At 74.0% G+C, this 56,129-nt stretch carries 52 protein-coding genes and 1 pseudogene (2 of these 53 cut by a window edge); 24 read left to right on the forward strand and 29 right to left on the reverse strand.

From position 1 onward, the window contains the following. The 3 genes from ABZW14_RS03170 to ABZW14_RS03180 form a co-directional block, all read left to right on the forward strand. On the forward strand, positions 1 to 99 hold the 3' end of the coding sequence (locus tag ABZW14_RS03170; protein WP_355338856.1) for a cytidine deaminase. The gene continues 621 nt to the left of window position 1, outside the view; only the last 99 of its 720 coding nucleotides appear in the window; its start codon lies beyond the left edge, outside the window; it ends in the stop codon at positions 97 to 99. 50 nt (positions 100 to 149) lie between these two features. Then, positions 150 to 1,430 (forward strand): thymidine phosphorylase, encoded by a 1,281-nt coding sequence (locus ABZW14_RS03175; protein ID WP_355338859.1) that lies wholly within the window; start codon positions 150 to 152, stop codon positions 1,428 to 1,430. A gap of 101 nt (positions 1,431 to 1,531) precedes the next feature. Continuing rightward, complete coding sequence (locus tag ABZW14_RS03180) at positions 1,532 to 2,212, forward strand: DUF4272 domain-containing protein (protein WP_355338862.1); 681 nt, start codon at positions 1,532 to 1,534, stop codon at positions 2,210 to 2,212. A 10-nt stretch (positions 2,213 to 2,222) separates the two neighbouring features. Here ABZW14_RS03180 and ABZW14_RS03185 read toward each other — a convergent pair whose 3' ends face one another. Beyond that, on the reverse strand, positions 2,223 to 3,080 hold the full coding sequence (locus ABZW14_RS03185) for a putative RNA methyltransferase (RefSeq protein ID WP_355338865.1): 858 nt from the start codon (positions 3,078 to 3,080) through the stop codon (positions 2,223 to 2,225). Positions 3,081 to 3,082: 2 nt separating this feature from the next. Further along, complete coding sequence (locus tag ABZW14_RS03190) at positions 3,083 to 3,556, reverse strand: MarR family transcriptional regulator (RefSeq protein WP_355338868.1); 474 nt, start codon at positions 3,554 to 3,556, stop codon at positions 3,083 to 3,085. Between the two features lie 57 nt (positions 3,557 to 3,613). Between ABZW14_RS03190 and ABZW14_RS03195 the strand changes: the two genes are divergently transcribed. From ABZW14_RS03195 to ABZW14_RS03210, 4 genes are read left to right on the forward strand one after another with little or no spacing between them, the layout of a single operon-like run. Further along, positions 3,614 to 4,243: a hypothetical protein gene (locus ABZW14_RS03195; RefSeq protein ID WP_355338871.1), complete on the forward strand. Its 630-nt coding sequence runs from the start codon at positions 3,614 to 3,616 to the stop codon at positions 4,241 to 4,243. Next, positions 4,231 to 4,803, forward strand: a complete 573-nt coding sequence (locus ABZW14_RS03200) for an NAD(P)H-dependent oxidoreductase (protein ID WP_355338874.1) — start codon at positions 4,231 to 4,233, stop codon at positions 4,801 to 4,803. Before ABZW14_RS03195 ends, ABZW14_RS03200 begins: the two co-directional genes overlap by 13 nt. Beyond that, positions 4,800 to 5,213 carry a PPOX class F420-dependent oxidoreductase gene (locus ABZW14_RS03205; protein WP_355338877.1) on the forward strand — a complete coding sequence of 138 codons (414 nt, stop codon included), beginning with the start codon at positions 4,800 to 4,802 and terminating at the stop codon, positions 5,211 to 5,213. The genes ABZW14_RS03200 and ABZW14_RS03205 overlap by 4 nt, the downstream gene beginning before the upstream one ends. Positions 5,214 to 5,264: 51 nt before the next feature. Further along, the gene (locus ABZW14_RS03210) at positions 5,265 to 6,338 is read left to right on the forward strand and encodes an adenosine deaminase (protein ID WP_355338880.1); all 1,074 of its coding nucleotides are present in this window, start codon (positions 5,265 to 5,267) and stop codon (positions 6,336 to 6,338) included. Here ABZW14_RS03210 and ABZW14_RS03215 read toward each other — a convergent pair whose 3' ends face one another. Next, complete coding sequence (locus ABZW14_RS03215; protein WP_355338883.1) at positions 6,339 to 6,752, reverse strand: uridine kinase; 414 nt, start codon at positions 6,750 to 6,752, stop codon at positions 6,339 to 6,341. It abuts the gene before it with no gap. A 384-nt stretch (positions 6,753 to 7,136) separates the two neighbouring features. Between ABZW14_RS03215 and ABZW14_RS03220 the strand changes: the two genes are divergently transcribed. The 4 genes from ABZW14_RS03220 (at position 7,137) to ABZW14_RS03235 (ending at position 12,210) form a co-directional block, all read left to right on the forward strand. Continuing rightward, positions 7,137 to 10,736: a nitrate- and nitrite sensing domain-containing protein gene (locus ABZW14_RS03220; protein WP_355338886.1), complete on the forward strand. Its 3,600-nt coding sequence runs from the start codon at positions 7,137 to 7,139 to the stop codon at positions 10,734 to 10,736. Beyond that, complete coding sequence (locus ABZW14_RS03225) at positions 10,733 to 11,137, forward strand: roadblock/LC7 domain-containing protein (RefSeq protein ID WP_013283992.1); 405 nt, start codon at positions 10,733 to 10,735, stop codon at positions 11,135 to 11,137. Before ABZW14_RS03220 ends, ABZW14_RS03225 begins: the two co-directional genes overlap by 4 nt. Before the next feature lie 100 nt (positions 11,138 to 11,237). Further along, complete coding sequence (locus tag ABZW14_RS03230) at positions 11,238 to 11,615, forward strand: DUF742 domain-containing protein (protein WP_091261430.1); 378 nt, start codon at positions 11,238 to 11,240, stop codon at positions 11,613 to 11,615. 1 nt (position 11,616) lies between these two features. Beyond that, a complete protein-coding gene (locus ABZW14_RS03235; RefSeq protein WP_091260490.1) occupies positions 11,617 to 12,210 on the forward strand; it encodes an ATP/GTP-binding protein in 594 nt (197 codons plus the stop codon). 118 nt (positions 12,211 to 12,328) lie between these two features. Here ABZW14_RS03235 and ABZW14_RS03240 read toward each other — a convergent pair whose 3' ends face one another. The 3 genes from ABZW14_RS03240 to ABZW14_RS03250 all read right to left on the reverse strand — a co-directional run bounded on the left by ABZW14_RS03240 (position 12,329) and on the right by ABZW14_RS03250 (position 17,098). Beyond that, entirely contained in the window at positions 12,329 to 13,552 is a 1,224-nt protein-coding gene (locus ABZW14_RS03240) for an ABC transporter substrate-binding protein (RefSeq protein ID WP_355338891.1), read from the reverse strand. A gap of 135 nt (positions 13,553 to 13,687) precedes the next feature. After that, entirely contained in the window at positions 13,688 to 16,042 is a 2,355-nt protein-coding gene (locus ABZW14_RS03245; protein WP_355338894.1) for a transposase, read from the reverse strand. A gap of 42 nt (positions 16,043 to 16,084) precedes the next feature. Further along, positions 16,085 to 17,098 carry a DNA primase gene (locus ABZW14_RS03250; RefSeq protein ID WP_355338897.1) on the reverse strand — a complete coding sequence of 338 codons (1,014 nt, stop codon included), beginning with the start codon at positions 17,096 to 17,098 and terminating at the stop codon, positions 16,085 to 16,087. Positions 17,099 to 17,214: 116 nt separating this feature from the next. Here ABZW14_RS03250 and ABZW14_RS03255 point away from each other — a divergent pair, with 116 nt between their 5' ends. Then, positions 17,215 to 17,556: a helix-turn-helix transcriptional regulator gene (locus ABZW14_RS03255; RefSeq protein WP_355338900.1), complete on the forward strand. Its 342-nt coding sequence runs from the start codon at positions 17,215 to 17,217 to the stop codon at positions 17,554 to 17,556. A 16-nt stretch (positions 17,557 to 17,572) separates the two neighbouring features. Here the strand turns inward: ABZW14_RS03255 and ABZW14_RS03260 are convergent, their stop codons facing one another. From ABZW14_RS03260 to deoC, 10 genes and pseudogenes are all read right to left on the reverse strand, one after another. Further along, positions 17,573 to 18,262: a permease prefix domain 1-containing protein gene (locus ABZW14_RS03260; protein ID WP_355338903.1), complete on the reverse strand. Its 690-nt coding sequence runs from the start codon at positions 18,260 to 18,262 to the stop codon at positions 17,573 to 17,575. Positions 18,263 to 18,318: 56 nt separating this feature from the next. Next, a pseudogene (gene cydC, locus ABZW14_RS03265) lies at positions 18,319 to 20,034 on the reverse strand (thiol reductant ABC exporter subunit CydC); the annotation flags it as partial. Between the two features lie 20 nt (positions 20,035 to 20,054). After that, positions 20,055 to 21,731 (reverse strand): thiol reductant ABC exporter subunit CydD, encoded by a 1,677-nt coding sequence (gene cydD, locus ABZW14_RS03270; protein WP_355338906.1) that lies wholly within the window; start codon positions 21,729 to 21,731, stop codon positions 20,055 to 20,057. Then, complete coding sequence (locus ABZW14_RS03275; protein ID WP_355338909.1) at positions 21,728 to 22,732, reverse strand: cytochrome d ubiquinol oxidase subunit II; 1,005 nt, start codon at positions 22,730 to 22,732, stop codon at positions 21,728 to 21,730. The genes cydD and ABZW14_RS03275 overlap by 4 nt, the downstream gene beginning before the upstream one ends. An 11-nt stretch (positions 22,733 to 22,743) precedes the next feature. After that, positions 22,744 to 23,991 (reverse strand): cytochrome ubiquinol oxidase subunit I, encoded by a 1,248-nt coding sequence (locus ABZW14_RS03280; protein ID WP_355338912.1) that lies wholly within the window; start codon positions 23,989 to 23,991, stop codon positions 22,744 to 22,746. Between the two features lie 100 nt (positions 23,992 to 24,091). Then, positions 24,092 to 24,997, reverse strand: a complete 906-nt coding sequence (locus ABZW14_RS03285) for a M56 family metallopeptidase (protein ID WP_355338915.1) — start codon at positions 24,995 to 24,997, stop codon at positions 24,092 to 24,094. A 10-nt stretch (positions 24,998 to 25,007) separates the two neighbouring features. After that, positions 25,008 to 25,436 carry a BlaI/MecI/CopY family transcriptional regulator gene (locus ABZW14_RS03290; RefSeq protein ID WP_355338918.1) on the reverse strand — a complete coding sequence of 143 codons (429 nt, stop codon included), beginning with the start codon at positions 25,434 to 25,436 and terminating at the stop codon, positions 25,008 to 25,010. A 190-nt stretch (positions 25,437 to 25,626) separates the two neighbouring features. After that, positions 25,627 to 26,451, reverse strand: coding sequence for an aldehyde dehydrogenase family protein (locus ABZW14_RS03295; RefSeq protein ID WP_355338921.1), 825 nt, complete (start codon positions 26,449 to 26,451; stop codon positions 25,627 to 25,629). Beyond that, complete coding sequence (locus tag ABZW14_RS03300; protein ID WP_355338924.1) at positions 26,444 to 27,874, reverse strand: aldehyde dehydrogenase family protein; 1,431 nt, start codon at positions 27,872 to 27,874, stop codon at positions 26,444 to 26,446. Before ABZW14_RS03300 ends, ABZW14_RS03295 begins: the two co-directional genes overlap by 8 nt. Positions 27,875 to 27,879: 5 nt before the next feature. Then, entirely contained in the window at positions 27,880 to 28,839 is a 960-nt protein-coding gene (deoC, locus tag ABZW14_RS03305) for a deoxyribose-phosphate aldolase (protein ID WP_355338927.1), read from the reverse strand. Positions 28,840 to 28,966: 127 nt separating this feature from the next. Between deoC and upp the strand changes: the two genes are divergently transcribed. Next, on the forward strand, positions 28,967 to 29,599 hold the full coding sequence (gene upp / locus ABZW14_RS03310; RefSeq protein ID WP_148426441.1) for a uracil phosphoribosyltransferase: 633 nt from the start codon (positions 28,967 to 28,969) through the stop codon (positions 29,597 to 29,599). Positions 29,600 to 29,697: 98 nt separating this feature from the next. Next, the gene (locus ABZW14_RS03315) at positions 29,698 to 30,375 is read left to right on the forward strand and encodes a GPP34 family phosphoprotein (protein WP_355338930.1); all 678 of its coding nucleotides are present in this window, start codon (positions 29,698 to 29,700) and stop codon (positions 30,373 to 30,375) included. Between the two features lie 114 nt (positions 30,376 to 30,489). On the opposite strand, the gene ABZW14_RS03320 is transcribed toward ABZW14_RS03315, so the two are convergent. Both ABZW14_RS03320 and ABZW14_RS03325 read right to left on the reverse strand, forming a co-directional pair. Continuing rightward, a complete protein-coding gene (locus ABZW14_RS03320; protein ID WP_355338933.1) occupies positions 30,490 to 32,154 on the reverse strand; it encodes a phospho-sugar mutase in 1,665 nt (554 codons plus the stop codon). Positions 32,155 to 32,203: 49 nt separating this feature from the next. After that, positions 32,204 to 34,240 carry a protein kinase gene (locus ABZW14_RS03325; RefSeq protein WP_355338936.1) on the reverse strand — a complete coding sequence of 679 codons (2,037 nt, stop codon included), beginning with the start codon at positions 34,238 to 34,240 and terminating at the stop codon, positions 32,204 to 32,206. 205 nt (positions 34,241 to 34,445) lie between these two features. On the opposite strand from ABZW14_RS03325, the gene ABZW14_RS03330 reads away from it, so the two are divergent. Both ABZW14_RS03330 and ABZW14_RS03335 read left to right on the forward strand, forming a co-directional pair. Further along, positions 34,446 to 36,029 carry a methylmalonyl-CoA mutase family protein gene (locus tag ABZW14_RS03330; protein WP_355338939.1) on the forward strand — a complete coding sequence of 528 codons (1,584 nt, stop codon included), beginning with the start codon at positions 34,446 to 34,448 and terminating at the stop codon, positions 36,027 to 36,029. 637 nt (positions 36,030 to 36,666) lie between these two features. Continuing rightward, positions 36,667 to 37,926: an amidohydrolase gene (locus ABZW14_RS03335; protein ID WP_355338942.1), complete on the forward strand. Its 1,260-nt coding sequence runs from the start codon at positions 36,667 to 36,669 to the stop codon at positions 37,924 to 37,926. Here the strand turns inward: ABZW14_RS03335 and ABZW14_RS03340 are convergent. After that, the gene (locus tag ABZW14_RS03340; protein WP_355338945.1) at positions 37,883 to 38,860 is read right to left on the reverse strand and encodes a DUF4349 domain-containing protein; all 978 of its coding nucleotides are present in this window, start codon (positions 38,858 to 38,860) and stop codon (positions 37,883 to 37,885) included. The genes ABZW14_RS03335 and ABZW14_RS03340 overlap by 44 nt on opposite strands. Before the next feature lie 122 nt (positions 38,861 to 38,982). Here ABZW14_RS03340 and ABZW14_RS03345 point away from each other — a divergent pair, with 122 nt between their 5' ends. Genes ABZW14_RS03345 through ABZW14_RS03360 form a run of 4 tightly spaced genes read left to right on the forward strand, consistent with a single transcriptional unit; the run spans position 38,983 to position 42,349 of the window. Next, a complete protein-coding gene (locus tag ABZW14_RS03345; RefSeq protein ID WP_355338948.1) occupies positions 38,983 to 39,612 on the forward strand; it encodes an MBL fold metallo-hydrolase in 630 nt (209 codons plus the stop codon). Between the two features lie 6 nt (positions 39,613 to 39,618). Then, entirely contained in the window at positions 39,619 to 40,560 is a 942-nt protein-coding gene (locus ABZW14_RS03350; protein WP_355338951.1) for a hypothetical protein, read from the forward strand. Between the two features lie 43 nt (positions 40,561 to 40,603). Next, entirely contained in the window at positions 40,604 to 41,344 is a 741-nt protein-coding gene (locus tag ABZW14_RS03355) for a hypothetical protein (RefSeq protein WP_355338954.1), read from the forward strand. A gap of 42 nt (positions 41,345 to 41,386) precedes the next feature. Beyond that, positions 41,387 to 42,349 (forward strand): GNAT family N-acetyltransferase, encoded by a 963-nt coding sequence (locus ABZW14_RS03360; RefSeq protein WP_355338957.1) that lies wholly within the window; start codon positions 41,387 to 41,389, stop codon positions 42,347 to 42,349. A 72-nt stretch (positions 42,350 to 42,421) separates the two neighbouring features. On the opposite strand, the gene ABZW14_RS03365 is transcribed toward ABZW14_RS03360, so the two are convergent. Further along, entirely contained in the window at positions 42,422 to 42,877 is a 456-nt protein-coding gene (locus ABZW14_RS03365; RefSeq protein WP_355338960.1) for a gamma-glutamylcyclotransferase, read from the reverse strand. 106 nt (positions 42,878 to 42,983) lie between these two features. Here ABZW14_RS03365 and ABZW14_RS03370 point away from each other — a divergent pair, with 106 nt between their 5' ends. Next, the gene (locus ABZW14_RS03370; RefSeq protein ID WP_355338963.1) at positions 42,984 to 44,387 is read left to right on the forward strand and encodes an NAD(P)H-quinone dehydrogenase; all 1,404 of its coding nucleotides are present in this window, start codon (positions 42,984 to 42,986) and stop codon (positions 44,385 to 44,387) included. On the opposite strand, the gene ABZW14_RS03375 is transcribed toward ABZW14_RS03370, so the two are convergent. The 4 genes from ABZW14_RS03375 to ABZW14_RS03390 form a co-directional block, all read right to left on the reverse strand. Then, on the reverse strand, positions 44,365 to 45,048 hold the full coding sequence (locus ABZW14_RS03375) for a DUF998 domain-containing protein (RefSeq protein WP_355338966.1): 684 nt from the start codon (positions 45,046 to 45,048) through the stop codon (positions 44,365 to 44,367). The genes ABZW14_RS03370 and ABZW14_RS03375 overlap by 23 nt on opposite strands. Positions 45,049 to 45,146: 98 nt before the next feature. Further along, complete coding sequence (locus tag ABZW14_RS03380) at positions 45,147 to 45,479, reverse strand: helix-turn-helix transcriptional regulator (RefSeq protein WP_355338969.1); 333 nt, start codon at positions 45,477 to 45,479, stop codon at positions 45,147 to 45,149. Then, complete coding sequence (locus ABZW14_RS03385) at positions 45,476 to 45,667, reverse strand: hypothetical protein (RefSeq protein WP_355338972.1); 192 nt, start codon at positions 45,665 to 45,667, stop codon at positions 45,476 to 45,478. Before ABZW14_RS03385 ends, ABZW14_RS03380 begins: the two co-directional genes overlap by 4 nt. A gap of 66 nt (positions 45,668 to 45,733) precedes the next feature. Next, on the reverse strand, positions 45,734 to 46,348 hold the full coding sequence (locus ABZW14_RS03390; RefSeq protein WP_355338975.1) for a DedA family protein: 615 nt from the start codon (positions 46,346 to 46,348) through the stop codon (positions 45,734 to 45,736). Positions 46,349 to 46,856: 508 nt separating this feature from the next. Here ABZW14_RS03390 and thrS point away from each other — a divergent pair. Beyond that, the gene (gene thrS, locus ABZW14_RS03395; RefSeq protein WP_355339408.1) at positions 46,857 to 48,089 is read left to right on the forward strand and encodes a threonine--tRNA ligase; all 1,233 of its coding nucleotides are present in this window, start codon (positions 46,857 to 46,859) and stop codon (positions 48,087 to 48,089) included. Between the two features lie 46 nt (positions 48,090 to 48,135). Here the strand turns inward: thrS and ABZW14_RS03400 are convergent, their stop codons facing one another. The 3 genes from ABZW14_RS03400 to ABZW14_RS03410 form a co-directional block, all read right to left on the reverse strand. Next, entirely contained in the window at positions 48,136 to 50,115 is a 1,980-nt protein-coding gene (locus ABZW14_RS03400; RefSeq protein ID WP_355339411.1) for an ABC transporter ATP-binding protein, read from the reverse strand. Positions 50,116 to 50,228: 113 nt separating this feature from the next. Next, on the reverse strand, positions 50,229 to 51,962 hold the full coding sequence (locus ABZW14_RS03405; protein ID WP_355338978.1) for an ABC transporter ATP-binding protein: 1,734 nt from the start codon (positions 51,960 to 51,962) through the stop codon (positions 50,229 to 50,231). Then, on the reverse strand, positions 51,956 to 52,477 hold the full coding sequence (locus ABZW14_RS03410; protein WP_355339414.1) for a MarR family winged helix-turn-helix transcriptional regulator: 522 nt from the start codon (positions 52,475 to 52,477) through the stop codon (positions 51,956 to 51,958). The genes ABZW14_RS03405 and ABZW14_RS03410 overlap by 7 nt, the downstream gene beginning before the upstream one ends. Before the next feature lie 92 nt (positions 52,478 to 52,569). Here ABZW14_RS03410 and ABZW14_RS03415 point away from each other — a divergent pair, with 92 nt between their 5' ends. Further along, the gene (locus ABZW14_RS03415) at positions 52,570 to 53,115 is read left to right on the forward strand and encodes a TetR/AcrR family transcriptional regulator (protein ID WP_355338981.1); all 546 of its coding nucleotides are present in this window, start codon (positions 52,570 to 52,572) and stop codon (positions 53,113 to 53,115) included. A 44-nt stretch (positions 53,116 to 53,159) separates the two neighbouring features. On the opposite strand, the gene ABZW14_RS03420 is transcribed toward ABZW14_RS03415, so the two are convergent. Together ABZW14_RS03420 and ABZW14_RS03425 are read right to left on the reverse strand one after the other, a co-directional pair. After that, positions 53,160 to 54,599: a GuaB1 family IMP dehydrogenase-related protein gene (locus tag ABZW14_RS03420; RefSeq protein ID WP_355338984.1), complete on the reverse strand. Its 1,440-nt coding sequence runs from the start codon at positions 54,597 to 54,599 to the stop codon at positions 53,160 to 53,162. A 61-nt stretch (positions 54,600 to 54,660) separates the two neighbouring features. Next, the gene (locus tag ABZW14_RS03425; protein WP_355339417.1) at positions 54,661 to 55,260 is read right to left on the reverse strand and encodes a LysE/ArgO family amino acid transporter; all 600 of its coding nucleotides are present in this window, start codon (positions 55,258 to 55,260) and stop codon (positions 54,661 to 54,663) included. 78 nt (positions 55,261 to 55,338) lie between these two features. Between ABZW14_RS03425 and ABZW14_RS03430 the strand changes: the two genes are divergently transcribed. Beyond that, positions 55,339 to 56,129: the 5' portion of a LysR family transcriptional regulator ArgP gene (locus ABZW14_RS03430; protein WP_355338987.1), read on the forward strand. 100 nt of this gene lie beyond the right edge of the window; the window shows 791 of its 891 coding nt (coding positions 1-791); its start codon is at positions 55,339 to 55,341; its stop codon lies beyond the right edge, outside the window.

The following is a 56,129-nucleotide window of genomic DNA, read 5'->3' on the forward strand; positions in this document are numbered from 1 at the left end:
ACGCCGCGCGTCGTCGTCGTGGACGCCTCGGGCACCATCTTCTGGGCCGGCGAGGGCGAACCGCCCCTGGAGATCCCGATCCGCTGGTCCGGCGCCTGAGCCCGCGGCGCCCGCGGTCCGGCTTCCCACGAACGAGGAAAGATCATCTGATGAGTGCATTCACGGCGGTTGACGTCATCCGGGCCAAGCGGGACGGTGGCGTGCTGAGCGACGGCCAGATCGACTGGGTGGTCGACGCGTACACCAAGGGGTTGGTGGCCGACGAGCAGATGTCGGCGCTGGCCATGGCGATCCTGCTGCGCGGCATGACCGCGCCGGAGATCGCCCGGTGGACCGCCGCGATGATCGCCAGCGGCGAGCGGCTGGACCTGTCGCCGGTGGCCCGGCCGACCGTGGACAAGCACTCCACCGGCGGCGTCGGCGACAAGATCACCCTGCCGCTGACCCCGCTGGTCGCGGCGTGCGGCGCGGCCGTGCCGCAGCTCAGCGGCCGGGGCCTCGGGCACACCGGCGGCACCCTGGACAAGCTGGAGTCGATTCCCGGCTGGCGGGCCGCACTCAGCAACGCGGAGTTCATCGCCCAGCTCCGCGACGTGGGCGCGGTGATCTGCGCGGCCGGCGACGGGCTGGCCCCGGCCGACCGCAAGCTGTACGCGCTGCGCGACGTCACCGGCACCGTCGAGGCCATCCCGCTGATCGCCAGCTCGATCATGAGCAAGAAGATCGCCGAGGGGACCGGTGCCCTGGTGCTGGACGTGAAGGTCGGCTCCGGCGCCTTCATGAAGAACGTCGACGACGCCCGCGAGCTGGCCCGGACCATGGTGGAGCTGGGCGGTGCGCACGGGGTGCGCACGGTCGCCCTGCTCACCGACATGTCCACGCCGCTCGGCCTGGCCATCGGCAACGCGGTCGAGGTGACCGAGTCGGTCGAGGTGCTGGCCGGCGGCGGCCCGGCCGACGTGGTGGAGCTGACCCTGGCGCTGGCCCGGGAGATGCTGGCCGCGGCCGGCCTGCCGGACGCCGACCCCGAGGCGGCGCTGCGCGACGGGCGGGCCATGGACGCCTGGCGCGCGATGATCCGGGCGCAGGGCGGCGACCCGGACGCCCCGATGCCCACGGCCCGCGAGGTCGAGCTGGTCACCGCGACCGAGGACGGCTACGTGACCGGGATCGACGCGTACGCGATGGGTGTGGCCGCCTGGCGGCTCGGCGCCGGTCGGGCCCGCAAGGAGGACCCCGTGAGCATCCCGGCCGGTGTGGTGCTGCACAAGCGCCCCGGTGACCGGGTCCGGGCCGGCGACGCCCTGTACGAGCTGCGCGCCGAGCACGCCGAGCGGATCCCGGCCGCGCTGGCCGAGGCGGAGCGGGCGGTCCGGATCGCGCCGGAGGCGCCCGGCGCGACGCCGCTGGTCATCGAGCGGATCGGCTGATCTTTTCCGGTCATGGTGCGCTGCCGGCCGAGCCGCTATTCTCCCAGGCCAAGGGGGACCGACCGGCGATGAGCCGTTGCGAGCAGACAGGGACCTGAGCCGTGCGCGTACCCGCCCCCGACCCCCGGGCCGTTCGTGAGGCCAGCCTCGACGAGCTGTCGCGGCTGGGCCTCCCCCTGCCGCCCCCGCAGTTCCCGCTGGTCTGGGAACCGGGGGACGAGATCGAGCTGCGGACCACCCCGGAGATCGAAGCGCGGATCGCGGTGCTGCACGTGATCCTGGCCCGCTGCTTCGGCATGCCGGCGCAGGCGGCGATGGGCTGGCTGCTGGAGTCGCACCTGGTCGAGATGGTGACCCCGCCGGAGTGGCAGTTCGTGATGGGCGGCAAGGGCGACCACCGGTCGTTCGTGCTGCACCACGACGCGCTCTTCTCGCTGGCCTGGGTACTCGGGCTGGCCAAGGAGCTGGACCCGACGGTGCCGGTGGACGAGCGTCTGGTCGAGCGGATGCCGAACCTGGTGGGCGGGGAGACCTTCGGCCAGTGGCGGGCCCGGATCCTGGCCGCACCGCAGCACCCGGCTGACGCGGCGGCCCTGCTCGACCTGCACTACTGCCTGGACTGGGCCTACCTGGAGGCGGAGGAGGCCGGGCTGGCGCTGCCGGGGCTGGTGGACGCGAACGCCATCGGGCAGCGCCGGTGGGCGCTGGAGTGGGCGGTGGTGCTGCGCGGGCCGTACCACGACGAGCCGCCGGGCTGGGAAGAGGTCGACCTGTCCACCTGAGCGACGGTGGTCAGCGCGGCCGGTGCACGGCGAGCCGGACGGCGAGGGTCACCGGCACCGGGTCGGGCAGCGCGGTGATGCGCTCGGCGAGCCGGGCCGGGTCGGCGTGCCAGGCGCTCGGACCCATGCCGACCAGGGTGGCCACCTCGGTGCGGCTGAGTTCCAGCCGGGCCCGGTGTTCGGTGGCCGACTTCTCGGTGAAGTGCGCGCTCAGGCTGCCGGCGACCCGGTCGGCCTTGGCCGGGTCCACCCGGAGCAGGTCGAGCGCGTCGACCAGCTCGGCGAGATGGTCCGCGGCCGGGGTGACCACCAGCAGCGCGCCCGCCGGGTCGAGCACCCGGTGGAACTCGGCGCCGTTGCGCGGGGCGAAGACGTTGAGCAGCACGGTGGCGGAGCGGTCGGCCAGCGGCAGCCGCTGCCAGGTGTCGGCCAGCGCCGCGGCCGCGCGCGGATGGGCCCGGGCCGCGCGGCGCAGCGCCGGCTTGGCCACGTCGAGGGCCAGGCCGACCGCGTCCGGCAGCGCCGCCAGGACCGCCGCGAGATACCAGCCGGTGCCCGCCCCGGCGTCCACCACCAAGGGGTACGCCTCGTCGGCGCCGTCCGCGATCGCCCGGGTCGCTTCGGCGAGCGCGGCAGCGACGATGGCGTAGTGGCCGGCGGCCAGGAAGCCGGCGCGGGCCGCGACCATCTCGGCGGTGTCCCCGGTGTGCGGGGCGCGGCCGGCGAGCAGGTTGACGTACCCCTGGCGGGCGACGTCGAAGCTGTGCCGGCGCGGGCAGTGCAGCGCCCGGGCCGTGCCGGCGGTGGTCTCGGCCAGTGGCTCGCCGCAGACCGGGCAGCGCAGCCGGGCCAGGATGCGGGCGTCCACGCTCAGACCTCCGTGGCCGGGCGGCCGGCGAGGTGGTCGACCACCCGGTGGGTGAGCGCGCCCAGCGCGGCGACCTCCTCGGGGGTGAGCAGGTCGATGAGGTGCCGGCGGACCGCGGCGACGTGGCCTGGGGCGGCGGCCTCGATGGCGGCCCGGCCGGCCGGGGTCAGCACCACGATGGAGCCGCGGCCGTCCGAGGGGTGCTCCTCCCGGCTGACCAGGCCGCGTTGCTGCATCCGGGAGAGGTGGTGGGACAGCCGGCTGCGCGACCAGAGCATCCGGTCGGCCAGCTCGCTGAGCCGCAGCCGCTGGTCGGGTGTCTCGGAGAGGTCGGAGAGGACGTCGTAGTCCGGCTCGGAGAGGCCGGCGTCCTGCATCAGGTCGCGGGCGAGTTCCAGGTCCAGCAGGCGGCGCATCCGGCGGTAGCCGCGCCAGGCCCGGTTCTCCCGCTCGTCCAGCCAGCGTGGTGCGTCCATGTGTCGAGCCTAACCGACTTGTTGACATGTCACCAAACTCGCCCTACGGTCGATGACATGTCAACCAAATTGCCCGCGCGGCTGGTGCGGCTCCTCGGCGGGCTGGCCCTCTTCGGCGCCAGCGTGGCGCTGATGGTCCGTGCGGATCTCGGCCTGTCCTCCTGGGACGTGCTGCACCAGGGCCTCGCCGGCCGGACCGGTCTGCCGCTCGGGTGGGTCGTCAACGGCGTGGCGCTGCTCGTCCTGCTGCTCTGGTTCCCGCTGCGCCAGCGGCCCGGCGTGGGGACGCTGGCCAACGTCGCGCTGGTCGGCCTGGCGCTCGACGCGGTGCTGGCGGTGCTGCCCCCGGTGTCCGCGCTTCCCGCCCGGATCGTCCTGCTGCTCCTCGGCGTCCTGCTCAACGGGGTGGCCACCGGCCTCTACCTCGGAGCCCGCCTCGGACCGGGGCCCCGGGACGGCCTGATGACCGGCCTCGCCGGACGCGGCCTGCCGATCGGCCGCGTCCGCACCCTGATCGAGCTGGCGGTGCTGGCCGTCGGCTGGCTGCTCGGCGGCACGGTCGGTCCCGGCACCCTGCTGTACGCGCTGGCCATCGGGCCGCTCGCCCAGTTCCTCATCCCCCGACTCGCCGTGCCGGTCCCCGGCCGGCCCGCCCCGACAGGAGTGACCCCGCCATGCCCCGCCTGAACGTGATCGTCGCCAGCACCCGACCCGGCCGGGTGGGCCGCCGCATCGGCGACTGGTTCACCGCGGCCGCCGTCCGCCACGCCGGCTTCGACGACGTACGCCTGGTCGACCTCGCCGAGGTCGGGCTGCCGTTCCACGACGAGCCGCACCACCCCGCCGAGGGGATCTACCTGCACGAGCACACCCGCTCCTGGAGTGCGACCACCGCCGCCGCGGACGCCTTCGTGCTGGTGATGCCGGAGTACAACTACGGCTTCAGCGCCCCGCTCAAGAACGCGATCGACTACCTCTACCACGAGTGGCGGCACAAGCCGGTGGGCTTCGTCAGCTACGGCATGACGTCCGGCGGCCTGCGGGCGGTCCAGATGATCAAGCAGGTGGTGACCACGTTGAACATGGTGCCGGTCAACGAGGCGGTGACCATCTTCCTGCGGCAGGGGCTGGACGACACCGGCGAACTGCGGCCCGACCCGGGGCGGGCGGCGGCGGCGGACCTGATGCTCGACCAGCTCGCCCGGCTGGCCGTGGCGCTCGCCCCGCTGCGGGCGGTGGCCGCGTGACCGCCCGGCTCTGGGAGCTGTTCGGCGAGCGGGGGCGCGGGGCGCTGGTCACCCTGCGCCGCGACGGACGGCCGCAGCTCTCCAACGTCGACTACCTGGCCGAGCCGGGGCTGATCCGCTGCTCCACCACCGGCGACCGGGCCAAGGTGCGCAACCTCCGGCGCGACCCGCGGGCCAGCTTCCACGTCACCACCGCCGACGGCGGGGCGTACGCGGTGGCCGAGGGCCGGGTGACCCTGACCCCGCCGGCGGCGGCGACCGACGATGACACGGTCGAGGAACTGGTCGAGGTCTACCGGCGGATCCGGGGTGAGCACCCGGACTGGGCGGACTACCGGGCGGCCATGGTGGCCGACGGCCGGCTCGTGCTCCGCCTCGCGGTCGAGCGGGTGTACGGCTGGCGGCCGTGAGCCGGCCCGGTCCGGTGCCGCGTTCCGGCGGCCGGTGACTAGGGTCGGTGCATGGCAATCTCGTACGAGGACATCGTCAAGGTCCCGAAGGCGCTGCTGCACGACCACCTCGACGGCGGTCTGCGGCCCGCGACGATCGTCGAGCTGGCCGCCGACGCCGGTCACGAGCTGCCCACCACCGACCCGGAGGCGCTGGGCCGCTGGTTCGCCGAGGCGGCGAACTCCGGTTCGCTGGAGCGCTACCTGGAGACCTTCGCGCACACGGTGGCGGTCATGCAGACCGGACCCGCGCTGCGCCGGGTGGCCCGCGAGTGCGCGCTCGACCTGGCCGCCGACGGGGTCGTCTACGCCGAGGTCCGGTTCGCCCCCGAGCAGCACCTGGAGCGGAACCTGACCCTGGACGAGGTGGTCGACGCGGTCGTCACCGGCTTCCGGGAGGGCAGCGCGCTGGCCGCCGAGGCGGGCACCCCGATCCGGGTCGGCACCCTGCTCACCGCGATGCGCCACGCGGCCCGCTCGCAGGAGATCGCCGAACTGGCCGTGCGCCACCGCGACACCGGGGTGGTCGGCTTCGACATCGCCGGCGCGGAGGCCGGCTTCCCGCCCACCCGGCACCTGGACGCCTTCGAGTACCTCCAGCGGGAGAACTTCCACTTCACCATCCACGCCGGCGAGGCGTTCGGGCTGCCGTCGATCTGGCAGGCGATCCAGTGGTGCGGCGCGGACCGGCTGGGCCACGGCGTACGGATCGTCGACGACATCACGCCCGGGAACCCGCCGGTGCTGGGCCGGCTGGCCGCGTACGTCCGGGACAAGCGCATCCCACTGGAGCTGTGCCCCTCGTCCAACGTGCAGACCGGTGCGGCCGCGTCGATCGCCGATCACCCGATCGGGCTGCTGCGCGACCTGCGCTTCCGGGTCACGGTCAACACCGACAACCGGCTGATGAGCGGCACCTCGATGTCCCGGGAGATGGCCCTGCTGGTGGACGCCTTCGGCTACGGCTGGAAGGAACTCCAGTGGTTCACCATCAACGCCATGAAGAGCGCCTTCATCCCGTTCGACGAGCGACTGAAGATCATCGACGAGGTGATCAAGCCGGCGTACGCCAAGCTGATCGGCTGATCACGGCCGGTGCGGGTGGCCGGCGAGCAGGGCGGCCACCCGGCGCAGCACCTGCCCGGCCCGGGCCGCCTCGGCGCCCAGCCCGGTCTGCCGGCGCAGCACCGCCGGCTCCGCCCGCAGCAGCGTCACCCCGCGCCGGATCAACACCCGGGGCGCCTTGCGCTGCTCGGCCAGGTCGCGGGCGAGCCGGCGGACGAAGGTCGCGCCACGGGGGCGGCGCAGCGCGTACGCCCCGGCGAGCAGGCCCCGGCGCCGGCACTCGGCGACGATCTCGGCGGCGAAGATCCCTTCGGCGACGAAAAGTGGCGATCCGTCGACGTCGAATGGCCGGGTGGCCACCCGGCGGTCCGCGCCGATCGCATAAACCGGCACTTCGGCCTTGCCGTCCCGGGCCAGTCGGGCGATGGTTTCCACCGCTGTGTCCGCATCCCAGGACAGCGGGGACTCCCAGTCCACCGCTCCGTTCCGGCGCGGCAACGTAGGGTCATCGCCGTCCTTGTAGAAGTCGTCGAGGCAGAGGACAGGAAGTCCGGTTCGATGAGCTATATACGACTTTCCGGAGCCGGAGGGCCCGGCAAGCAGGACGACGCGGTGCGGGTGTTCCATTACCTTCAGTGACTCCGGCCAGACGGATTGCTATCAAATTGCATCAACATCTCATCACACCTCCGGCGACGGACAACCTGGGCTTTCTCTTTGGGGGGCGGCGTGATGGAATCTCGGAGGTCCGACCCGCCGGGTCGGTCGCTCGGCGTTGCCCACAGGTGATGCCGAACGCGGTAATGCGAGGGCGGTGACGTGAGCAAACGGCCAACGACGGCGGGCTCCTTCCTGTCGCGTCTGAGCCGGCCGGCCAGCCGGCTCCGCGACATGCCGATCTGGTCCAAGCTCGGCCTGATCATGATCGTGCCGACCATCGCGACAGTCGTGGTCGGCACCAGCGGTCTGGTCGACCACCTGGAGACGCTCAACAATGCCAACCGTGCCGGTGACCTGTCGAACCTGATCTCCTACTCGGGTGACCTGGCCGACAAGCTCCAGGACGAGCGGGTCAACTCCGTGCTCTTCCTCGGCGCGACGGAGGTGCAGACGCGCGCGCAGTACCAGGAGGCGTACAACCGGGCCAACCAGCGGGTCGACCAGGCGAAGGCGCCCTACTCGGACCAGCGGCTGGCGATCGACGACCTGCCGCGCACGTTCGAGGCCCGGCTGAAGGTCGTCGACCAGGGACTGGCCGACCTCCCGGGCACCCGCAGCCAGGTCTTCAACGGCAAGCTCACCAGCGACGCCGCGCAGACGTCGTACAACTCCCTCATCAGCGACCTGCTGGCCATCCGTGACTCGGCCATCCAGCTCGCCGGTGACAACGACCTGAGCGACCGGATGCGCGCCGCGGCTGCGGTCGCCCGGCAGAAGGAATTCCTGGCCCAGCGCCGCGTGATCGTCCACGAGGCGCTCAACGGGAAGCGTCTCACCCCGAACCTGCGCGAGCAGTTCATCGCCAGCGGCACCGGCCAGACTCAGGCGTTCCAGGAGTTCAAGGCGGTCGCCAACCAGGCCGACTCCGAATTCTTCGACCAGACGGTCAGCGGCTCCGACCTGCGGAAGGCGGACCGCTACACCAGCCTCATCAAGGCGAACAACTCCGGCGACCTGTCGAAAGCGCCGTTCTCGACGGACGACTGGGACGCCACCATGGTGGCCAACGCCAAGCTGATCCGCCTGGTCGAGGACCGGATGGACGCCAACGTGGTCCGTCAGGCCAGCGTGCTGCGGTCGGACACCCAGCGCCAGGTGTTCCTGGAGACCGGCCTGCTGCTGAGCATGCTGCTGCTGGCCATCCTCTTCGCCTACCTGGTCGCCCGCTCCATGGCCCGCTCGCTGCGCGACCTGCGCCAGGGCGCCCTCTCGGTGGCCCAGTACGGCCTGCCGCAGGCGGTGGCCCGCCTGCGCGACCCGCAGGTCACCGGGCAGCTCTCCCCGGTGCAGCTGGCCAACCAGATCGCCGAGCCGCTGCCGGTACGCAGCAAGGACGAGTTCGGCCAGGTGACCGAGGCGTTCAACGCCGTCCACCTGGAGGCCGTCCGGACCGCGGCCGAGCAGGCCGCGCTGCGCGCCTCCGTCGCGACCATGTTCGTCAACCTGGCCCGCCGCTCGCAGATCCTGGTCGACCGGCTGATCGGCCACCTCGACCGGCTGGAACGCGGCGAGGAGGACCCGGACCGGCTGGCCGAGCTGTTCCAGCTCGACCACCTGGCCACCCGGATGCGCCGCAACGACGAGAACCTGCTGGTCCTCGCCGGTGCGGACTCCACCCGCGTGCAGCGCGAGCCGGCCGCCCTCATCGACGTGCTCCGTGCCGCCCAGTCCGAGGTCGAGCACTACACCCGGATCGAGTTCGGCGTGATCGACCGGGACATCGAGGTCGCCGCGCACGCGGTCAACGACCTGGTGCACCTCGTCGCCGAGCTGTTCGACAACGCCACCGCCTTCTCCCCGCCGGACTCCCACGTCATGGTGGAGGCCCGGCGGGTGGGCGACCGCGCCTCGCTCTACGTCGAGGACCGGGGCATCGGCATCAGCCACGAGCAGCTCCGCGAGCTGAACGAGCGGCTGGCCACGCCGCCCCAGGTGGACGTGGCGGTCTCCCGGATGATGGGCCTGGTCGTGGTCGCCCGGCTGGCCTCCCGGCACGGCGTCAAGGTCGAACTGCGGCCCGGCGCCGACCGGGGCACCGTCGCCGACGTCACGCTGCCCACCTCGGTCCTCGTGCCGCGCGCGCTCGCCGGCCGCGGCCAGCCGGCGCCGGCCCTCCCGGCCGCCGGTGGCCCGCAGCAGGGCGGTTTCGCGCCGGCCTTCGGTGGCCCGCAGCAGGGCGGTCCCGCCCCGGCCTTCGGCGCCCTGGCCGCCCTGGGCAACGGCCCGCACACCCCGCCGGCCCCGCACCCCGGTGCCTCCGGCAACCAGGTCACCCTGGGCGGGCGTTCCTTCGACCCGGCGCCGCGCAACGGCTCCGGCACCCCGGCCAACGCGGGCGGGGGCCGCTCGATGCCGGCCTGGTCCGACCTGACCGGCGCGAACGCCCTGTCGGGCGGTGACGGCTTCACCCCGCGCAGCTCGAACGGCCAGCCGATCGACCCGCTGCCCCAGCGGCGCAACCCGGCCGAGGCCGACCCGGCCGTTACGGGCCAGCAGCCGGCCATCCCGCGACAGCTGCCGAGCAGCCCGGAGGTCCAGGCGTACAACCCGCCGCCGGTCTCCGCCCCGCCGGTCCCGCCGGTGTCGGCACCGCCGCTGTCGGCCTCGGGCTACCCGGTCTCGGGCGCGCCGGCCTCCGGTTACCCCGTGTCGGGCGCGCCGGCCTCCGGTTATCCCGTGTCGGGCGCGCCGGCCTCCGGCTACCCGGTTTCGGGGGTGCCGGTCTCCGGTCAGCCCGTGTCGGCCGCACCGGCCGCGGGGCACCCGGTCTCCGTGCCTCCGGTGAGCCAGGTGCCGCCGCGCCCCGCCCCGCCGGCTCCGGCGCCGCAGGTCGGCGCCCCGCCGGCCTGGCCGCCGGTAGCCACGCCCGACCAGGCCGCCGCTCCGGCCGTGCCCGAGCGGCTCGCCGCCGGCCTGGACATGACCACCGAGCTGCCCCGGGTCACCCGCCCGGAGACGCCGGCGGTCAACCGGCCGGCGCCGGCACCGGCCCCCGCACCGCGGGCGGCCACCCCGCAGCAGCCCGGCAACCGCCAGCGCTACGCGGACGAGACGATGGAGCTGCCAATCTTCCGGGAGCTCGAGTCGGCATGGTTCCGCACCCGCCGGCCGGGGCCCAACGAGGAGGCGGCCGCAGCACCATCCGCGGCGACCAACGGCGCCGCGACCCAGCAGTTCGCCAAGGTCGACAGCGCCGGTCGGGCCGTCCAGCAGACACCACCCGGGACGACAGGTAACACACCGATGGCACACACTCCGACGGCCGGCGGAGCGCCGCACGACAACGGCGCGACGAACGGGGGTGCCCGTCCCGGTTACGCCGGTGCGCTGCCGACCCGGCAGCCCGCCGCCCCGCCGCAGCCCGGTTGGCAGACCGCGGCCGACGACGGTTGGCGGGCCGCCTCGGCGGCCACCGAGGTCCCGGTCGAGGAGACCACTCGGAAGGGCCTGCCGAAGCGGACGCCGATGGCGCAGCTCGTGCCCGGTGGCATCGAGAAGCCGTCCACGTCGGTGCAGCGCCGCACGCCGGAGGGCGTACGGGGTCTGCTCTCGGCCTACCATCGGGGCGTGCAGCGGGGGCGCAACAACCCGACCGACAGCAACTCCACCGGCCCGGAGGGGACTCCGGGCGGGCAGCAGTCCTCGCAGTCTGGCTCAGGCCCAGTGGCCGGGAGCGGGCAGAAGGAGCAACAAGGATGACTACTACGCAGGATCTCGGATGGCTGCTGGCCAACTTCGCCGACCGGGTGCCCGGTGTGGCGCACGCGGTCGCCGTCTCCGCCGACGGCCTGCTCCTCGCTTCGTCCCGTGATCTCCCGCGGGACCGCGCGGACCAGTTGGCGGCGATCGCGTCCGGTCTGGTCAGCCTGACCCAGGGCGCGGCCCGCTGCTTCGAGGGCGGAGCGGTGCTGCAGACAGTCGTGGAGATGGACAACGGCTTCCTGTTCCTGATGTCCATCTCGGACGGCTCGTCCTTCGCCGTGCTCGCCGCGCGCAGCTGCGACGTCGGCCAGGTCGGTTACGAGATGGCCCTGCTCGTCGACCGGGTGGGCGACGCTCTGACCCCGCAGCCACGTACGGCTGTCGGGATGATGGGCTGAACGACGCGCTGACCGGTGGGTCAGGTGCGGCAACAACTACGACAAGGACGGATGCCACCGGGGCGAGCCGGTGTCGGGTACGAGGGAGGTGAGCGGCGAGATGGTCGATCGTGACGAGCCGACCGGAGCGTTGGTCCGTCCATACGCCGTGACCCGCGGTCGTACCCGCCCCCGGCTCGAGATCGCCCTGGAGGCGCTCGTCGAGACGACGGTGCGCGGCCGGTCGGTTGCCACTGGCAACGGTGGCCAGGGCCGTGAGCACCAGTACATCGCCGCGCTGTGTGACGGACGCGTGCAGTCGCTCGCCGAGATCGCGGCGCGGATGCAGCTTCCGCTCGGCGTGGCCCGGGTGCTCATCGCCGACATGGCGACGGACGGCCTGGTCGCGGTCCACGAGCCGACCATTTTGGACGACTCCGACGACGCGGTGGGCACTGAACTGCTGGAGAGGGTGCTGAGTGGACTTCGCAGGCTCTGACATGTCGCACCGGCCGCCGGCCCCGAGCGGGCGCGTGACGTCGGCGAAGATCGTTATCGCCGGTGGATTCGGCGTCGGCAAGACGACGCTGGTCGGCTCGGTCTCGGAGATCACGCCGCTGACCACCGAGGCGATCATGACCTCCGCCGGCGTGGGCGTCGACGACACCCGGCAGGTGCCGGGCAAGACGACGACCACGGTGGCGATGGACTTCGGTCGTATCTCGATCGACCGTGATCTGATCCTGTACCTGTTCGGTACGCCGGGTCAGACCCGGTTCTGGTTCATGTGGGACGAACTGGTCCGGGGCGCGATCGGCGCCGTCGTGCTGGTCGACACCCGTCGACTGGCCGACTGCTTCGCCGCCATCGACTTCTTCGAGCACCGGCGGCTGCCGTACCTGGTGGCCATCAACTGCTTCGACGGGATGCAGTACCACGACCCGCAGGACGTCCGGGACGCGCTCGCGATCTCCTCGGACGTGCCGGTGGTGGCCTGTGACGCCCGTAACCGGGAGTCGACGAAGCACGTGCTGATCTCGCTGGTCGAGTACGTGCTCACCATGCGGCGCTCGCGGGCCGTCGCCCCCGCCTGATCCGATGAAGAAGCGCCCGGCGGCCGTGGGCCACCGGGCGCTTCTCGCTGTCCGCCCCTCGATACGGTGCGCAGCCGGCCGGTGACCGTCCCGGCGGGACGGTCACCGGCGTGGACGGTCAGACGTACAGCCGCCAGCTGCCCTGCGCGACCACGTAGGCGGCGAGTGAGTCCGGCTCCATGCCGCCGTGCCGAGCCTCGGTGAAGGCGTAGCCGCCGGCGATGCCCTCGGCCACCTGGGTCTGGAGGAACGCCCGCAGCCGTCCACGGTCGAGGCTGGCGGCCAGCCGCGCCGATGCGGCCACGAGCTGGAGCGCGTCGGAGGCGTACGGGGCGAAGCTGGGCGAGGTGCCGTACCGCTGGGTGTAGCGGTTGACGAAGTCGCGCCGCTCCAGATCCGCCGTGCTGGTCACGGTCAGCGCGGAGTCGGCCAGGCAGGACGGGTGCACCGCGTACGCCCCTTCGACGGCGGCGGCGTTGGCGGTGCTCAGGGTGTCCTCGGCGACCGCTCCGGCGTCGAAGAAGAGTTGTCCCTCGTAGTCGGCCCGGCGCAGTTCCCGGGCCGCCACACCGGAGTCCGGGGCGGTGCCCCAGACGATGACCCCGCCCGGGTCGGCGCCGGCGATCCGCCGGGCGGCGCCGGCGAAGCTCTTCCCGGTGGCGGGGAGCCGGACCGTGCGGACCAGGTCCACGTCGGTGCCCCGCAGCGCGGCGCGCACCGCCCGCACGCCGGCGTCGCCGTGCAGCCCGTCGGCGGCCAGCAGGGCCACCCGTCGGACGCCCTCGGCCTCGATCAGGTCGGCCAGCCGGCGGGCCACGTCGATGGCATCGGGGGTGAGCTGGAAACTGAAGGTGCGCTCGGCGAGCGGCAGCACGACGTCGTCCCCGAGGCCGAGCGAGATGAAGGGTGTCTTGACCTTCTGGGCCGCCTCGGCCATGGCCACCGAGGTCTCCGCCAGGGTGCCACCGATCACGACCTGCGCGCCCACGCGAGTCAGTTCGGCCACCTGACGGGCCGCCTCCCCAGGGCTGCTGCGGTTGTCCCGGACCTCCAGGCGGACCGACCGCCGCAGGTTGCCCACCGGAATGCCGGCCCCGTTCAGCGCGTTCGCGGTGATCTCCAGGGCGCGCTGCTGGGCCACGCCGAGCGCGGCCCCCCGGCCGGTCAGTTCGAGGCTGGCGCCGACGATGAGGTCCTGGTTGCCAGGGGCGCTGCTGGCCGAGGATTCGTCACCCGGTCGCTCACCCTGCTGCCCGCAGCCGGCAAGCAGCAGGCTGGCGGCCGCTGCGGCGAGGACCCCCCGCCGGGTGAGCACGGAGGAGTCGATTGCCGGTGTCGCCATTGGAGCCGCCTTCCCACCCCCGGCGAACATCCGCCGCCGGCTGGTCCGCCGGGTATGCTCCCGGCCGGCCGAGCCCGGCGTCAAATTATCCGGGTGTGGGCAGGAACACGCGGGTCGGGTGGGACGCGACTCCGATCAGGACCGGTAGCCCGCGGACCGGTACTCGTACTCCCGGTCGTCGTCGCGGTCGCCGGTGTCCCGGCTGAAGTCCCAGCCGCCGGCCGCCTCACGGCCGGGGCGACCGCCGACGGCGAAGCCGCCGATTTCCTGGCCGCGCCGCCAACCCCGGAAGTAGCCGGTGGTGTTCTCGGCGAGGCTGGCCGCGTTGCGGACGATCCGGAGTGGACGCTCCTCGCGCAGCGGCGAGCCCGGCACCAGGTTGGCCTGCGGGACCCGCTTGGGCAGGCCGGCCTTGGTCTCCGCGCCCACCGACGGGCGGGCCGCCTGCTCGGCCGCCTGCCAGCCGGTGTCCGCCGTGGTCGACCAGTCCAGGTCGGCCTCGTCGCCGTGCCCGACGAACCAGGCGGACTTCGCCTGCGCGAAGATCAGCAGGTCGCCGTCGCCCTCGTCGGAGACCGGCGGCGGCCGGTGCTCCTTCGGCGCGGGGCGCCGCTCCAGCGGGGTGGGCACCTCGGCGCGGGGCGCCGGGCGTTCCGGCCGGTCGACCAGCCGCAGCGGCGGCGCTTCCAGGCCGGGGTCGGTCGGCGGGTTCAGTTCGTCGCGCAGCGCCCGGTCGGCCAGCGGCGGCGGCTCCACGAGCCGAAGCATCGGTGGCTCCTGCGGCAGGTCGTCGGCGAGCCAGGGCGGGGTGACGCGGCCCGGGTCGCTCGGCGCGTCCACACCCCGCCCGTACGGGTAGGCAGGCGCCTCCTTGGCCCGGTCGTCGTGGTCGTCGGTGTTGACCAACGGCCAGTTGGCCCGGGAGCCCGGGGGAGCGGTCTCCTGGTCGGGGCGGGGCGCCGGCACCGGGATCGTCAGGTCGGTGGCGCTGAAGCCGCCGGTCGGCGGCTCCTGGTTGGTCTTGGGCCGCGGCGGGATGACCGTGCGCTGCCGCTCGGCCCGGGCCTTGTTGATCGCCGCCGTGGTCAGCGTCGGGCGGAACGGCTCCCCGGCCTCGGCCGGCGGCACCGTGCCGCGCTGCGACGGGGCGATCGGGGTGATGCCGGGCGGCGGCGGTGGCGGCGCGGAGATCGGTCGGTTGGTCGGACCGTCCACCCGCGACGGCAGCGGCGCACCGCCCGGCTCGGGGCGGGCGGGCGGCGCGGAGGCCGGCCGGCCGTGGGCGGCGGCCGGGGTGACCGGGGCCGGAGCGACGGGTGGCGGCGCGACCGGCGCCGGGGCCACCGGCGGCGGGCCGAGCGGCCGGGGCGAGGCCGTGCCGGCCGGACCGGAGACCGGCTCGGGGCGGCTGCGCCGGCCCACCAGGCCGGGCACCGGCTCGGGGCGGCTGCGCCGCCCGGCCTGCTCGGCGACCGGCGCGGGCTCGGCCGGGCGCAACCCGGTGGGCGTCGACGGGGCGAGTTCCTCGACCTGCTCGCCGCGGCGTGCGGCGGCCCGGCGACCGGGCGCCGGTGCGGGCGTGGTGACCCGGGCGCTGAGCGCGCCGACGAGCGCGTCGCAGCCCGCGTCGCAGGCCCGGACCGAGGCGACCGCCTGCCGCACGGTCTCGGCGACGGCGGCGGTGAGCGCCCGGTTGACGGTGGCCCGACGGGGCGTCTCGGAGATGGCGACCCGCAGCGCGGTCACCGCGTCGTCGATGGTGTCGGCGTCCGCCACACCCTCGGCGGCCAGGTGGGCGGCCACGGCGTCCGCCGCGACCGCGACCTCGCGGCCTCGGGCCACGGTGCCCACCAGCATGCCCGGCTCGGGCAGCGCGTCGAGGACGGCCAGGGAGACCGGCTCGGCCGGGTCGGGGTACGCGCGCAGCGCGGCCGGGTAGAGCTCGCGGAGCACCTCGCGCAGCGCCACCGCGGCGGAGTGCCGGCCACTGGCCAGCGCGGCGTGTGCCGCGAGGACCTGCTTGTAGTTGGCGAGGTCGCGCGGCGCCGGGAGGGTCACCGCGGAGAGCGCCCCGGCCTGGAGCGCCCGGGCCAGCCCGACCGCCCGGCGCTCGGCCGGCGGGGACTGCATCTCCTCCAGCGAGTCGTCGTCGGCGAAGCGCTCGGCGAAGTCGTCGACCGAGTCGTCGTCCGCGATCGCCAGCGGCCGACCCGCAGCACTGAGCAGCGAGGTGACCGTGTGGTCGTCGCTGTCGGCCGCGATCGCCGCGCCGCTCGGCCCGCCCGACCGCTCCACGAGCAGCGCGACCAGCTGGGCGTAGCCGGCCGGATCGTCACCGATCTCGCAGACATGCAGCAGACGGCCTGCGTCGTCGACCACAGCGGACGTCAGCGTCGATCCGGCCGAAGCCGACCGGTCGGCCGGATCCGCCGAGGCCAGACCGCAGTACACGCGCACGAGCGCCACGGCGTCGTCCTCCTCCCGGGACACACAGGTCTTGTTCTGCCAGAGACTGATGCTCCCCGCTCGGGGTCAGTCGCGCCAGTCCACAACAGCAGAGATCTTGCCGACAATGGTGCGCCAACCCAAACTTGCGGTTTGTGCCCCGATTTTCTTCAGTCGGCGCCGGCCCATGAATCCACCGATTCCGCCATTGACAGAAGCGCGCAGCGCCTCGTCCAGGTCGTCCAGGCTGGAGCCGGCGGAGAGCATGTCGAGCACGGCGGGTAGCCGCAGCGCGTACGACAGGTCACGGGCGATCTCGCCGGCTTCGATCAGCAGCGTCGGGTCCCACGCGTCGTGGCCGCCGCGGAGGTTCTCCACTACCAGGTCGAGCTCGTAGGTGTCCTCGTCCAGCGGGGCGATGTCGGCCGGTTCAACCCGTTCGGACAGTTCATTCCAGCTGTCCAGTTGAGACAGGTCGTTGGGCGCACCGGACCGGATGAAACTGACCAGCGATTCCGGGGTCTTGAACAGCAGCAGCTTGCCGCGGTGGGTGAGGAAGACGGGCACCTCCTCGTCGCCCGCGGCGTCCGCCTCGTCCTCGTCCTCGTCGGCTTCCTCGCCGTCCTCGTCCGCGGCCTCCGCGGCCTCCGCGGCCTCCGCGTCCTCGGCATCCTCGTCCGTGGCATCGGCCTTGCCGCGGCGGCGACGCCGGGCCGGCTCCTCGTCGTCCTCGTCCTTCTCGGCGGCGAGGGCGGCGAACTCCTCGTCGAGGATCACCACCTCCTCGTCGTCCTCGGCTTCGACGACCTGGCGGCGGGCCAGGAAGGGGTCGTCCTGGTCGCGCTCGGCGACGTCGGTCGGGGTCAGCTCGCGCGCGGGCCGGTAGGCCCGCAGCGTGAAGCCGGTGCCGGCGGGCAGGGCGATCTCCACCGGGTCGATCCGCAGCTCGTCCCAGAGCGCTCGGTCCGCCGCCGGGCGGTCGACCTCGACCTCGTCTGCTTCGGCCGACGCGGTGGTGTCGTCGAGCTCGGGCTCGTCGGCGTCGGGCCGTTGGGGCGACTGGCGGGCCACGCTGACCTCCGTGTGCTTCGGGTTCCCCACCCGGCGGCGCTCGGCCGCCGAGTGACTCTGCGCACATACCCTAGTGGGCGTCCCGCCGTCGCCGGGAGCCGCACCCCGGTGGCGTCCCGACCCGCGGACAAGTAGGCTTGCTACGCATGAAGGCCCAGGCGCTGCACGGACACCTGGATGCGCTGCTTCTCGCGGTGCTGGAGCAGGGCGCCCTCCACGGCTACGCGATCATCGAGGCGCTCCGGGCCCGCAGCGGCGGCACCCTCGACCTGCCCACCGGCACGATCTATCCGGCGCTGCGCCGCCTCGAACGGGCCGGCTACGTGGCCAGCGCCTGGAGCACCGTCAACGGCCGGGAGCGGCGCACCTACCAGCTCACCGAGGCCGGCGGCCGGGCGCTCGCCGGGGAACGCGCGGGGTGGCAGGAGTTCAGCGCCACCGTGGGCCGCTTCCTCGGCGCCGGCGAGCCGCCCGCCACCCCGGCCTGAACCGGCCCTCACGGGGTCACGCGGCGGCGCGCGGCCCGAGGGTGGTGCGCAGCCAGCAGCGGGCGGCCCGGGCCAGGGCGAACCAGCCCGCGCTGACCAGCACCGCCCCGATGATCATCGGCGGCCAGGTCAGCGCCGCGTCCCAGAGGTGTACCGACCAGCCGAACAGGGCGCTGCCGGCGAGCGCGCCGAGCGCCAGCCCGCCGGTCAGCCCGAAGCCCGCGGCGCGCGCCAGGCGGCCGAGCCGGGGCGATTCGTGCCGGGCGGCGAGCACGCCCAGCAGCAGCCCGGCCAGGGCCAGCCCCGCGATGACGCCCCAGATCTCGTGCAACGAGGCGGAGAGCAGCAGGTAGCCCTCCGGTGGGCGAGGCCCGTCGCTCCAGCTCGACCCCCGCCAGGTCAGGTCGCCGCCGACCATCAGCACCGCCGCCACCGCCAGCGCCCGCAGCGCCAGCCCGCGCAGCGCCCCGGCGGCCAGCTCGGCCTGGTAGCCGGGAGCGAGCTGGGCCGGGGAGCCGAACTCGGCCACCGCCCGCCGCTCCGCCTCCGCGACCGGCAGGCCGCCCTCGCGGTACGCCTCGACGGCGTCCTCCAGCGCGTGCCGCGCCTCGGTCAGCAGGTCCGCCTTGAGGCGGGCCGGCCCGTGCAGCTGCCCGGCCAGCTCGCGCAGCCGCTCGTCGACGCGGATCTCCTCGTACCCCCGCATGGGACCACCCTGCCACCGCACCGGGCCGGCCGCGTCGGGGAAAACCCCGGAAACGCTCAGGGGGCGAGGGCGAGATAGCCGCGCTCGGCCGCCTCCTGGAGCAGCCACTGCTCGCGGTACCAGCCCGGCCGGGCCACCAGCTCCTCGTGCCGGCCGCGCTGCACGACCCGGCCCGCGTCGAGCACCACGATCTCGTCCAGGTCAGCGAGGCCGCTGAGCCGGTGGCTGATCAGCAGCACCGAGTGCCCGGCCGGGGTGGCGGCCAGCGCCGAGGCGAGCACCGCGTCGGCGGCCGCCGGGTCGAGGCCCTCGGTCGGCTCGTCCAGCACCAGCACCGGTGGGGCGGCCAGCAGCGCCCGGGCCAGCGCGAGCCGCTGCCGCTGCCCGCCGGAGAGCTGCCCGCCCTCCTCGCCGACCACGGTCTCCCAGCCCTCCGGCTGGGCGCGTACCCAGTCCAGCAGGCCGGCCGCCCGGGTGGCGGCGGTCAGCTCCGTCTCGTCGGCGCGGGGCCTTCCGAGCAGCAGGTTCTCCCGGACCGTGGCGTGGAAGACGTACGCCTCGGCGAGCAGGCCGCCGACCGTCCGCGGCAGCTCCTCGGCCGGCAGGTCGGACACGTCCACGCCGCCCACGGTGACCCGGCCGGCGTCGGGGCGTACCGCGCCGGTGAGCACGGCGGCCAGGGTGCTCTTGCCGGCGCCGCTCGGCCCCACCACGGCCACCCGCCGGCCGGGCGGCAGGTCCAGGTCCACTCCGGCCAGGGCCGGTGCCGCTCCGGCCCGGTAGCGGACGGTCACGCCCGCGAACCGGACGCCGTGCCCGCTCGGCGCCGGGCCGGCGGGTGCGGTGGGCGCCGGTTCCCCGGCCCCGGTGAGCAGGTCGGCGACCCGGGCCAGGCCGGCGCGGAGCTGGGTGCGCTGCCGGGCCGCCCCGACCAGCGCGAGGGACACCTCGACGGTGGCCAGCGTGCCCACCGCCAGGACGCCGACCAGCACCCCACCGACGCCCCCGCGCAGCGCGACGACCACCACGGCGGCGGCGGTGAGCCCGCCGACCAGCACCCCGGCCGCGTCCACGGCGAAGCCGGTCGCGGCGAGCCGGCGTTCCAGCCGGGCGAGACGGCCGGCCCGGCCCTCGGCGGCGGCCAGCGCCGTGCCGGTCGCCCCGAAGGCGGCCAGGTCGGCGGCGCCATGGGTCAGGTCGACCGCGTCCACAGCGAGCGCGCCGCGCAGCGGGGCCACCTCGTCGGCGGCCCGCCGGGTGAGCCGGGCGGCCAGCGCGGGCAGCGCCACCCCGGCCACCAGCAGCCCGACGGCCAGCACACCTGCGGCCGGCGGCGAGATCAGCGCTGCGCTGCCGACGGCGAGCACGCTCACCAGCGCGGCCGCCGCCCCCGGCACCAGCACCCGCAGCAGCAGGTCCTGCACGGCCTCCACGTCGGAGACCAGCCGGCTCAGCGCGTCACCGGTGCGGGCCGCGGCGTCGCGCCGGGCGACCAGGGTGGCGAACACCCGGGCCCGGACGTCGGTGATCATGCGGAGCACCGCGTCGTGGCCGGCCAGCCGCTCGGTGTAGCGGAAGACGCCCCGGCTGACCGCGAGCGCGCGCACCGCGACGATCGCCACGGTGAGCCGGTCCAGCGGTGGCCGGCCGGCGGCGCTCATCAGCAGCCAGGTGGCCGTGGCCATCAGGGCCAGGCCGGCGAACTCGGTGGCCGCGGCGAGCAGCCCGGCGCCCAGCAGGCGGCCCAGGTAGGGTCGGGCCAGCCGCAGCACCGCCCGCTCGGGTTCCTCGGTCATGGCGTGACCTTCCCGGCCGGTACCCGGCTCAGCTCGGTGACCCGGCCGTCCTCGACCCGGAGGATCCGGTCGGCGTCCTCCAGCAGCGCGGGCCGGTGCGCGACCAGCAGCGCGGTGCGCCCGGCGACCAGCCGCCGGGTGGCCGCGAGCACGATCGCCTCGCTGGCACTGTCGAGCCGGGCGGTCGGCTCGTCGAGGAGCACCAGCGGGGCGTCCCGGAGGAACGCCCGGGCCAGCGCGACCCGCTGCCGCTGGCCGCTGGACAGGCCGTGCCCGCGCTCGCCGAGCGTGGTGCCGAGCCCGTCGGGCAGGGCGGCGACCACCTCGTCCAGCGCGGCGTCGGTGACCGCGCCGGCCAGCGCGGAGTCCGGGGTGTCGGGGGCGCCGAGGCGGATGTTGTCGGCGAGCGAGCCGGCGAAGAGGTGGGCGCGCTGCGGCACCCAGGCCAGCTCCCGCCGCCAGGTGTCCAGGTCGACACCGGCGAGGTCCACCCCGTCGACGGTGAACCGGCCGGCCGTCGGGGTGACGAAGCCGAGCAGGAGGCCGAGCAGGGTGCTCTTGCCCGCCCCGCTGGGCCCGATGACGGCGACGCGCTCGCCGGGGCCGATGGTGAGCGTGACGTCCCGCAGCGCCGTCGTGCGCTCGTACGCGACGGTCACGTTCTCGAAGCGGATCTCGCCGCGGCCGTCAGGCGCCGGCCGCGCGGCTTCCGGGGCGGCCGACTCGGGCAGCGCGGAGAGGGTGAGCGCCTCGTCCAGCGCGGTCAGCCCCTCCATGCTGGCGTGGAACCGGCTGCCCGCCGCCCGCAGCGGCAGGTACGCCTCCGGCGTGAGCAGCAGCACCAGCAGCGCCGTGGCGAGCGTGATCCCGCCGCCGAGCAGCCGGATGCCGACCGGCACGGCGACCAGCGCCACCGAGAGGGTGGCGACCAGTTCGAGGACCAGCGCCGACAGGAAGGCGATCCGCAGCGTCTTCATGGTGGCCTGGCGGTGCCCGTCGGCCATCCGGCGCACCACGTCGACCTGGGCCCGGGCCCGGCCGAACGCGCGCAGGGTGGGCAGCCCGGCCACCATGTCGAGGAAGTGCCCGCCGAGCAGCGACAGCCGCCGCCACTGCCGCTCGGTGGCGGCCTGCGCCTGCCAGCCGAGCAGCGCCCCGAAGATCGGGATGAGCGGGATGGTCAGCGCGATGATCAGCGCCGAGCTCCAGTCGGCGAGCACGATGCGGGCCAGCACGGCCAGCGGCACGGTCACGCTCAGCACGAGCTGCGGCAGGTAGCCGGTGAAGTAGGGGTCGAGCGCGTCCAGCCCGCGCCCGGCGAGGGTGGCGAGCTGCCCGGCCCGCCGGCCGGCGACCCAGGTGGGGCCGTGCCGGCCGACCGCGCGTAGCAGGTCGGCCCGGAGGGCGGCCTTGACCGTGGCCGCCGCCCTCGCCGCCACCGTGCCCTGCGCCCAGCTCACCAGCGACCGGGCCGCGACCGCCGCCACGAAACCCGCCAGCGCGGGCCGGTGCAGCCGCCCGTCGATCGCGGTCGCCAGCAGGGTGGCCAGCGCGGTGGCCTGGGCGACCACGAGCAGCGCGGTCAGCCCGCCCAGCACCGCGAGCACGGCGAGGTCGCGCCGGGCCGCGGGGACCCGGCGCAGCAGCCGCGGGTCGAACGGGCGGCGGTTCACCAGTACACCGGTGCCCTGCCGTCGGTCCGTCCCCGGAACACCCACCAGCACATCGCCTGAAAGCCTAGTAGGGCCGGTACGAGCGGCAGCGCCAGCCAGCCCAGCAGGGCCAGCGTCGGGCCGCTCGCGGCGGCGTCGGCCACGGTCAGGGACGCCGCCGGGTCGACGGTGGAGACCAGCACCCGGGGCCAGAGCGCCGCGCCGACCAGCGGCGCCGGCAGGGCCAGCGCCGCGCTGCTCGCCGCGAAGGCGACCCCGGCCCGGCCCCGGCGCAGCGCCGCGCGGGCCACCAGCAGCGCCGCCACCAGCGCCAACGGCAGGAGTACGGCGACCGCCGGGCGGCCGACGGCGGCGCGTACCCGGTCGGAGAGCAGGCCCAGGACGGTGGCGGTGGCGACCGCGGTGAGCGCCGCCGGCACCAGCCCGCGGGCCAGCCGGGCGACCGACGGCACGTCGGCGGCCGGCAGCCGCAGCGTGAGGAAGGTCGCACCGTGCACGGCGACCAGCGCGAGCAGCGCGAGCGCGGCCGCGGCCACGAACGGGGTGAACAGGTGCCCGAACCCGGTCGCATTCCCGTGACCGGCCGGCACGCCCTGGAGCAGCGCGCCGAGCAACGCGCCCCAGCCGAGCGCGGCGAGCACGCTGCCGGCCACCACCACCCGGTCCCAGCCGGCGCGGGCGGCGGCGGACCGCGGCCGGCCGCGGAGCTGCACCCCGGCGGTCACCAGCACCACCCCGGCGAGCGCGCCGAGCACCGCCGGGTAGGTGCCGGAGAGCAGTTCGCCCTCCAGGGTGGGGAAGGCGCCGAACAGGATGCCGACCGCGGCCACCAGCCAGACCTCGTTGCCGAGAAAGAACGGCCCCACGGCGTTCAGCGCGGCCCGGCGGGCCGGTCCGGTCGAGCCGCGGGCCAGCAGCAGCCCGACGCCGTAGTCGTAGCCGCCGAGCACGAGGTAGGTGGCGAAGAAGAGGCCGAGCAGGGCGTACCAGGCGAGTTCCACGGCGGGCTCCCTCAGGCGAACACGGGGTGGGGGTGGTGGTCGGTGTCCGGCGCGGGCGGGCGGCCGAGCGCGGGGTCGTGCGCGCCCCGGGCGGCGTGCCGGACCAGCAGCACCCAGTTGGTGACGGCCAGGGTGCCCAGCAGCAGCGTGAAGCCGATCAGCGAGGTGAGCATCAGCCCGGGGCTCACGGGCGAGACGGCCTGCCCGGTGGGCAGCAGCCCGTACGCGACCCAGGGTTGGCGCCCCACCTCCCGGGCGATCCAGCCGAGGATCACCGCGACGAAGGGCAGCGGCACGCCGAGCAGCAGCAGCCAGAGCGGGAACTTCAGCCGGATGATCCAGTCCCGCCAGAGCAGCGGCAGCAGGAGCCAGGCGCAGCCCAGGGTGAAGCCGATCAGGATCATGAAGCCGAGGCCGACGTTGGACAGCACCGGCGGGGTGTAGTCGCCCGGGCCGAACCGCGCCGTCCACTCGGCGACCAGCGCGTCGCGGTCGGCCCCGCCGCCGAACTTGGTCGGCTGGAGTTCGCCGACCGGCCCGAACTGCGCGAAGCCGAAGCCCTGGAGCGTGGTCACCGCGAGCGCCGCGGTGATCAGGCCGATCCGCAGCGACTTCCGGAAGAGCACGAAGTCGGGGGTACGCCGCAGCAGGTGCCCGGCGCTGACCGCGGCCATCAGCAGCCCGCCGGTGACCAGGCCGGCGGAGACCACGTGGCCGAAGGCGAAGCCGAGCGTGGGGTTGGTGAGCAGCGCGCCGAAGTCGGTGAGGTGGGCGATGCCGTCGCGCACCTCGTAGCCGACCGGGTGCTGGAGCCACGCGTTGGCCACCATGATCCAGAACGCCGAGGCGTACGCGGTGAGCGCGACGCCCCAGAGCAACGCCAGGTGGACCCCGCGCCGCAGCCGGTGCCAGCCGAAGATCCACATGCCGAGGAACGTGGACTCCAGCAAGAACGCGACAAGCGTCTCGATGGCCAGCGGCGCCCCGAAGACGTTGCCCACGTAGCGCGACAGGCCGCTCCAGTTCAGCCCGAACTGGAACTCCATCACGATCCCGGTGGCGATCCCGAGCACGTAGTTGATCACGTAGAGCTGGCCCCAGAAGCGGGTCAGCCGCTCGTAGATCGGCTTGCCCGTGACGAAGCCGGCGGTCTGGAGGCCGACCAGCAGCGTGACCAGGCCGAGGGTGACCACCACGAAGAGGAAGTGGATCGAGGTGGTCGTGGCGAACTGCAGGCGGGCGAGGAGCAGGGGATCCATGGCAGTCCTCCCACGGGTTGACTCACTTCTCATAGGGAGCCTACACGTAGTCTCGCTACCTATGTGCTCCGGCGGGTGCGCCGGGTCGGGTTTCCGTCGGTCAGTTCAGGAAGAGGGAGATCGGCAGGGCGACCAGCAGGGTCGCGACGGACAGCGCGGTGGCGCCGAGCACCCGCGGCGGCCGGTCCGCGACCATGAGGCGCTGCACCCGTACGTCGAGGTCGCGGTCGCCCAGACCCAGCGTGCCGGCCGGGGTGACCCGGTGCCCGGCGGCGGCGAACCGGCGTAGCGCCCCCGCCAGGGGCGCCCCGGCGTGCAGCTCGCGGGCCTTGTCGTCGGCGCGCATCTCGACCAGCAGCGCCACCCGCTCGTGCGCGTCCCGCACCCAGCGGAACCAGGGCAGCGCCCGGCAGAGCGCGGTGAACGGGAGCAGCACGAGATCATGCCGCTCCTGGGCGTGTGCCCGCTCGTGGGTGAGCACCGCCGCCAGCTCGGCCCGGTCGAGCAGGCTCAGCGTGCCGGCGCTGACCACCACCCGCGGCTTCACCCCCGGCAGGCAGTACGCCGCGGCGCTCGGGTGATCGAGCACCAGCGCCCCCGGCACGGTCGGGTCCCGCCGGGCCACCAGGCTGAGCAGCTCCCGGTGCCGGCGCTGGGCGCGGACCGCGCCGTAGATGCTGCGCACGGTCGTGGTGAGCAGCACCGCGCCGATGCCGAAACCGACCCCGACCAGGCCGAGGTGCAGCGCGCCCAGCCCGGCCGGCAGCGTGCCGTGGGCCAGGTCGTCGACGAGGGTCAGCAGCGCGCTCCCGGTCGGCAGCTCGTAGGCGCTCAGGCCGAGCGCCATGGGCAGCCCCATGGCGGACAGGCCGAGCGCCAGCCCGACCGCCTGCCAGCAGACGATCGCCACCCGCGGGGCCTGCCAGGTCCACCGCGCGGCGGCCAGGACCTGCGCGGTCAGCCAGCAGGCCAGGATGGTCGCGGCGAAGTGCAGGGCGTACGCCACGGCGGCCGCCCTACCGGTCCGTCGCCTCGTCGAGCGCCGGCCCGCCGGCCCGCGGGTCCTCGACCCGGTCGGACAGCCCGGCCTCGGCGCTGAGCGCCGCGCGCAGCACCTCCGCCTCGGTGCCGGTCACCGAGCGGGCGAAGCGCACCAGCGCGGCGTCCCGGCTGCCGCCGAGGTCGAGGGCGTCGAGCATGAGCTGGGCGATGTGCGCCTCGCGGGTGGCGGCGGGCCGGTAACGCCAGGCTCGCCCCTCCCGCTCACGCTGCACCATGCCCTTGCCGGCGAGCCGGTCGAGCACGGTCATCACCGTCGTGTAGGCCAGCTCACGCCCGTCCAGGGCGTCGGCGACCTCGCGCACGGTCACACCGTCCGACGTGGCGGGGACCGAGTCCCACAGCACGTCCATCACCGCACGTTCCAGATCACCGAGCCGAGTCACCCCGTAATCCTACCTCGCGTAGTAGGTGGCCCCGCAGGCCGGCGGGGACTACCCGACGGCCCAGCCGGCCAGGCCCCGGAGCAGGAGCAGCCCGGCGGTGGCCCACGCCCGCTTGACCGTAGGGCAGCCCCGCACACGAGAAGAGTGGCCGTCCGCTCGGCGGAGGCCACTCTCCTCGTCGGTACGGCGGTCAGACGCCCTTGGGGTGCCAGACCGTCTTGGTCTCCAGCAGCGTGGTCATCCGGGTGATGCCCGGATCGGCGTACCAGTCGTTGTCGGCCGGGGCCGGCCGGAGCACCCGCTTGAGGTTCGCCGCGGCCTTCACCTCCAGCTCGGCGGCCAGGTCGGCGTCGGCGACCCCGGTCAGGTCGATGGCGTTGACGTCCATGTGCGCGGCCAGCGTCGGCACGGTCTCCGACAGCCGGCCGGTGAGGATGTTCACCACCCCGCCCGGCAGGTCGGAGGTGGCCAGCACCTCGGCCAGGGTCACGGCCGCCAGCGGCGCGGACGGGGAGGCGGCCACCACCACGGTGTTCCCGGTCACGATCGCCGGGGCGATCACGCTGACCAGGCCCAGCAGCGCCGGGGAATCCGGGGCCACCACGGCCACCACGCCGGTCGGCTCGGGCGCGGAGAGGTTGAAGTACGGCCCGGCCACCGGGTTCGCCCCGCCGTAGACCTGGGGGAGCTTGTCCGACCAGCCCGCGTACCAGACCCAGCGGTCGATGGCTGCGTCGACCTCGTCGGCGGACGCGCCCAGGGCGACGAACTGGTCCCGCCGGCCCTCCAGCATCTCGGCGACCCGGTAGAGGATCTGGCCGCGGTTGTAGGCGGTCGCCCCGGCCCAGCCCTTCACGGCGGCCCGGGCGGCGACGACCGCGTCGCGCGCGTCCTTCCGGGAGGCCAGCGACACGTTGGAGTCCTGCACGAGATACGACCGTCCCGACTCGCTGCGCGGGAACTTCCCGCCGATGAAGAGCTTGTACGTCTTGCGTACCGCGACCCGCTCAGACATTGAGGTACGCCTCCAGCCCGTGCCGGCCGCCCTCGCGACCGTAGCCCGACTCCTTGTAGCCGCCGAACGGCGAGGTGGGGTCGAACTTGTTGAACGTGTTGGCCCAGACCACGCCGGCGCGCAGCCGGTCGGCCATCCACAGGATCCGGGAGCCCTTGTCGGTCCAGATCCCGGCCGACAGCCCGTACGGCGTGTTGTTGGCCTTCTCCACGGCCTCGGCCGGGGTGCGGAAGGTCAGCACGGACAGCACCGGGCCGAAGATCTCCTCGCGGGCGATCCGGTGGGCCTGGGTGACCCCGGTGAAGATGGTCGGCGCGAACCAGAAGCCGCGGTCCGGCAGCTCGCACGGCGGCGACCAGCGCTCGGCGCCCTCGGCCGAGCCGGCCTCCGACAGCTCCCGGATGCGGGCGAGCTGCGCGGCCGAGTTGATCGCGCCGATGTCGGTGTTCTTGTCCAGCGGGTCGCCGACCCGGAGCTGGGCCATCCGCCGCTTCAGCGACTCCAGCACCCGGTCGGCCACCGACTCCTGGACCAGCAGCCGGGAGCCGGCGCAGCAGACGTGGCCCTGGTTGAAGAAGATGCCGTTGACGATGCCCTCGACGGCCTGGTCGACCGGGGCGTCGTCGAAGACGATGTTGGCGGCCTTGCCGCCCAGCTCCAGGGTCAGCTTCTTGCGGGTGCCGGCGACCGCGCGGGCGATGGCCTTGCCGACCTCGGTGGAGCCGGTGAAGGCGACCTTGTCCACGCCCGGGTGCTCGACCAGGGCCCGGCCGGTCTCGCCGGCGCCGGTGACGATGTTGACCACGCCGGCCGGCAGGTCGGCCTGCTGGCAGATCTCGGCGAAGAGCAGCGCGGTCAGCGGGGTGGTCTCGGCCGGCTTGAGCACGACGGTGTTGCCGGCCGCGAGCGCCGGGGCGATCTTCCAGGCCAGCATGAGCAGCGGGAAGTTCCACGGGATGACCTGCGCGGCCACGCCCAGCGACCGGGGGTTCGGACCGAAGCCGGCGTGCTCCAGCTTGTCGGCCCAGCCGGCGTAGTAGAAGAAGTGCGCGGCGACGAGCGGCACGTCGACGTCGCGGGACTCCTTGATCGGCTTGCCGTTGTCCAGCGATTCCAGCACGGCCAGCTCGCGGGAGCGCTCCTGGATGATCCGGGCGATCCGGAACAGGTACTTGGCCCGGTCCCGGCCCGGCATCGGACCCCAGACCTTCTCGTACGCCTCGCGGGCGGCGCGGACGGCGCGGTCCACATCCTGGCTGCCCGCCTCGGCGATCTCGGCCAGCACCTCCTCGGAGGCCGGGTTGATCGACTTGAAGCTGCCGCCGTCGGTCGGGTCGACGAACTTGCCGTCGACGAAGAGCCCGTACGAGGGCTTGAGGTCCACCACCGAGCGCGACTCGGGGGCGGGTGCGTATTCGAACATCGCGCTCAGTCCAGGGTGAAGTAGTCGGGGCCGGCGTAGACGCCGGTCGTCAGCTTGGTGCGCTGCATGAGCAGGTCGTTGAGGAGGCTCGACGCGCCGAACCGGAACCAGTCCGGGTCCAGCCAGTCGGCGCCGACGGTCTCGTTGACCATGACCAGGTACTTGATCGCGTCCTTGGTGTTCTTGATGCCGCCGGCCGGCTTCACGCCGACCTGCCGCCCGGTGGCGGCGCGGAAGTCGCGGACCGCCTCCAGCATCACCAGGGTCACCGGCGGGGTGGCCGCGACCGGGACCTTGCCCGTGGAGGTCTTGATGAAGTCGCCGCCGGCCAGCATGGCCAGCCACGAGGCCCGGCGCACGTTGTCGTAGGTGGCCAGCTCGCCGGTCTCCAGGATCACCTTGAGGTGGGCGTCGCCGCAGGCCTCCTTGGTGGCCACGATCTCGTCGTAGACCTCCTTGTAGCGGCCGGCCAGGAAGGCGCCCCGGTTGATCACCATGTCGATCTCGTCCGCGCCGGCCGCGACGGCCGCCCGGGTGTCGGCGAGCTTGATCTCCAGCGGCGCCTGGCCCGACGGGAAGGCGGTCGCCACGCTGGCCAGGTGCACGCCCGAACCGCGCAGCACCTCGGCCACGTACGGGACCATCGCCGGGTAGACGCAGACCGCGCCGACGTGCGGGCAGGACGGGTCGGCCGGGTCGGGGCGCAGCGCCTTGGCCGCGAGCGCCCGCACCTTGCCGGGGGTGTCGGCCCCTTCCAGGGTGGTCAGGTCGACCATCCGGATCGCCAGGTCGATGGCCTCCGCCTTGGCGGTGGTCTTGATGGAGCGGGTGCCGAGCTGTGCCGCCCGCTGCTCCGCGCCGACCTGGTCCACGCCGGGCAGGCCGTGCAGGAAGGTCCGCAGAGCGGTCTCGGATCGTCCCAGCTCGGAGAGCTCCGACCGGGCCGACGTCGCTGTCGCCGTCATGCCCCGAATACTACGCACCCGCGCGTTGCGTGATCTTGGTCACGCCGGGCGGGCGGTACGTGAGCCGGGTCGCTGGTCGGACCGCACCCGCCGTGCGCCCGCCCCGCGACCGGTAGGTTGAGCGATCGTGGACGTACACGTCATTGACCACCCGCTCGCCCAGGCGCGGCTGACCGCCATGCGGGACGCCCGGACCGACTCGGCGTCGTTCCGGGCCGCGCTGCACGAACTCACCACCATGCTGGTGTACGAGGCCGCGCGCTCCTTCCCCGTCGAGAAGTACTCGATCCAGACCCCGGTCACCGCCACCGAGGGCACCCGGCTGGCGAACCCGCCGCTGCTGGTGCCGGTGCTGCGGGCCGGTCTCGGCATGGCCGACGCCGCGCTTGGGCTGCTGCCCGAGTCGTCGATGGGCTTCGTCGGCCTGGCTCGCGACGAGGAGACGTACGAGCCGCGCGCGTACATGGAGTCGCTGCCCCGCGACCTGGCCGGCCTGCCGGTGCTGGTGCTCGACCCGATGCTGGCCACCGGCGGCTCGCTGGAGCACTGCTGCCGGCTGCTCGCCGACCGGGGCTGCACCGACATCACCGTGCTCTGCGTGCTGGCCGCGCCGGTCGGCATCGAGCGGCTGGAGCGGTCCGGCCTGCCGTTGCGCCTGGTCACCGCGTCGATCGACGAGGGCCTCAACGACCGCATGTTCATCGTCCCGGGCCTCGGCGACGCCGGGGACCGCCAGTTCGGCGGCATGCCCCGCTTCTGACCCGCGGACCGGCCCGCCGGCACCGCCGGCGGGCCGCCCCGACACCGCACCCGGCGAGTCCGTGCGCGGTGTGCGCCCAGCCGCTACCGTCTCGGGCCATGACTGGTGTTGCGCTCGCCGAAGAGCTGCTGCTGCTCGCCTATGACGACGAAACCGGCAAGGCGACCATGCCGCGGATCAGCCTGGACCTGGGCATGGCCGCCGCGGTGCTGGTCGAGCTGGCCCTGGCGGGGCGGATCGCGTTCGCCGACGGGAACCTGGCGGTGCTCGACCCGGCGCCGACCGGCGAGCCGATCGCCGACGAGGTCCTCGCCCGGATCGCCGCCGACACCCCGCACACTCCGTCCTCGTGGGTGCAGCGGCTGCGGCACGGCCTGCGCGACCGGATCCTCGGCGACCTCTGCGGCCGGGGCGTGGTCCGCGACGTCGACGAGACCGAGCTGGGCTTCATCCACGTGCACCGCTACCCGGTCGCGGACGCCTCGGTGGAGGCCGACATCCGGCAGCGGCTGGCCGACGCGCTGACCGTCGGGCAGCTCCCCGACGAGCGGACCGCCGCGCTCGCCACCCTGGTCGCGGTGCTGCGGATGGAGCCGGCGCTCGGCCTGACCGGCGCGGCGGCCGACGACGCCGGCAAGCGCCTGGACGAGATCTCCGCCGGCGCCGGCTTCTCGGGCACGGTGAGCCTCGACGACAGCGTCGTCCGCCCCTCGGTGAGCCTGGTCATCGCCGCCCTGGCCGAAGCGGTGGACGCCGCCCTGGGCAAGCGCCCCTGACAGCCCTCCGCCGCCCGCGCCCCTCCCGACACGCAGCGGTGATCATGAAGTTGGCGGCGCCGGGAACCGCTTTCCCCGCCGCCAGCTTCATGATCGCCGCAGAGCGGGCGCGGGTCAGATGCCGAGGGCGGCGGCGATCTCTCCGCGGAGTTCCGTGACCGCCGCCTGGGCGCGGCGGCGGGCCGCCGGGACGTCGCCGTCCGTCACCGGCTCGACCACCTCCAGGTACGCCTTGAGCTTCGGCTCGGTACCGGAGGGGCGGATCACCACCCGGGCGGCGTCGGTGCGCAGGATCACCACGTCCGATTCGGGAAGCAGGTCGGACACCTCGGTGACCGGGTGCCCGAGCAGCGCGGCCGGGGTGGCCGCGCGGGTCCGGGTCATCATCTCGGCGATCAGTCGCAGGTCGTCCACCCGGACCGAGAGCTGGTCGGTGTGGTGCACGCCGAACTCGGCGGCCAGCTCGTCCAGCCGGTCGGTCAGCGTCCGGCCCTCGGCCTTGAGGCCGGCGGCCAGCTCGGCGACGGTCAGCGCGGCGGTGATGCCGTCCTTGTCCCGGACGTGCTCCGGCGCGACGCAGTAGCCCAGCGCCTCCTCGTAGCCGAACACCAGGGGCTCCCGGCCGCCGCCGGCCCGGACGATCCACTTGAACCCGGTCAGCGTCTCGTCGTACGGCAGGCCGCGAGCCGCGGTCATGGCCCGGAGCAGGGTCGACGAGACGATGGTGGTGGCGTAGAGGCCGGTCACCCCGCGCCGCATCAGGTGGTCGGCGAGCAGCGCGCCCACCTCGTCGCCGCGCAGCATCCGCCAGCCGCCGTCCGCCGGCACGGCCACCGCGCATCGGTCCGCGTCCGGGTCGTTGGCGATGGCGATGTCCGCGCCGGTGGTGCCGGCGAGCATGACCAGCTTGTCGACCGCGCCCGGCTCCTCCGGGTTGGGGAAGTTGACCGTCGGGAAGGCCGGGTCCGGCTCGGCCTGCTCCGGTACCACGCCGGGCGTCGCGAAACCGGCACGCGCGAACGCGGCGGTCAGCACCGCGGCGCCCACCCCGTGCAGCGGCGTGTACGCCACCTTCAGGTCCCGCGGGCCGGCCGGGTCGACCACCGCGGCGGCCCACTCCACGTACCCGGTGACCAGGTCGTCGCCGAGCATCTGGCCGGCCGGGCCCAGCGGCACCTCGGCCAGCGGGCCGACCGCCCGGATGGCCGCCTCGATGCCGGCGTCGGCCGGCGGCACGATCTGCGCGCCCGCGCCCAGTTCCCCGCCGAGCTGCGCGCCCAGGTAGACCTTGTAGCCGTTGTCCTGCGGCGGGTTGTGGCTGGCCGTCACCATCACGCCGGCCACCGCGCCGAGGTGCCGCACCGCGAAGGCCAGCACCGGGGTGGGCAGCGGGCGGGGCAGCAGCAGGGCCTGGCGACCCGCGCCGGTGGCCACCTGGGCGGTCCGCTCGGCGAAGGCCCGGGAGCCGCGCCGGGCGTCGTACCCGATCACCAGCGGGCCCTCGCCGCCCTGGGCCGCTAGCCAGCCGACCAGCCCGGCGGCGGCCTGGGTGACCACCGCGAGGTTCATGCCGTTCGGGCCGGCGCGCAGCGGGCCGCGCAGCCCGGCGGTGCCGAAGGTCAGCGGGCCGGCGAACCGGTCGGCCAGCTCGGGCGCGGTGCCCGGCAGACCGGCGAGGACGGCTTGCAGCTCGTCCCGGTCGGCCGGGTCGGGGTCGTCGTCGAGCCAGCGCTCGGCCCGGGCGCGAAGGTCGTCAAGGTCAGTGGTGTCCGCCGCCATTGCCTCATGAAAGCATGGCGGCGGATCACCACCGGCCGTCGGCCTCGACTCAGTTGGCTCCGGTGAGCTGGAACGAGCGCGCCATCGCCTCGAAGATCGGCTTGCTCGCGGCGAAGTCGGCCTCGTTGGCGGTCAGGTAGAACGAGTAGACCTTGCCGTCCTGCACCACGCCGCGCCACATGCCGTGCCGCTTCGCGTCGCCGTCGCCGCAGGTGTACTCGAACTCCGCGGCCGCCTTGCCGGCCAGCGTCGGCTCGCTCATCGCCAGCTGCTCGTACGGCTTGGCGCACGACTTGCTCTTGTCCCGCAGGTTGCGGGAGGCGAACTCGGCCCAGCTGACGGACGTGCCGCTCCAGTCCTCGGCGAGGATGCGCACCTTGCGGCCCTCGGTGTCCGGGTCGACGAAATCGACGAACACGCCGCCGGTCTTCCGGTCCCAGCCCTTCGGCACCTGGATGTTGACGCCCTTGACCGACTGCGCCTGCATCTCCACGGGCGGGGCCTCGGCCGACGACGAGGGCAGCGCGCCCACGATCGGCGGAGGGGCGTCGTCGCCGCCGCCGGTCAGGGCGATCACGCCGACGAGGAGCAGCACGGCCACGCCACCGGCGGCGGCGAGCTGGACCTTGCGCGGCCAGCCCTTCACCCGGCTGACGAGCTGTCCACCGGCGCCCTTGGCCCGGCCGAGTGCGCCGCCGCCGGCCGGCGCGGCGCCCGGGGCCGTCGTCCAGGGCTGGCCGGTGCCCGGCACCGACCACTGGTTGCCGCCGTAGACCGGCTGGGTGGTGTCGGCGCCCCGGCCGTAGACCGGCTGGGTGGCGTCCGGGTGGCCGGGCACCCGCTGGGTGGCGTCCGGCGCCGCGGTGTGGCCGAGCCGCTGGGTGGCGTCGGGTGAGATGCGCTGGGTGGCCTCCGGGGCCACGCCGGCCGGGGACATCGCCCCGGTCGGGGTGTGCAGCGGGCCGGCCAGCGCGTCGGCGCTGGTCTCGTCGAGCGCGGCCGCTCCGGCCGCCGTGGACTCCGGCCGCTCACCGCGGCGCAGGGCGGCGAGCCGGTCGGTCAGCGACTCGCCGGGCGCGATCATCGCCCGGCCGCCGATCTGGCCGCTCGGCTTCGGCTCGGGCGTGATGATCGCCGGCGGCGTCGACGGCCTCTGCACCGGCACCACGGCGTACGGGTCGGTGACCGAGTTGACCGCCGTGGCGGTGCTGGTCAACGGGCCGGCCAGCAGCTCGCGCAGCATGCCGCGGGCGGTGTGCACGTCCAGCCGGCGGGCCGGGTCCTTCTCCAGCAGGCCCATCAGCACGCGGGTCAGCGGGCCGCTGCGCTGCGGGGTGGCCGGCGGGTCCTCGACCACCGCGTGCATGGTCTCGATCGGGTCGCCCTTGTCGAACGGCGGACGCCCCTCCACGGCGGTGTAGAGCGTCACGCCGAGCGAGAAGAGGTCGCTGGGCGGGCCGAAATCCTGGCCCATGGCCCGCTCGGGGGAGATGAAGTGCGGTGAGCCCAGCACCATGCCGGGCGTGGTGAGCTGCACGTCGGTGGGCATCCGGGCCACGCCGAAGTCGGTCAGCACGCACCGGCCGTCGGTGCAGATCAGCACGTTGGCCGGCTTGACGTCGCGGTGCAGCACGCCGATCGCGTGCGCCACCTCCAGCGCGCCGAGCAGCGCGATGCCGATCTTGGCGACCGCGCGGGGCGCGACCGGCCCGTCCTCGATCACCATGTCGGCCAGGCTGCGCGCGTCCAGCAGCTCCATCACGATCCACGGACGGCCACCCTCGGTGACCACGTCGTAGACCTGGACCACGGCGGGGTGCTGGATCGCGGCGGCGGCGCGGGCCTCGCGGAGGGTCCGCTCGTACAGCGCGTCGCGGTCGCTGGGGGCGAGCCCCGGCGGAAGGACGACCTCCTTCACCGCCACGTCGCGACGCAGCAGTGTGTCTGTCGCACGCCAGACCGTGCCCATGCCGCCGTTGCCCACGGGCGACCGCAGCGAGTAGCGACCGCCGATGGTGGTGCCGGGTGCTGCGCGTCCAGTGGGGGGACTTGCGGGTCCGCCGCTCCACGTCGGGATCTGAGTCACAGAAAAGCCACCGGGGGATATCGAGGGGGGCTGGGACACAACTCCCCTATCTTGCTGGTTCCGACGCCCGATGCGAAACCCGACGCGGCGGACGTTTACCTACTCGACCGTAAGTGGCCAGGTACTCACCTCCGGTCGATGCGCGCCGTCGCGGTGTGCGGTATCCCTCACCCAACGATCGGCGACCGCGTCCTACCATCCGGTAATGAGCGAAGCGCGGTCAAGCGAGTCGGGTTTCCCGATCAAGGGCGTCTACACGGCGGCCGACCTTCCGGAGGACCTGGACTCCCGGCTGGGCGGCCCGGGCGAATACCCGTACACCCGCGGTGTCTACCCGACGATGTACACCTCCCGGCCGTGGACGATGCGGCAGTACGCCGGCTTCGGCACGGCCACGGAGAGCAACGCCCGCTACCACCAGCTGCTGCGCGCCGGCACCATGGGCCTCTCCGTCGCCTTCGACCTGCCCACCCAGATGGGGTACGACTCCGACGACCCGATCGCGCACGGCGAGGTCGGCAAGGTCGGTGTGGCCATCGACTCCATCGAGGACATGCGGACGCTCTTCGACGGGATCCCGCTGGACAAGGTCTCCACCTCGATGACCATCAACGCGCCCGGCTCGGTGCTGCTGCTGCTCTACCAGCTCGTGGCGGAGGAGTCCGGGGTGCCGGGCTCGGCGCTCAACGGCACCATCCAGAACGACATCCTCAAGGAGTACATCGCCCGGGGGACGTACATCTTCCCGCCGAAGCCCTCGCTGCGGCTGGTCGCCGACACCTTCGCGTACTGCCGGGCCGAGGTGCCGAAGTGGAACACCATCTCCATCTCCGGCTACCACATGGCCGAGGCCGGCGCGTCGCCCGCGCAGGAGATCGCGTTCACCCTGGCCAACGGCGTGGAGTACGTCCGGGCGGCGCTCGCCGCCGGGCTGGCCGTCGACGACTTCGCACCCCGGCTGTCGTTCTTCTTCGTGGCGCGCACGACCCTGCTGGAGGAGGTCGCCAAGTTCCGGGCGGCCCGGCGCATCTGGGCCCGGCTGATGCGGGACGAGTTCGGGGCGAAGAACCCGAAGTCGATGATGCTGCGGTTCCACACCCAGACGGCGGGCGTGCAGCTCACCGCGCAGCAGCCGGAGGTGAACCTCGTCCGGGTGGCGGTGCAGGGCCTCGGCGCGGTGCTCGGCGGCACCCAGTCGCTGCACACCAACAGCTTCGACGAGGCGATCGCGCTGCCCACCGAGAAGGCGGCCCGGCTGGCCCTGCGTACGCAGCAGGTGCTGGCGTACGAGACGGACCTGACCGCCACCGTCGACCCGTTCGCCGGGTCGTACGTGGTGGAGGCGATGACCGCCGAGCTGGAGACGGCCGCCGACGAGCTGATGCAGCGGGTCTTCGACCACGGTTCGGCGGTCGATGCCATCGAGGCCGGCTTCCAGAAGCGGGAGATCGAGCAGTCCGCGTACCGGATCGCCCAGGAGATCGACTCGGGTGAGCGGGTGGTGGTCGGGCTCAACCGGTTCCAGATCGACGAGGAGGAGCCGTACGAGCCGCTGCGGGTGGACCCGGCCATCGAGGTCGGCCAGGCGGAGCGGCTGGCCAAGCTGCGCGCCCAGCGGGACTCCGGGACGGTCGAGCGGGCACTGGCCGAGCTGCGGTCCGCGGCCGAGGGCAACGCCAACGTGCTGTATCCGATGCGGGAGGCGCTGCGGGTCCGGGCGACCGTCGGTGAGGTGTGCGGCACGCTGCGCGACGTGTGGGGGATCTACCGGCCCAGCGACCGGTTCTGAGCAGCCGACGGCGGCCCTCGCCGGCACCCCGCACGGTGTCCGGCGCGGGCCGCCGTCGCGTTCCCGACCGCCCTGACCTGGGCGTACGCCGCAGGGACGGCGTACAGTCGATGGTCTCCCGCATGCGGCGGGGGCGGTGACGGCTCGGCGCGGATCCTCCCCGGGCGCCGCCGCCCGGGCGCCGCTCCCGGGGCCGTCGGGCAGCGTGGCCGGAGCCGGCTCGCGTGTGCGGATCAGGAATGCGGGTAACCCGGTCGGGGAACCGGACGGACAGCATGTGCGGTCGCACTCGGGGCCGTCATGTCACCGTGTGGAGCCGTCCGACCGCCGACCGTGTCACGCAATTGTCCGAGCGGCAGTTAATTGCCGCGACTAATGCGACAATTCGGAACGACGGCCCCGGATTTGGTGACCGTTGAATCGGTTACGCGTTGTAGGAGGGGTGGGGCAGATGACGGCGTTCGACCGCGATCTACCTGCTGTCCCGCAGATATTCGGGCCCTCTCACCAGGGCATTCGTGACGCTGCGCGGTCCGACCGCTACGCGAAAGATGTTGCGCAGCGTCACCGCCGGAGGTCTAGGCTGTCTGCTGTTCTCCCCGATGATCCATCCATCTCTAGTGATCGAGAATTCGACGTGACGAGTGCGTTGACGCTGCCGTCAGGCAGCCCGCTGGCATCGTCCTGGCCGGAGGCGCCGACCGGGTCCCAGCCCCTGCCCCTGGAGCTCGACCATCTGCTCGCCCTGCGCGTACCCGGCCTCATCGCCACCCGCCGTCACATCCACTCCCACCCCGAGCTGTCGGGCGAGGAGTTCGAGACGGCCGCCCTGGTCCACCGCGAGCTCTCCCTCGCCGGGCTGAAGCCGCGCCTGCTGCCCAAGGGCAACGGCGTCATCTGCGACATCGACGGGCGACCGGACGGCCCGGTGATCGCGCTCCGCGCCGACATCGACGCGCTGCCGCTCAGCGACCCGAAGGACGTGCCGTACCGGTCCACCGTGGACGGCATCTGCCACGCCTGCGGGCACGACGTGCACACCACCGTGATGCTCGGCGTGGGCATGCTGCTCGCCCAGCTCGCCGACCTCGGCCAGCTCGACGGCCGGGTGCGGCTCATCTTCCAGCCCGCCGAGGAGATCCTGCCCTGCGGCTCGCTGGAGGTCATCGAGGCCGGTGGCCTGGACGACGTGGTGCAGATCTTCGCGGTGCACTGCGACCCGAACCTGCCGGTCGGCAAGGTCGGCCTGCGGGTCGGCCCCATCACCGCCGCCGCCGACAACGTCACCGTTCGGCTCACCGGCCCCGGCGGGCACACCGCCCGCCCGCACCTGACGGTCGACCTGGTCGACGCGCTCGGCCGGCTCGTCACCGAGGTGCCGACCCTGGTCAGCCGCCGGGTGCCGGCCAACAGCGGGCTGCTGCTCGTGTTCGGCCACGCCTCGGCCGGCACCCGCTACAACGTCATCCCCTCGGAGGCGTGCGCCGCCGGCACCCTGCGCGTGATGGACCGGGACACCTGGGATCAGGCCCCGAAGATCGTGGCGCAGGTGGTGCGGGACGTCCTCGCACCCACCGGCGCGACCGTCGACCTGGAGTACCTGCGTGGCCGTCCGCCGGTGACCAACGACGCCCGGGCCATCGGCGTGCTCACGGCCGCCACTGCCGCCGCGCTCGGCCCCGAGGGCATCGCGGAGACCCCGCAGAGCATGGGCGGCGAGGACTTCTCCTGGTACCTGGAGCACGTGCCCGGCGCGCTCGCCCGCCTCGGCGTCGGCCGGAACGGGCCCAACGTGGACCTGCACCGGGCCTCGTTCGACGTGGACGAGCGTGCCATCCCGGTCGGCGTCCGCCTCATGGTCCAGACCGCGCTGCGGGCACTGGCGGCGGCCCGCTAGGCACCGGGCCGTCCGGCACCGCCGCCTCGCCCGGGGGCGTACGGCGACGCCGGCGGGTCAGGGCCAGCGCGAGCGCCACCGGCACGCCGATCGCCACCGCGAACGGCAGCACCGCGCCCAGCACGGTGAGCGCCACCCGCAGCGAGCCCAGGAACGCCGACCAGCCACCGCGCAACCCGGCCAGGAAACCGAGGTCCTCCTCCTCGTCGCCGGGGGGCGCGGCCTCCGGGCCGACGAAGGTCACCGTGATGGTGGAGAGCGCGGTCAGGTCGCCGAGCCGGCGCTTCTTGGCCTCCAGCGAGGCGAGGTCCGCCTCGCGGCGGCCCACCTCGTTCTCCAGCGTGACCAGGTCGTTGATCGAGGTGGCCCGGGCCAGCAGCCGCCGGGCGCTGTCCACCCGCGCCCGCTGGGTCGCGATCCGGGCGTCCAGGTCGACGGTCTCCTCGGTGACGTCCTCGGTCCGCACCTCGCGCCGCTCCTGCTTACCCAACCTGGTCAGCGCATCCAGCACGGTGGTGAATCGCTCCGCCGGCACCCGCAGGGTCAGCTCGGCCCGGGCGTCCGCCGAGTCGCTGTTGCGCTGGTCGCCGCCGACGAACCCGCCGGCCGCCGTCGCCGCCGTGCTCGCCTCGCGGGCCGCCCGCTCCACGTCGTCCACCCGCACCTGCAGCGTTCCGGTGTAGATGATCGCCCGCTGGTCGACCCGCAGGTCGGCGCCACCCGCACCGGACTGCGCCTTCTCCGGCGCGCCCTGGTCCCGCGCCGCCGCGTCCCCACCTGCCGCGTCCCCGCCCGCCACCGCCGGCGGCTGCGCGGCCGAGCCCGTGTTGTCGGTCCCCCCGCCGTCCGAGCTGCACGCCCCGGCGGCCAGCACCACCAGCAGCCCGGCCGCCGCGAGCGCCGGGCCCCGGCGGTGGCTGTCCCGTATCCTCATCTGCGCGCTCCGATCCCTCGTCGGCCCCGCTGCGGGACCGATACGTCGGACGCGACGCGACACCGCGCCGGTTCCGGCAGACTGCGCTGAGGACGTCACGATTCGATAATCGAGGAGTCACGATGCACCTCACCAAGTACGCCCACTCCTGCGTGCGGCTGGAGCACGACGGGGGAGTGCTGGTCGTGGACCCCGGAGTCTTCAGCGATCCGGCGGCGCTGGACGGGGCGGACGCGGTGCTCATCACCCACGAGCACCCGGACCATGTGAACGTCGAGGCGCTGACCCGGGCGCTGTCCCGGCGACCGGCCCCGGTGTACGGGCCGGGCTCACTCGCCGGGGTCCTCGGCGACGCCGCCGAGGCGCTGAACGTGGTCATGCCCGGTGAGTCGTTCACCGCCGCCGGGGTGGCGGTCCGGGCGTACGGCGGCCAGCACGCGGTCATCCACCCGGACATCCCCGTCGTCCCGAACCTGGGCTACCTGTTCAACGACGTCGTCTACCACCCGGGCGACGCGCTCGTGGTGCCCGACGAGGTTCAGGTGGACACCCTCTTCGCGCCGATCCACGCGCCCTGGTCGAAGTTCTCCGAGGTGGTCGACTTCATTCGGGCGGTCGCGCCGCGCCGGGCGTTCGCGCTGCACGACGCGCTGCTCAACGAGAACGGCTTCGGTGTGCTCGACCGGCAGTACACCGCGTTGTCGAAGACCGAGTACCGGCGCCTGGAACCGGGCACCCGGATCGACGCCTGAGCACGGATGGCCGGTCCACCCCCCGACCTGGTCCAGCGGCTCTACGCGACGCCGCCGGACCGGTTCGTCGCGGCCCGGGACGAGGCGGTCGCCGAGGCGCGCCGGGCCGGTGACCCGAAGGGCGCCCGGGAGATCGGCAAGCTGCGTCGGCCCACCGTCGCGGCCTGGCTGGTCAACCTGCTCGCCATCCGCCGGCCGGAGCTGGTCGCCGACCTGGCCCAGCTCGCCGAGTCGCTCCGCTCGGCCCAGCGCGAGCTGCGCGGCGGCCGGCTCCGCGAACTCTCCGCGCAGCGCCGGGCCGTCGTGGGGGCGCTGGTCGCCGAGGTACGCAAGCTGGCCGCCGCTGAGCCGGCCGCCCCGCCGGCCGGGAAACTGCCGCTCGGTGAGGTCGAGGCGACGCTGAACGCCGCGCTTTCCGACACCGAGGTGGCCGAACAGGTACGCGCCGGCCGGCTCCTACGGGCCACCCACTACGCCGGGTTCGGCGAGGTGCCCCGGCCGCAGCTGCGGCTGGTCACCGGCGGTGGCGAGGAGGAACCCGCCGTACCCGACCGGGCGGCCGAGCGGGCCGAGGCCCGGCGGACGCGCGACCAGCGGGCCGCCGATCGGGCGGCCCGGGCCGAGCGGGCGAAGCGCCGCCGGGCCGTGGAACGAGAGCTGGCGAAGGCCCGCGACGACCAGGACCGGGCCGAGGCGGAGCTGACCGAGGCCACCGACGCGGAACGGGACGGTGTGGCGACGCTGGACCGCATCGAGACCGAACTGGCCGAGCTGGAACGCCGCCGGGCCGCGGCAGAGCAGGAGCTGAGCCGGGCCAAGCTGGCCCGTCGCGGCGCGGAACGGTCGCTCACCGCGGCCCGCCGGCGCACCGGCGAGGTGGAGGCCGCGTTGGAGGCGCTGGACGCCGAAGAGGGGGATGCCGCGGAGGATGACCCCGAGGCAGACTGACCGTGATGGATGACCACGGTGGACGGACGGTGGTGGGCCGCCGATGACCCCGGAGCAGGTCGCCGCGGCCAGCAAGCCGCTGGTGCTGGAGCTCGGGGAGGCATTCTCCCGCTGCCCGTCGACGCTGCGCCGGGCCCGGCTGCTCGGCATCTCCGGCTGGGCCTTCTACATCACCGGCCGGGCCGGTGCGCTCGGTGACGTCCGCGCCGAGACGGTCGCCGCGGCGCTCGGGTTCATCGCCCCGGAGGCCGTCGCCGACGGCTGGGACGCCGCCGTGCGCACCGTCCCGCCGCTGGAGGTGGCCGGCGCGAACCTGGCCGAGTGCTGCCGGTGGGGCGCGACCAACCTGGGCGACGCTCCGGAGACGTCCCGCCTCGCCGGGCTGCTGCGGAGGGTGGTCGACGCCGCCGACGGCAGCGGCATGCCGCTCTTCGCCGCCTGGCGGGCCATGCCGGTCGACGATCCCACGCCCGGCGCCGAGGCGGCCGTCGCGCTGCTGCTGCTCCGCGAGCACTTCGCGGGGGCGTACCTGCTGGCGGTGCGGGCCGCCGGGATGACCCCGCTGGAGGCGGTGCTGGCCGGGCCGGAGGGGGACGCCGGGGCGGCCGCGTGCGGCTGGTCGCCGCCGTACCCGCCGGTGGGGCCCCTCGTACGGCGGCGGCTCTGGGCCGAGGCGGTGACCGACCGGCTGGTGTCCCCGGCGTTCCGGGCGCTCGGCCCCGGCGAGGGCGCGGAACTGCTCAACCTGCTCACCGCCGCGCGGCTGCACGTCCGCGGCGGATAATTGGGGAGCGCGGTCGCCGGGACGGCTGCCAGGATCTGCCGCGTGACGATTCCCGCCGGCTGGACGGCCCGCCGCCCCACCCTCGACGACGTGCCCGCGATCCTGGCGGTGGTGCACGCCGCCGACACCTTCGCCGTCGGCTACCCCGACTTCGACGCGGAGGACGTCCGGGACGCCCTCACCGCGCCCTTCGTCGACCCGGCCCGCGACTCGTGGCTGGTCACCGACCCGGACGGCACCGCCGTGGCCTGGGCGATCCTGAGCAACCCCACCGGCGTGGGCCGGGAGTGGGTGGACGTCTCGGTGGATCCGGACCGCGCCGCGGACCTGCGCGCCCCGCTGCTGGCCCGGCTGCTCGACCGGGTCGCCGAGCGGGCCGCCGAGCGCGGCCTGCCCGCCCTCACCGTCCGGACCGGCGTCTTCGCCTCGGAAACCCGCTGGGCGGAGGAGCTGGCCGGGGCCGGCTTCACCCGGCTCAAGCGGTACATCCGGATGACCCGCCCCCTCGCCGACCTGCCCGCCGAGCCGGCGCCCCCGGCCGGGGTGACCGTCCGGCCGCTGCGCGCCGACGACGAGGCCGACCTGCGGCTGTTCCACCGGATCTTCGACACCGCCTTCCGCGACACCCCCGACTACGAGCCGGTCGGCTTCGACCAGTGGCGGGAGCAGCTCCCCTCCTACGGGAAGGTGTGGGACGAGTGGTTCCTGGCCGAGGTCGACGGGGAGCCGGCCGGCGCCCTCCAGTCCTCCGACCAGGCACTGGACCAGGACATGGGTTGGGTCCGGACGCTGTCCGTGCTGCCCGCCCACCGGCGGCGCGGGGTGGGTGCGGCGCTGCTGCGCCGGGCCTTCGCCGTCTACGCCGCCAAGGGCCGGGCCGGGGCCGGTCTCGGTGTCGACCTGGCCAACCCCACCGCCCCGGTCACCCTCTACCGCTCGGTCGGACTGGTCGAGGCGCGCTGGACCGACATGTACGAGCGGAGCGTCCCCGCCTCGGGTGTGTGATAGGCGACCCGGCGCGGGGTCGGCGCCCGATCGGACGACCGGCCGGAGCAGACTGGAGCGGTGGGAGACGCGCTACGCGGACGCGGTGCCGGTGGGGCGGGACCGCAGCTCGGTGACGTAGTCGTCCGGCGCGCCCGCCTTCTCGGCCGCGTTCGCGATCTCCGACAGATACCAGGACGTCGGCAGGCCGCCCTCGTAACCGTCGAAGACGTAGACCCAGGCGGTCACGTCCCCGTCCAGCGTCGAGACGCGGACGGTCAGCTTCCGGTACGTCCCGGACGTCACGCCCTCGATCTCGTCGAGCTGGGCCGCGTCGTAGGGGTGGATGTCGTAGAGCGCCACGAAGACCCGGTCACCCGGCGACTCGACGACCGTGCTGACCGAGCCCTCCCAGCCGATGACGTCCTCGCCCGCGAAGGTGAGCCGCCACGCCTCCAGCCAGCCGGTGCCCACCATCGGCGAATGCGGACAGTAGGCACGCATGCGGGCGGGGTCCAGGTGTGAGCCGTAAGCGGCGTAAAGACGCACGGCGATGACGATAGCCCGGCCAGCGGGTGGGGGAGAATACGACGGTGCGTGTCGAGCGCGACGGGGAGAAGAAAGTCACTGTGAGCACTGACGAGGGGCGAACGCTGTGAGCCAGATCGTGATCATCGGCGGAGGGCCGGCCGGGTACGAGGCGGCGCTGGTCGCCGCCCAGCTGGACGCTGATGTCACCGTGGTGGAGGCGGAGGGAGCCGGCGGCGCCTGCGTGCTCTCCGACTGCGTACCGTCCAAGACCTTCATCGCCAGCTCCGAGGTAGTGACGGGCTACCGGGACACCGAGGAGTTCGGCGTGCACTCCGACGGGTTGGAGGCCGTCACGGTCGACGCCCGGGCCGTGCACGAGCGGGTCAAGCGGCTCGCCCTGGCCCAGTCCGCCGACATCCACGCCAAGCTGGTCAAGGCCGGCGTCGAGTTCGTCGCCGGCACGGCCCGGCTCGGCGAGGACACCCTCGGTCACACCCACCGCGTGATCGTCACCCCGGCCGGCGGCGGCGAGGAATACTCGATCGCCGCCACGACCGTGCTGATCGCCACCGGCTCCACCCCGCGCCAGCTCCCCACCGCCGTGCCCGACGGCGAGCGCATCCTGACCTGGCGCCAGGTGTACGACCTGCCGGAACTGCCCGAGCACCTCATCGTGGTCGGCTCCGGCGTGACCGGCGCCGAGTTCGCCAGCGCCTACCTGGCCATGGGGGTCGAGGTCACCCTGGTCTCCAGCCGGGACCGGGTCATGCCGCACGAGGACGCCGACGCGGCCTCCGCGATCGAGCGGGTGTTCCGCAACCGGGGCATGACGATCCTCAACAACTCCCGGGCCGAGGCGGTCCGCCGGATCGGCGACGGCGTCGAGGTCACGCTCGCCGACGGCCGGGTGGTGGCCGGCTCCCACGCGCTGATCGCGGTCGGCTCGATCCCGAACACCGCCGACCTGGGCCTCGCCGAGTACGGCGTCGAGCTGGCCCGGGGCGGCTACGTCACGGTCGACCGGGTCTCCCGCACCAACGTCCCCGGCATCTACGCGGCCGGCGACTGCACCGGGGTGCTGCTGCTGGCCAGCGTCGCCGCCATGCAGGGCCGGATCGCCATGTGGCACGCGCTCGGCGAGGCGGTCCGGCCGCTGCGGCTGCGTACCGTCGCGGCGAACGTCTTCACGGACCCGGAGCTGGCCACCGTCGGCGTCTCGCAGAACGAGGTCGACGCCGGCAAGGTCCCGGCCCGCCAGGTGATGCTGCCGCTGTCCGGGAACGCCCGGGCGAAGATGGACGACCTGGCCGACGGCTTCGTCAAGCTGTTCTGCCGGCCGGCCAGCGGCCAGGTGATCGGCGGCGTGGTGGTCGCGCCGAAGGCCAGCGAGCTGATCCTGCCGATCACCATGGCGGTGGAGAACAACCTGACCGTCAACGAGCTGGCCCAGACCATCACCATCTACCCGAGCTTGTCCGGCTCGATCACCGAGGCCGCCCGCCAGCTCATGCTCCACGAACTGGAGTGAGCTCGCGGTCCCGCGCCGGCATCGCCAGCTCGGCGAGGTGGGGGTGTTCCCGGAGTCGGGGCACCGCCACCTCGCCGGTCCCGCGGCGGAGCAGGGTGCCGGCGACCACCGTGAGCAGGGCGACCTCGGTGAGGATGAGCAGGCGCTCGACGAGGCCGATCAGCAGCCGGTCGCCCGGGTAGGCGGACCAGACCATGGCCCCGGCCAGCACAAGGCTGGTCAGGGCCAGCCCGCGCATCCACCCGCCGGCCCGCCCGCCGAGCCGCGGGGCGAGCAGCCAGCCGGCGATCGGCAGGGCCACGAAGGCCACCACCGAGGCGTACCGGTGCACGTAGGCGGCGGTGTCCATGGGCAGCCCCGGCTCGTTGGTGGGCACCATCGCGGCCGAGAGCAGACCGGCCGACCAGGCCACCAGCAGCGCCGTCGCGAGCCGTCCCACCCCGGCCCGGCGCAGCGCCGGCAGGAGGACGACGGTGGCCGCGGCCAGCACGGCCATGGCCGTGTCGATGACGCCGCCCCGGTCGGAGACGGCGAAGTCGCTGACGGTCAGCGACCAGGGATTGAGGTCGTCGTTCACCTCGAGGTGACCGAGGACGGCGAGCACTGCCGCCAGGGCGATCCCGCCGAGGGCCAGCAGGCCGTTGCTCCGGTTTCCAGGCATGCCTCAGCCTGTCGCCGGAACCGCCCGAAACGGATCGGGGACCACCACCCACTTCGATCCCGGGGTCGCCCCCTACCGGGTGCTCCGGGTGAGGGGGATCAGGCCACGTTGAGCTGGATGTTCCCGATCCGGGCGACGACGTCGAGGTGCCCGCCGAGGCCGATCACGTAGGCCCTCAGCGTCTCCAGACTGGTGCTCTCCCCGTTCTCGATCTGGCTGATTCTCGCCTGGGAGAGACCCGCCGCCTCGGCCAGCTGCGTCTGTGTCATGCCCAACTGCTTACGGATCTCAGCGAGCTGTGCGCCGCTGACCGAGGCGAGCATCTGCTCCCGCAGCTGTCCACGCCGAGCCGCGCGATCGGGTTCGTCCCACGTGGGATCGATGTCCCTGGCCTTGGCCTTGACGTCGCGCCAGTTCACTCCGTCGCTCATTGCTGATCTTCCTTCAGGCTGATGAGGTGCGCTGCTTTCAGGCGGTCGACCAGGGGGCGTCCCAACGCGGGGCCGTGCTCCCCGAGCAGGTCGATCGCTTCGCTCACGAGGTCAGCCGTGAGGGGATCGGTCCGGCACAGATCGAGGAACCACGCTTCCACCTCCGGATGCAGCCTGATCTCGCACATACGGTCAATATAAGTACAGCTTATATCTCTCGCCCGGCCCGACACGCGGAGTCGGAGATGTCCAGGTCAGTCGACCGTCGCCTCGGCCTCGCGGCGGGAGTTGCGGGCGCTGATCACCGTCATCGCCCAGCCCGCCCCCGCGAACCCGGCCGCCGCCGCCCCGCCGATGAGCAGCAGCCGCCACGCCGACTGGGTCAGCGCGGCGCCGCCGAGGTGGCCGACCAGCGTCCCGTACGCGGCCCAGCAGGTGGCCGCCGCGCCCTCGTAGAGGACGAAGAGGCGGTACGGGTAGCGGCTGCGCCCGGCCGAGAAGCAGGCCGCCATCCGGCCCCCGGGCACGAAGCGGCAGAGCAGTATCACCAGTGGCCCCGGCTCGCGCAGCCCACGGGTGACCCGGGCGGCGGCCCGGCGGGCCCGTCCCGGCGTCGAGTGCCGTGGCGTGCGGCGGGCCGGGGCGGTGCGGCCCAGCAGGTAGCAGGCGAGGTCGCCGGCGAAGACGCCGAACGCGCCGACGGCGATGGTCAGCGGCAGGCTGAGCCCGCCGTAGACGGTCAGCGCCCCGCTGGTGATCATGACGACCTGCGTCGGCACCACCGGCACGAAGGCGTCGGCGACCAGCAGGGTGAGCAGCACCGCGTACGCCCATGCGGGCGACGCGACATCAGAGATGAGTTCGGCCACGACCGCCACCTCGCCGGAGTTCCCCGTTCGACCGCACCGAGCCTGACGGCGTGTCCCGGGTCACCGCGGACAGCCCTGCCCGGTGGTGACGGCCGACACCAGCAGGCCACTGGTGTTCAACGATGCGGCGCCGCCGAATGTGACGACCAGCCGGCGCGCCGCCGCGCGCCGGGGCGGGCGGCAGATCGCCGATCCGCGGCGTACCGTTGTCGGGGCGCGGCTCCGGAGACGTCGGGTCCCCCGTTCCTGACGTCCGGGCCGCCGCGGGTCGCCGGCAGGTCCCGTGCCGGCGACCCGCCCCCACCGCACCACCGCCGGGTGCGTCGCCAAATTCAGGTGCCTCCGTGGCGCCGCCGCGCGTACCGTCGCCGCATGCGCAGCGCGGTGGAGACCACGACGCCGGGTATCCCCGGCGCGCCGCACTGACCTTTCCGTCGACGAGGCCCCGGGGCGATCCGCTCCGGGGCCTCGCGGCGTTCCGGGTCAGCTCGCCTCCGGGTCGTACCCGATCAAGGAGAGCGACATGATCGACCACCGCAGGCTCGGCCGGGACCTGGAGTTGTTCGTCTCCGACCCGCTGGCCGGCGCCGGGCTGCCCATCTGGCTGCCGGCCGGCGCCGCGGCCCGGCACGCCGTCGAGGAGTACGTGCGTGAGCTGGAGCGCCGGGCCGGCTACCGGCACGTCTACTCGCCGCCCCTGGGCAAACGGGAGCTGTTCGAGTTGTCCGGCCACCTCGGCTACTTCGCCGACGACATGTTCCCGCCCATGCGCCTGAGCGCCGACGACGAGTTCGTGCTGCGTCCCGCGCTCTGCCCGCACCACGCGCTGGTCTTCCGCGCCCGGGGCCGCTCCTACCGGGAGCTGCCGCTGCGGGTCGCCGAGATCGGCGGGATGTACCGCGCGGAGCGCTCGGGGGTGCTCGGCGGGCTGTCCCGGGTGCGCGCCATCTCCCTCAACGACGCGCACAACTTCTGCGCGCTGGAGCAGGTCGGCGACGAGGTGCGCGAGATCCTCCGGCTGATCCGCGAGGCGCACGCCGCGCTCGGCGTGCGGCCGGCCGGCTTCCGGCTGTCGCTGCGCGGGCCGGGGGAGAAGTACGTCGGCGACGACGCCGACTGGGCGCGGGCCGAGGAGCTGCTCCGCGCCGCGCTCGACGGGGTGGACTACCACGAGGGCCCGGGCGAGGCCGCCTTCTACGGCCCGAAGATCGACATCCAGATCGTGGACGCGGCGGGCCGGGAGTCCACCATCTCCACCATTCAGCTCGACTTCGACAAGCCGGAGCGGTTCGACCTGTCGTACACCGACGCGGACGGGCGCCGGAAACGGCCGGTCATGGTGCACCGCAGCCTGGTCGGCAGCATGGAGCGGCTCTTCGCGTACCTCATCGAGGTGCACGGCGGCGCCTTCCCGGCCTGGTACGCCCCGGTGCAGCTGGTGCTGCTGCCGGTGGACGACGGGCAGGCCGGCGCGGCCTTCGAGCTGGCCCGCCGGGCGGAGGCGGCCGGCCTGCGGGCCGAGGTCGAGCCGGCCGGCTCGCTGGGCGCCCGGATCCGCGACGCGGCCCGGCGGAAGGTGCCGTACGTCGGGGTGATCGGCCGCCGGGAGGCTGCCGACGGATCGGTCGCGCTGCGCCTGCGTGACGGTCGCGGGCTCGACCCGATGCCGGCGGCCGAGGCGCTGGGGCTGGTCGGCGCCGTGGTGGCCGCCCGCTCGGCCGACCTGCTTCCGCCCGGCTGACGGCCCGCGCGCCGCCCCGGCCGGTTCGCTGCTCGTGGTGTCCACGTCAGCGCCCGGCCGGCGCGGCCGCCGGCTTCCCGGGCGGCCCGCCGCCGGGCCGTCCGGGCGGTCCGCCGGCCGGCAGCGGCGCGGCGGCCTCCTCGTCGATCGCCGCGCCGGTGAACTGCGACCGGTAGAGCTGGGCGTACGGGCCGTTCGCGGCGACCAGTTCGTCGTGCGTGCCCTGCTCGACGATCCGGCCCTGGTCCATCATGAGGATCAGGTCGGCGTCCCGGATGGTGGAGAGCCGGTGCGCGATGACGAAACTGGTCCGGTCGGTGCGCAGCGCCGCCATGGCCCGCTGGAGCAGCACCTCGGTGCGGGTGTCGACCGAGCTGGTCGCCTCGTCCAGGATGAGCAGCGACGGCTCGGCGAGGAACGCCCGGGCGATGGTGATGAGCTGCTTCTCGCCGGCGCTGACGTTGCTGCCCTCCTCGTCGATCACGGTGTCGTAGCCGTCGGGGAGGCTGCGCACGAACCGGTCCACGAAGGTGGCCTGGGCCGCCGCCCGGATCTCCTCGTCGGTGGCGGTCGGCCGCCCGTACGCGATGTTGTCGCGAATGGTGCCGCCGAAGAGCCAGGTGTCCTGGAGCACCATGCCGATCCGGCTCCGCAGCTCGTCCCGGCGCAGGGAGCTGATGTCCACCCCGTCCATGGTGATCCGGCCGGCGTCCAGCTCGTAGAACCGCATGATCAGGTTGACCAGGGTGGTCTTGCCGGCGCCCGTCGGGCCGACGATGGCCACCGTGTGCCCGGGTTCGGCCACCAGCGAGAGGTCGTCGATCAGGGGCTTGTCCGGGTCGTACCGGAAGGAGACGTGCTCGAACTCGACCCGGCCGGTGACCCGGGGCGGCGCCGGCCGGTCGGGGGTCTGCTCCTCGGCGTCGAGCACCTCGAAGACCCGCTCGGCCGAGGCCACCCCGGACTGGAGCAGGTTGGCCATCGAGGCGATCTGGGTCAGCGGCTGGGTGAACTGCCGGGAGTACTGGATGAACGCCTGCACGTCGCCGAGGCTCATCGACCCGGAGGCCACCCGCAGCCCGCCGACCACGGCGATCGCGACGTAGCTGAGGTTCCCGACGAACATCATCGCCGGCATGATGATCCCGGAGATGAACTGGGCCCCGAAGCTGGCCTGGAACAGCTCGTCGTTCTTGGCCGCGAAGGCCGCCTGTGCCTCGCGCTGCCGGCCGAAGACCTTGACCAGCTCGTGGCCGGTGTACGTCTCCTCGATGATGCCGTTCAGCTCACCGGTGTGCCGCCACTGCGCGATGAACCGGCGCTGCGACCGTTTGGCGATCTGCTGGGTGACGAGCACCGACAGCGGCACGGCGATCAGGGCGACCAGCGCCAGCAGCGGCGAGATCCAGACCATCATGGCCAGCACGCCGACCACCGTGAGCAGCGCGCTGAGCAGCTGGCTGAGCGTCTGCGACAGCGTCTGCGAGATGTTGTCGATGTCGTTGGTGACCCGGCTCAGCAGCTCGCCCCGGGGCTGCTTGTCGAAGTACGGCAGCGGCAGCCGGTTGAGCTTCTCCTCCACGTCGGCGCGCAGCCGCAGCACGGTGCGCTGCACCACCCCGTTGAGCAGCCAACCCTGCCACCACATCAGCAGGCCGGCCCCCACGTAGAGGGCCAGCGCCAGGGCGAGCGTGCGGCCCAGCGCGGTGAAGTCGATGCCCGCACCGGGCACCACGTTCATCCGGGCCAGCATGTCGGCGAAGTTGTCGTTGCCGGCCGCCCGGGCCGCGGCCACCGCCTGCTCGGGAGTGGTGCCGGCGGGAATCTGCCGGCCCACCACCCCGGCGAAGATCAGGTCGGTGGCGTGCCCGAGGATCTTCGGCCCGGTCACGGTCGCCCCGACGCTGGCCACCGCGAGGGTGACGATCGCGGTCAGCGAGAACCGGTGCGGCCGCAGGCGGCCCAGCAGCCGCCGGGCGGACGGCCCGAAGTTCATCGACTTCTCCGCCGGCATGGCGGCGCCCATCCACGGCGGCCCGCCGCCGCCGCGCCGTGCGGCCGCCGCCGGCAACCGCTGCGGCGCACCGCCGCCGGCCTGCGGGCCGGGTGCCGGCGCCGGCTTCTGCCCCGGTACGGCGGTCATGCAGTCACCTCCGCCGTCTGCTGGGACGCCACGATCTCGGCGTACGTCGGGCAGGTCACCAGCAGCTCCTCATGTCGTCCCATCCCGACGACGCCCCCGTCCTCGAGCACGATGATCTGGTCGGCGTCGACGATCGTGGAGACCCGCTGGGCCACGATCACCACCACCGCGTCCGCGGTGACCGGCTTCAGCGCGGCCCGCAGCCGGGCGTCCGTGCCGAGGTCGAGCGCGGAGAAGGAGTCGTCGAAGAGGTAGATCTCCGGCTTGCGGACCAGCGCGCGGGCGATCGCGAGCCGTTGCCGCTGGCCGCCGGAGACGTTCGTGCCGCCCTGCGCGATCGGCGCGTCCAGCCCGCCCGGCATCTCCGCCACGAAGTCCCGGGCCTGGGCGATCTCCAGCGCGGCCCACAGCTCGGCGTCGGTCGCATCCGGGTTGCCGTAGCGGAGGTTGCTGGCCACCGTGCCGCTGAACAGGTACGGCCGCTGCGGGACCAGCCCGATCCGGCGCCACACCTCGTCGGGCTCCAGCAGCCGCACGTCCACCCCGTCGACCAGCACGGCGCCGGCGGTCGGGTCGACCAGCCGGGGGATCAGGGTGAGCAGGGTCGTCTTGCCGGCGCCGGTGGAGCCGATGATGGCCGTGGTCCGGCCGGGTCTGGCCCGGAACGAGATGTCGTGCAGCACCGGCGCGCTCGCCCCGGGGTACTGGAAGGCGACCTTGCGCAGCTCCAGCTCCGCGCGGCGGGTCATCGCGATCATCGGTTCGGCCGGCGGCACCACCGACGACTCGGTGTCCAGCACCTCGACGATCCGCTCGGCGCAGACCGCCGCGCGGGGCACCATCATCAGCATGAAGGTGGCCATCATGACCGCCATCAGGATCTGCATCAGGTACTGCAGGAAGGCGGTGAGCGCGCCGACCTGGATCTGGCCGGCGTCCACCCGTTCGGCGCCGAACCAGAGCACCGCGACGCTGGAGACGTTGAGCACCAGCATCACCACCGGGAAGATCAGCGCCTGGAGCCGGCCGATCCGCAGGGCGGTGGCGGTCAGGTCGGTGTTCGCCACCCGGAAGCGCTCCGTCTCGTACGGCTCGCGGACGAAGGCCCGGACCACCCGGATGCCGGTGATCTGCTCGCGCAGCACGCGGTTGACGGTGTCGATCCGGGTCTGCATGAGCCGGAAGCCGGGGACCATCCGCCGGGTGATCAGGCCCAGCGCGACCGCCAGCACCGGCACGCAGACCAGCATCAGCCAGGAGAGACCCACGTCCTCCTGCAGCGCCATCACCACGCCGCCGACGCTCATAATCGGTGCGGCGACGAGCATGGTGCAGCTCATCAGCACGAGCATCTGCACCTGCTGGACGTCGTTGGTGTTCCGGGTGATCAGCGAGGGCGCGCCGAACCGGGCCACCTCGCGGGCGGAGAAGCTGTTGACGTGCGCGAAGATGCCGGCCCGGACGTCCCGGCCGAAGCCCATCGCGGTCTTCGCGCCGAGGTAGACCGCGATGATCGAGCAGGCGATCTGGAGCAGGCTGACGAGCAGCATCCAGCCGCCCGTACGCATGATCTGGTCGGTGTCGCCGACCGCCACGCCCCGGTCGATGATGTCGGCGTTGAGGCTCGGCAGGTAGAGCGACGCCATCGTGCCGACGAACTGGAAGGCCACCACCGCGGCCAGCAACCGCCGGTACGGGCGCAGGTGAAAACGGAGCAGGCGGATCAGCACGGACGGCTCCCCGATGGGTCTTCGGTGTCGGACTCGCTGTTCCGGTTCAACCGGCGAAGGTCCCCGTCGGACATGCTCGTGATGATTTCCGTGAGGAACTCCCGGATCACGGCCTGCTTCGCCGGGTCGGCGTCGACCGAGGTCAGCGGCCGATTGCTGTGGATGAGGTCGATGATTGCCATGGCGTGTTCGCGGCCCTTGTCGGTCAGGCTGAGCTGGACGCTGCGCCGGTCGTGGGGATCGCGGCGCCGGGCCACGAACCCGTCGCGTTCCAGGGTGTCGACGATGCCGGTGAGGGTGGCCGGCCGGACGAAGCACCGCTCCGCCATCTCCCGGTGGGTGCTGTCGCCGGCCCGCAGCAGGACGAGCAGGACCCGCATGCCGGCGGAGGTGAGCCCGTGGTGCTCGGCGAGGTAGCGGCCCCAGTGCTGCTCGACGATGTGCCCGGCGATCGAGATGAGCCGGCCGAGTGGCGCGTGCTGCAGCGCGTCGGGGAAGCGGACGAGCGGTCCCATGTTCACGGGCGTTAGATTAGCCCCCGAACGGTAAGGTCCCAAACTATTTTTCGAATGCGTCATCTTGTCAATGGCAAGTTAGGGTGGTGCGCATGACCCAGCGCGCGTACCACCACGGCGATCTGCGCCGCGCCCTGCTCGACGCGGCGGTGGAGGTGATGGCCGAGTCCGATCCGGCCGCGCTGAGCCTGCGCGACCTGGCCCGCCGGGCCGGCGTCTCGCACGCCGCCCCCGCCCACCACTTCGGCGACAAGGCCGGGCTGCTCACCGCGCTGGCCGCCCAGGGTTTCGAGCTGCTGGCCGAGGCGCTGCGCGACGCCGGCGACGACCTGATCGACACCGGGGTGGCGTACGTGGGGTTCGCGGTCCGGCACCGGGCGCACTTCGAGGTGATGTTCCGCCCCGACCTCTACCGGGCCGACGACCCCGAGGTGGCGGCCGCCCGCACCCGGGCCGGCGAGCTGCTGCGCACCGGCGTGGCCCGGCGCACCGGCCGGGGGCCGGACGTCGACGCGCTCGCGGCCTGGTCGATCGTGCACGGCTTCGCCACGCTCTGGAACTCCGGCGCCCTGCCGCCCCGGGTCGGCCCCGATTCGGAGGCCGCCGCCCGCACCGTCATCAGCCGGCTCTTCCCCTGACGGCCGGGCCCCCGTCCCGCTGCGGCGGGGGGCCGGCCGCCGGGTCACCAGCTCGTCGGCAGCGGCATGCCCTCGGTGTAGCCGGCCGTGCTCTGCACGCCGACCAGGGCCCGCTCGTGGAACTCCTCCAGGTTGCGCGCGCCCGCGTAGGTGAACGCGCTGCGTACCCCCGAGATGATCTCGTCGATCAGGTCCTCGACGCCAGGCCGGGACGGGTCGAGATACATCCGCGCCGAGGAGATGCCCTCCTCGAAGATCGCCTTCCGGGCCCGGTCGAACGCGCTGTCCTCGGCGGTCCGGGCGCTCACCGCGCGCGCCGACGCCATGCCGAAGCTCTCCTTGTAGCGCCGCCCGTCGGCGTCGGTGTAGAGGTCACCGGGGGACTCGTAGGTGCCGGCGAACCAGGAGCCGATCATCACGTTCGAGGCGCCCGCAGCGAGCGCCAGCGCCACGTCGCGGGGGTGGCGTACGCCGCCGTCGGCCCACACGTGCCGGCCCAGCGAGCGGGCCGCCGCGGCGCAGTCGAGCACCGCGGAGAACTGCGGGCGGCCCACGCCGGTCATCATCCGGGTCGTGCACATGGCGCCCGGCCCGACGCCGACCTTGATGATGTCGGCGCCCGCCTCGACCAGGTCGCGTACCCCCTCGGCGGTGACCACGTTGCCCGCCGCCACCGGAACTCCGGGGTCGAGCTTGCGGACCGTCCGCAGCGCCGAGACCATCCGCTCCTGGTGCCCGTGGGCCGTGTCCACCACGAGGGTGTCCACACCGGCCTCCAGCAGCGCCGCCGCCTTGCCGGTCACGTCGCCGTTGATGCCCACCGCGGCGGCGACGCGCAGCCGGCCCCGGTCGTCCACGGCCGGCTTGTAGAGCGTGGCGCGCAGCGCGCCCGACCGGGTCAGCACCCCGACGAGGCGACCCTCGGCGTCCACGACCGGAGCGAGCCGCCGCCGGCCCGCCGAGAGCCGGTCGAAGCCGGTACGCGGGTCCGCGTCCGCCGGCACGGTGTGCAGCTCGGTCGACATCACGTGCCGGAGCTGGGCGAAGCGGTCCACCCCGACGGTGTCCGCCTCGGTGACCACCCCGAGCGGGCGGCCGGCCTCGTCCACCACGATCACCGCGCCGTGCGACCGCTTCGGCAGCAGGTGGATGGCGTCGCCGACGGTGTCCGTCGGGCCGAGCGTGATCGCGGTGTCGTGCACCAGGTGCCGCTGCTTGACCCAGGCGACGACGTTGGCCACCACCTCGATCGGGATGTCCTGGGGGATCACCGCGATCGCCCCGCGCCGGGCCACCGTCTCGGCCATCCGCCGGCCGGCGACCGCCGTCATGTTCGACACCACCAGCGGGATGGTGGTGCCGGTGCCGTCGGCCGTGGCCAGGTCGACGTCGAGCCGGGAGCCCACCTCGGAGCGGTTGGGCGCCATGAAGACGTCGTTGTAGGTCAGGTCGTGCGCGGGAGTCGCGCCATGTAGGAACCGCACCCGGCCATCATTCCTGGCCGGGCGCGCCGCCGCCGCTGATGGTCACGGAAAACACCCCGGCTCAGCCGCCGAGCAGCAGGCTCACCGCCACGGCCGCCATCACGGCCGCGATCGCGCCGTCGAGCACCCGCCAGGCGAGGGTACGGGCGAGCAGCGGCGCCAGCCGGCGGGCCCCGACGCCCAGCGCGGCGAACCAGAGCAGGCTGGCCGCCGCGGCGCCCACGCCGAAGGCCCACCGGGGTTCCTGCTGCTGCGCGACGCCGCCGAGGAGCAGCACGGTGTCCAGGTAGACGTGCGGGTTGAGCCAGGTGAAGGCGAGGCACGCCAGCACGGTCGCGCCGAGGGTGGCCGGCGGGCGGTCGCTCGGGCGGAGCGCGTCGGGGCGTACCGCGCGGCGGGCCGCCAGCAGCGCGTAGCCGAGCAGGAAGGCGGCCCCGGCCCAGCGGACCGCCACAAGGAGGCCGGGCCAATCGGCGACCAGCGAGCCCATGCCGGCCACCCCCGCGGTGATCAGCACGGCGTCCGACGCGGCGCAGATGGCGACGACCGGGACGACGTGCTCCCGGCGCAGGCCCTGCCGGAGCACGAAGGCGTTCTGCGCCCCGATGGCGACGATCAGGGCGGCGGAGACGGTGAGCCCGGCGAGGGCGGAGGCGAGGATCTGCGGCACGCGACGACGCTACGAGCGGTCTCCCATGCCAGTCCAACTGAACTTTTTCACGTTACATAAGCTCAGCTGATGGACGGCGTCGACTCCACCCAGCTCCGAACGCTCGCCGCGGTGATCGGCGAGGGCAGCTTCGAGGGGGCGGCCCGGCTGCTCCACGTCACCCAGTCGGCGGTCAGCCAGCGGATCAAGTCGCTGGAGGGTGCGGTCGGGCAGGTCCTCGTCCGCCGGAGCCGCCCGTGCCGGGTCACCGAGGCGGGACGGCCGCTGCTCCGGCTGGCCAGCCAGCTCGTCCTGCTGGAGGGCGAGGCGCTCGCCGAGGCCCGGGGGCCGCTGTCGGGCACCGGCACCCGGGTGGCCGTGGCCGTCAACGCGGACTCCCTCGCGACCTGGTTCGTCGACGCGCTGGCCCGGCTGCCGGCGGAGCAGGCGCTCTTTTTCGACGTTCGGCAGGACGACCAGGACCACAGCGCCGAGCTGCTGCGCGACGGCTCGGTGATGGCGGCGGTGACCGCCCAGCGCGAGGCGGTGCAGGGCTGCCGCGTACGCCGGCTCGGCGCGATGCGCTACCGGGCGCTGGCCACCCCGGCGCTGGCCGGCCGCTGGTTCGCCGACGGGCTGACCGCCGCGGCGCTCGCCGCCGCGCCCGTGCTCGTCTTCGACCGCAAGGACCGGGTGCAGCACCGCTTCATCCGGGCCGTGACCGGCCGGGACCTCGACCCACCGGCGCACTACCTGCCGTCGGTGCCCGCGTTCAGCGAGGCGGTCCGGCGGGGGCTCGGCTGGGCGCTCATCCCCGAGCAGCTCGCCGTGCCCGACCTGGCCGCCGGCACCTGCGTCGACCTGGATCCGGCGCGCCACGT

Source organism: Micromonospora sp. NPDC004551, assembly GCF_040609975.1.
Taxonomy (GTDB): domain Bacteria; phylum Actinomycetota; class Actinomycetes; order Mycobacteriales; family Micromonosporaceae; genus Micromonospora.

Excerpts from the sequence above, each read along its gene's own strand:
- ABZW14_RS03175 (WP_355338859.1), top strand. The coding sequence starts at position 150 with ATGAGTGCATTCACGGCGGTTGACGTCATCCGGGCCAAGCGGGACGGT.
- ABZW14_RS03190 (WP_355338868.1), bottom strand. The coding sequence starts at position 3,556 with ATGGACGCACCACGCTGGCTGGACGAGCGGGAGAACCGGGCCTGGCGC.
- ABZW14_RS03195 (WP_355338871.1), top strand. The coding sequence starts at position 3,614 with ATGTCAACCAAATTGCCCGCGCGGCTGGTGCGGCTCCTCGGCGGGCTG.
- ABZW14_RS03200 (WP_355338874.1), top strand. The coding sequence starts at position 4,231 with ATGCCCCGCCTGAACGTGATCGTCGCCAGCACCCGACCCGGCCGGGTG.
- ABZW14_RS03210 (WP_355338880.1), top strand. The coding sequence starts at position 5,265 with ATGGCAATCTCGTACGAGGACATCGTCAAGGTCCCGAAGGCGCTGCTG.
- ABZW14_RS03225 (WP_013283992.1), top strand. The coding sequence starts at position 10,733 with ATGACTACTACGCAGGATCTCGGATGGCTGCTGGCCAACTTCGCCGAC.
- ABZW14_RS03230 (WP_091261430.1), top strand. The coding sequence starts at position 11,238 with ATGGTCGATCGTGACGAGCCGACCGGAGCGTTGGTCCGTCCATACGCC.
- ABZW14_RS03235 (WP_091260490.1), top strand. The coding sequence starts at position 11,617 with ATGTCGCACCGGCCGCCGGCCCCGAGCGGGCGCGTGACGTCGGCGAAG.
- ABZW14_RS03240 (WP_355338891.1), bottom strand. The coding sequence starts at position 13,552 with ATGGCGACACCGGCAATCGACTCCTCCGTGCTCACCCGGCGGGGGGTC.
- ABZW14_RS03255 (WP_355338900.1), top strand. The coding sequence starts at position 17,215 with ATGAAGGCCCAGGCGCTGCACGGACACCTGGATGCGCTGCTTCTCGCG.
- ABZW14_RS03260 (WP_355338903.1), bottom strand. The coding sequence starts at position 18,262 with ATGCGGGGGTACGAGGAGATCCGCGTCGACGAGCGGCTGCGCGAGCTG.
- ABZW14_RS03280 (WP_355338912.1), bottom strand. The coding sequence starts at position 23,991 with ATGGATCCCCTGCTCCTCGCCCGCCTGCAGTTCGCCACGACCACCTCG.
- ABZW14_RS03295 (WP_355338921.1), bottom strand. The coding sequence starts at position 26,451 with ATGTCTGAGCGGGTCGCGGTACGCAAGACGTACAAGCTCTTCATCGGC.
- ABZW14_RS03300 (WP_355338924.1), bottom strand. The coding sequence starts at position 27,874 with ATGTTCGAATACGCACCCGCCCCCGAGTCGCGCTCGGTGGTGGACCTC.
- deoC (WP_355338927.1), bottom strand. The coding sequence starts at position 28,839 with ATGACGGCGACAGCGACGTCGGCCCGGTCGGAGCTCTCCGAGCTGGGA.
- ABZW14_RS03315 (WP_355338930.1), top strand. The coding sequence starts at position 29,698 with ATGACTGGTGTTGCGCTCGCCGAAGAGCTGCTGCTGCTCGCCTATGAC.
- ABZW14_RS03320 (WP_355338933.1), bottom strand. The coding sequence starts at position 32,154 with ATGGCGGCGGACACCACTGACCTTGACGACCTTCGCGCCCGGGCCGAG.
- ABZW14_RS03330 (WP_355338939.1), top strand. The coding sequence starts at position 34,446 with ATGAGCGAAGCGCGGTCAAGCGAGTCGGGTTTCCCGATCAAGGGCGTC.
- ABZW14_RS03340 (WP_355338945.1), bottom strand. The coding sequence starts at position 38,860 with ATGAGGATACGGGACAGCCACCGCCGGGGCCCGGCGCTCGCGGCGGCC.
- ABZW14_RS03345 (WP_355338948.1), top strand. The coding sequence starts at position 38,983 with ATGCACCTCACCAAGTACGCCCACTCCTGCGTGCGGCTGGAGCACGAC.
- ABZW14_RS03350 (WP_355338951.1), top strand. The coding sequence starts at position 39,619 with ATGGCCGGTCCACCCCCCGACCTGGTCCAGCGGCTCTACGCGACGCCG.
- ABZW14_RS03355 (WP_355338954.1), top strand. The coding sequence starts at position 40,604 with ATGACCCCGGAGCAGGTCGCCGCGGCCAGCAAGCCGCTGGTGCTGGAG.
- ABZW14_RS03375 (WP_355338966.1), bottom strand. The coding sequence starts at position 45,048 with ATGCCTGGAAACCGGAGCAACGGCCTGCTGGCCCTCGGCGGGATCGCC.
- ABZW14_RS03380 (WP_355338969.1), bottom strand. The coding sequence starts at position 45,479 with ATGAGCGACGGAGTGAACTGGCGCGACGTCAAGGCCAAGGCCAGGGAC.
- ABZW14_RS03385 (WP_355338972.1), bottom strand. The coding sequence starts at position 45,667 with ATGTGCGAGATCAGGCTGCATCCGGAGGTGGAAGCGTGGTTCCTCGAT.
- ABZW14_RS03400 (WP_355339411.1), bottom strand. The coding sequence starts at position 50,115 with ATGGGCGCCGCCATGCCGGCGGAGAAGTCGATGAACTTCGGGCCGTCC.
- ABZW14_RS03410 (WP_355339414.1), bottom strand. The coding sequence starts at position 52,477 with ATGGGACCGCTCGTCCGCTTCCCCGACGCGCTGCAGCACGCGCCACTC.
- ABZW14_RS03415 (WP_355338981.1), top strand. The coding sequence starts at position 52,570 with ATGACCCAGCGCGCGTACCACCACGGCGATCTGCGCCGCGCCCTGCTC.